At 34.1% G+C, this 57,671-nt stretch carries 50 protein-coding genes, 4 tRNA genes, 1 other RNA gene and 2 pseudogenes (2 of these 57 running past the window's edge); 27 read left to right on the top strand and 30 right to left on the bottom strand.

The window, feature by feature from the left end:
• A tRNA-Thr gene (locus EV697_RS06860) sits at positions 1-55 on the bottom strand; it reaches 21 nt to the left of the window's first position.
• 215 nt (positions 56-270) lie between these two features.
• Between EV697_RS06860 and coaA the strand changes: the two genes are divergently transcribed.
• A complete protein-coding gene (gene coaA / locus EV697_RS06855; protein ID WP_132023996.1) occupies positions 271-1,224 on the top strand; it encodes a type I pantothenate kinase in 954 nt (317 codons plus the stop codon).
• Between the two features lie 60 nt (positions 1,225-1,284).
• On the opposite strand, the gene EV697_RS06850 is transcribed toward coaA, so the two are convergent.
• From EV697_RS06850 to EV697_RS06835, 4 genes are read right to left on the bottom strand one after another with little or no spacing between them, the layout of a single operon-like run.
• On the bottom strand, positions 1,285-2,454 hold the full coding sequence (locus EV697_RS06850; RefSeq protein ID WP_132023994.1) for an FAD-dependent monooxygenase: 1,170 nt from the start codon (positions 2,452-2,454) through the stop codon (positions 1,285-1,287).
• 38 nt (positions 2,455-2,492) lie between these two features.
• Entirely contained in the window at positions 2,493-3,713 is a 1,221-nt protein-coding gene (ubiH, locus tag EV697_RS06845) for a 2-octaprenyl-6-methoxyphenyl hydroxylase (protein ID WP_132023992.1), read from the bottom strand.
• A gap of 42 nt (positions 3,714-3,755) precedes the next feature.
• The gene (gene pepP / locus EV697_RS06840) at positions 3,756-5,093 is read right to left on the bottom strand and encodes a Xaa-Pro aminopeptidase (protein ID WP_132023990.1); all 1,338 of its coding nucleotides are present in this window, start codon (positions 5,091-5,093) and stop codon (positions 3,756-3,758) included.
• Between the two features lie 14 nt (positions 5,094-5,107).
• A complete protein-coding gene (locus EV697_RS06835; RefSeq protein ID WP_132023988.1) occupies positions 5,108-5,668 on the bottom strand; it encodes a YecA/YgfB family protein in 561 nt (186 codons plus the stop codon).
• A 147-nt stretch (positions 5,669-5,815) separates the two neighbouring features.
• Here EV697_RS06835 and EV697_RS06830 point away from each other — a divergent pair, with 147 nt between their 5' ends.
• The 6 genes from EV697_RS06830 (at position 5,816) to EV697_RS06805 (ending at position 9,079) form a co-directional block, all read left to right on the top strand.
• Entirely contained in the window at positions 5,816-6,118 is a 303-nt protein-coding gene (locus EV697_RS06830; protein WP_132023986.1) for a cell division protein ZapA, read from the top strand.
• Between the two features lie 83 nt (positions 6,119-6,201).
• A non-coding RNA gene (ssrS, locus tag EV697_RS06825) (6S RNA) lies at positions 6,202-6,398 on the top strand.
• A 21-nt stretch (positions 6,399-6,419) separates the two neighbouring features.
• Positions 6,420-6,992, top strand: a complete 573-nt coding sequence (locus EV697_RS06820; RefSeq protein WP_176672780.1) for a 5-formyltetrahydrofolate cyclo-ligase — start codon at positions 6,420-6,422, stop codon at positions 6,990-6,992.
• Positions 6,993-7,079: 87 nt separating this feature from the next.
• On the top strand, positions 7,080-8,063 hold the full coding sequence (locus EV697_RS06815) for an aminodeoxychorismate synthase component I (protein WP_132023984.1): 984 nt from the start codon (positions 7,080-7,082) through the stop codon (positions 8,061-8,063).
• Between the two features lie 15 nt (positions 8,064-8,078).
• Positions 8,079-8,657, top strand: a complete 579-nt coding sequence (locus tag EV697_RS06810) for an aminotransferase class IV family protein (RefSeq protein ID WP_132023982.1) — start codon at positions 8,079-8,081, stop codon at positions 8,655-8,657.
• A 35-nt stretch (positions 8,658-8,692) separates the two neighbouring features.
• On the top strand, positions 8,693-9,079 hold the full coding sequence (locus EV697_RS06805; protein WP_132023980.1) for a RidA family protein: 387 nt from the start codon (positions 8,693-8,695) through the stop codon (positions 9,077-9,079).
• A 141-nt stretch (positions 9,080-9,220) separates the two neighbouring features.
• On the opposite strand, the gene ispH is transcribed toward EV697_RS06805, so the two are convergent.
• The 7 genes and pseudogenes from ispH to aspA form a co-directional block, all read right to left on the bottom strand.
• Positions 9,221-10,162, bottom strand: coding sequence for a 4-hydroxy-3-methylbut-2-enyl diphosphate reductase (ispH, locus tag EV697_RS06800; RefSeq protein ID WP_132023978.1), 942 nt, complete (start codon positions 10,160-10,162; stop codon positions 9,221-9,223).
• Between the two features lie 16 nt (positions 10,163-10,178).
• Positions 10,179-10,667, bottom strand: coding sequence for a signal peptidase II (gene lspA / locus EV697_RS06795; protein WP_132023976.1), 489 nt, complete (start codon positions 10,665-10,667; stop codon positions 10,179-10,181).
• Positions 10,668-10,689: 22 nt separating this feature from the next.
• The gene (gene menB, locus EV697_RS06790) at positions 10,690-11,547 is read right to left on the bottom strand and encodes a 1,4-dihydroxy-2-naphthoyl-CoA synthase (RefSeq protein ID WP_132023974.1); all 858 of its coding nucleotides are present in this window, start codon (positions 11,545-11,547) and stop codon (positions 10,690-10,692) included.
• 102 nt (positions 11,548-11,649) lie between these two features.
• Positions 11,650-14,145: a TonB-dependent hemoglobin/transferrin/lactoferrin family receptor gene (locus tag EV697_RS06785; protein ID WP_481748683.1), complete on the bottom strand. Its 2,496-nt coding sequence runs from the start codon at positions 14,143-14,145 to the stop codon at positions 11,650-11,652.
• 236 nt (positions 14,146-14,381) lie between these two features.
• Positions 14,382-14,688, bottom strand: a pseudogene (locus tag EV697_RS06780) (enoyl-CoA hydratase-related protein); the annotation flags it as partial.
• Positions 14,689-14,833: 145 nt separating this feature from the next.
• Positions 14,834-16,155, bottom strand: a pseudogene (locus tag EV697_RS06775) (IS3 family transposase).
• Positions 16,156-16,255: 100 nt separating this feature from the next.
• Entirely contained in the window at positions 16,256-17,671 is a 1,416-nt protein-coding gene (gene aspA, locus EV697_RS06770) for an aspartate ammonia-lyase (RefSeq protein WP_132023970.1), read from the bottom strand.
• A gap of 291 nt (positions 17,672-17,962) precedes the next feature.
• On the opposite strand from aspA, the gene EV697_RS06765 reads away from it, so the two are divergent.
• From EV697_RS06765 to EV697_RS06755, 3 genes are all read left to right on the top strand, one after another.
• Complete coding sequence (locus EV697_RS06765; RefSeq protein ID WP_132023968.1) at positions 17,963-18,253, top strand: co-chaperone GroES; 291 nt, start codon at positions 17,963-17,965, stop codon at positions 18,251-18,253.
• Between the two features lie 77 nt (positions 18,254-18,330).
• Entirely contained in the window at positions 18,331-19,977 is a 1,647-nt protein-coding gene (groL, locus tag EV697_RS06760) for a chaperonin GroEL (RefSeq protein ID WP_132023966.1), read from the top strand.
• A 146-nt stretch (positions 19,978-20,123) separates the two neighbouring features.
• Entirely contained in the window at positions 20,124-20,753 is a 630-nt protein-coding gene (locus tag EV697_RS06755; protein ID WP_132023964.1) for a YchE family NAAT transporter, read from the top strand.
• A gap of 75 nt (positions 20,754-20,828) precedes the next feature.
• On the opposite strand, the gene EV697_RS06750 is transcribed toward EV697_RS06755, so the two are convergent.
• Positions 20,829-21,512, bottom strand: a complete 684-nt coding sequence (locus EV697_RS06750; RefSeq protein WP_132023962.1) for a YtjB family periplasmic protein — start codon at positions 21,510-21,512, stop codon at positions 20,829-20,831.
• A 65-nt stretch (positions 21,513-21,577) separates the two neighbouring features.
• Here EV697_RS06750 and serB point away from each other — a divergent pair, with 65 nt between their 5' ends.
• Both serB and EV697_RS06740 read left to right on the top strand, forming a co-directional pair.
• A complete protein-coding gene (serB, locus tag EV697_RS06745) occupies positions 21,578-22,555 on the top strand; it encodes a phosphoserine phosphatase (protein ID WP_132023960.1) in 978 nt (325 codons plus the stop codon).
• Entirely contained in the window at positions 22,542-23,033 is a 492-nt protein-coding gene (locus EV697_RS06740; protein WP_132023958.1) for a YajQ family cyclic di-GMP-binding protein, read from the top strand. The genes serB and EV697_RS06740 overlap by 14 nt, the downstream gene beginning before the upstream one ends.
• Before the next feature lie 137 nt (positions 23,034-23,170).
• Here EV697_RS06740 and acrB read toward each other — a convergent pair whose 3' ends face one another.
• The 4 genes from acrB to dnaE all read right to left on the bottom strand — a co-directional run bounded on the left by acrB (position 23,171) and on the right by dnaE (position 32,510).
• Complete coding sequence (gene acrB, locus EV697_RS06735; RefSeq protein WP_132023956.1) at positions 23,171-26,257, bottom strand: multidrug efflux RND transporter permease subunit AcrB; 3,087 nt, start codon at positions 26,255-26,257, stop codon at positions 23,171-23,173.
• A 19-nt stretch (positions 26,258-26,276) separates the two neighbouring features.
• On the bottom strand, positions 26,277-27,494 hold the full coding sequence (locus tag EV697_RS06730; protein WP_132023954.1) for an efflux RND transporter periplasmic adaptor subunit: 1,218 nt from the start codon (positions 27,492-27,494) through the stop codon (positions 26,277-26,279).
• A 29-nt stretch (positions 27,495-27,523) separates the two neighbouring features.
• Positions 27,524-28,090, bottom strand: coding sequence for a TetR/AcrR family transcriptional regulator (locus tag EV697_RS06725; protein ID WP_132023952.1), 567 nt, complete (start codon positions 28,088-28,090; stop codon positions 27,524-27,526).
• A 943-nt stretch (positions 28,091-29,033) separates the two neighbouring features.
• Positions 29,034-32,510, bottom strand: a complete 3,477-nt coding sequence (gene dnaE / locus EV697_RS06720; protein ID WP_132023950.1) for a DNA polymerase III subunit alpha — start codon at positions 32,508-32,510, stop codon at positions 29,034-29,036.
• 207 nt (positions 32,511-32,717) lie between these two features.
• On the opposite strand from dnaE, the gene ubiA reads away from it, so the two are divergent.
• Positions 32,718-33,578: a 4-hydroxybenzoate octaprenyltransferase gene (ubiA, locus tag EV697_RS06715; RefSeq protein WP_132023948.1), complete on the top strand. Its 861-nt coding sequence runs from the start codon at positions 32,718-32,720 to the stop codon at positions 33,576-33,578.
• 71 nt (positions 33,579-33,649) lie between these two features.
• Here ubiA and EV697_RS06710 read toward each other — a convergent pair whose 3' ends face one another.
• Positions 33,650-35,437 (bottom strand): ABC transporter ATP-binding protein/permease, encoded by a 1,788-nt coding sequence (locus tag EV697_RS06710; RefSeq protein ID WP_132023946.1) that lies wholly within the window; start codon positions 35,435-35,437, stop codon positions 33,650-33,652.
• A gap of 205 nt (positions 35,438-35,642) precedes the next feature.
• Here EV697_RS06710 and EV697_RS06705 point away from each other — a divergent pair, with 205 nt between their 5' ends.
• On the top strand, positions 35,643-37,301 hold the full coding sequence (locus EV697_RS06705) for a putative transporter (protein WP_132023944.1): 1,659 nt from the start codon (positions 35,643-35,645) through the stop codon (positions 37,299-37,301).
• A gap of 77 nt (positions 37,302-37,378) precedes the next feature.
• Here the strand turns inward: EV697_RS06705 and EV697_RS06700 are convergent, their stop codons facing one another.
• Positions 37,379-37,678, bottom strand: coding sequence for a YfcZ/YiiS family protein (locus tag EV697_RS06700; RefSeq protein WP_132023942.1), 300 nt, complete (start codon positions 37,676-37,678; stop codon positions 37,379-37,381).
• Positions 37,679-37,920: 242 nt separating this feature from the next.
• Between EV697_RS06700 and EV697_RS06695 the strand changes: the two genes are divergently transcribed.
• From EV697_RS06695 to EV697_RS06680, 4 genes are all read left to right on the top strand, one after another.
• Positions 37,921-39,267, top strand: a complete 1,347-nt coding sequence (locus tag EV697_RS06695; RefSeq protein WP_132023940.1) for a porin — start codon at positions 37,921-37,923, stop codon at positions 39,265-39,267.
• Positions 39,268-39,329: 62 nt separating this feature from the next.
• Entirely contained in the window at positions 39,330-39,875 is a 546-nt protein-coding gene (locus EV697_RS06690; protein WP_132023938.1) for a methylated-DNA--[protein]-cysteine S-methyltransferase, read from the top strand.
• A gap of 13 nt (positions 39,876-39,888) precedes the next feature.
• On the top strand, positions 39,889-40,554 hold the full coding sequence (mutH, locus tag EV697_RS06685) for a DNA mismatch repair endonuclease MutH (RefSeq protein WP_132023936.1): 666 nt from the start codon (positions 39,889-39,891) through the stop codon (positions 40,552-40,554).
• Positions 40,555-40,621: 67 nt separating this feature from the next.
• Positions 40,622-41,359, top strand: a complete 738-nt coding sequence (locus EV697_RS06680) for a TerC family protein (RefSeq protein ID WP_132023934.1) — start codon at positions 40,622-40,624, stop codon at positions 41,357-41,359.
• Positions 41,360-41,404: 45 nt separating this feature from the next.
• On the opposite strand, the gene EV697_RS06675 is transcribed toward EV697_RS06680, so the two are convergent.
• Positions 41,405-41,878 (bottom strand): surface-adhesin E family protein, encoded by a 474-nt coding sequence (locus EV697_RS06675; protein WP_132023932.1) that lies wholly within the window; start codon positions 41,876-41,878, stop codon positions 41,405-41,407.
• Positions 41,879-42,113: 235 nt separating this feature from the next.
• Here EV697_RS06675 and purM point away from each other — a divergent pair, with 235 nt between their 5' ends.
• Both purM and purN read left to right on the top strand, forming a co-directional pair.
• Complete coding sequence (gene purM / locus EV697_RS06670; protein ID WP_132023930.1) at positions 42,114-43,151, top strand: phosphoribosylformylglycinamidine cyclo-ligase; 1,038 nt, start codon at positions 42,114-42,116, stop codon at positions 43,149-43,151.
• Complete coding sequence (purN, locus tag EV697_RS06665) at positions 43,151-43,792, top strand: phosphoribosylglycinamide formyltransferase (RefSeq protein ID WP_132023928.1); 642 nt, start codon at positions 43,151-43,153, stop codon at positions 43,790-43,792. The genes purM and purN overlap by 1 nt, the downstream gene beginning before the upstream one ends.
• A gap of 281 nt (positions 43,793-44,073) precedes the next feature.
• Here the strand turns inward: purN and EV697_RS06660 are convergent.
• From EV697_RS06660 to EV697_RS06630, 7 genes are all read right to left on the bottom strand, one after another.
• Positions 44,074-44,150: transfer RNA gene (locus EV697_RS06660), tRNA-Arg, on the bottom strand.
• 72 nt (positions 44,151-44,222) lie between these two features.
• A tRNA-Arg gene (locus EV697_RS06655) sits at positions 44,223-44,299 on the bottom strand.
• A 10-nt stretch (positions 44,300-44,309) separates the two neighbouring features.
• Positions 44,310-44,402: transfer RNA gene (locus EV697_RS06650), tRNA-Ser, on the bottom strand.
• A gap of 112 nt (positions 44,403-44,514) precedes the next feature.
• On the bottom strand, positions 44,515-46,539 hold the full coding sequence (rep, locus tag EV697_RS06645) for a DNA helicase Rep (protein ID WP_132023926.1): 2,025 nt from the start codon (positions 46,537-46,539) through the stop codon (positions 44,515-44,517).
• A 6-nt stretch (positions 46,540-46,545) separates the two neighbouring features.
• The gene (locus EV697_RS06640) at positions 46,546-46,779 is read right to left on the bottom strand and encodes a YceK/YidQ family lipoprotein (RefSeq protein WP_132023924.1); all 234 of its coding nucleotides are present in this window, start codon (positions 46,777-46,779) and stop codon (positions 46,546-46,548) included.
• 14 nt (positions 46,780-46,793) lie between these two features.
• Positions 46,794-47,645 (bottom strand): CAF17-like 4Fe-4S cluster assembly/insertion protein YgfZ, encoded by an 852-nt coding sequence (gene ygfZ / locus EV697_RS06635; protein ID WP_132023922.1) that lies wholly within the window; start codon positions 47,643-47,645, stop codon positions 46,794-46,796.
• A gap of 9 nt (positions 47,646-47,654) precedes the next feature.
• Complete coding sequence (locus EV697_RS06630) at positions 47,655-48,518, bottom strand: YicC/YloC family endoribonuclease (RefSeq protein ID WP_132023920.1); 864 nt, start codon at positions 48,516-48,518, stop codon at positions 47,655-47,657.
• Between the two features lie 141 nt (positions 48,519-48,659).
• Between EV697_RS06630 and rph the strand changes: the two genes are divergently transcribed.
• From rph to dusC, 4 genes are all read left to right on the top strand, one after another.
• A complete protein-coding gene (gene rph / locus EV697_RS06625; protein ID WP_132023918.1) occupies positions 48,660-49,382 on the top strand; it encodes a ribonuclease PH in 723 nt (240 codons plus the stop codon).
• 18 nt (positions 49,383-49,400) lie between these two features.
• Entirely contained in the window at positions 49,401-50,042 is a 642-nt protein-coding gene (pyrE, locus tag EV697_RS06620) for an orotate phosphoribosyltransferase (protein WP_132023916.1), read from the top strand.
• Positions 50,043-50,156: 114 nt separating this feature from the next.
• Positions 50,157-51,011 carry a co-chaperone DjlA gene (djlA, locus tag EV697_RS06615; protein ID WP_132023914.1) on the top strand — a complete coding sequence of 285 codons (855 nt, stop codon included), beginning with the start codon at positions 50,157-50,159 and terminating at the stop codon, positions 51,009-51,011.
• Positions 51,012-51,077: 66 nt separating this feature from the next.
• Positions 51,078-52,028 carry a tRNA dihydrouridine(16) synthase DusC gene (gene dusC / locus EV697_RS06610; RefSeq protein WP_132023912.1) on the top strand — a complete coding sequence of 317 codons (951 nt, stop codon included), beginning with the start codon at positions 51,078-51,080 and terminating at the stop codon, positions 52,026-52,028.
• 18 nt (positions 52,029-52,046) lie between these two features.
• On the opposite strand, the gene dtd is transcribed toward dusC, so the two are convergent.
• Genes dtd through EV697_RS06595 form a run of 3 tightly spaced genes read right to left on the bottom strand, consistent with a single transcriptional unit; the run spans position 52,047 to position 53,805 of the window.
• A complete protein-coding gene (gene dtd / locus EV697_RS06605) occupies positions 52,047-52,481 on the bottom strand; it encodes a D-aminoacyl-tRNA deacylase (protein WP_132023910.1) in 435 nt (144 codons plus the stop codon).
• A complete protein-coding gene (locus tag EV697_RS06600) occupies positions 52,478-53,344 on the bottom strand; it encodes a virulence factor BrkB family protein (protein WP_132023908.1) in 867 nt (288 codons plus the stop codon). Before EV697_RS06600 ends, dtd begins: the two co-directional genes overlap by 4 nt.
• Positions 53,320-53,805, bottom strand: a complete 486-nt coding sequence (locus EV697_RS06595; protein ID WP_236824062.1) for a YchJ family protein — start codon at positions 53,803-53,805, stop codon at positions 53,320-53,322. The genes EV697_RS06600 and EV697_RS06595 overlap by 25 nt, the downstream gene beginning before the upstream one ends.
• Before the next feature lie 125 nt (positions 53,806-53,930).
• On the opposite strand from EV697_RS06595, the gene EV697_RS06590 reads away from it, so the two are divergent.
• The 3 genes from EV697_RS06590 to EV697_RS06580 all read left to right on the top strand — a co-directional run.
• The gene (locus tag EV697_RS06590) at positions 53,931-55,430 is read left to right on the top strand and encodes a helicase HerA-like C-terminal domain-containing protein (RefSeq protein WP_132023904.1); all 1,500 of its coding nucleotides are present in this window, start codon (positions 53,931-53,933) and stop codon (positions 55,428-55,430) included.
• Positions 55,431-55,686: 256 nt separating this feature from the next.
• Entirely contained in the window at positions 55,687-56,928 is a 1,242-nt protein-coding gene (locus EV697_RS06585; RefSeq protein ID WP_132023902.1) for a serine/threonine transporter, read from the top strand.
• A gap of 77 nt (positions 56,929-57,005) precedes the next feature.
• Positions 57,006-57,671: the 5' portion of an L-serine ammonia-lyase gene (locus EV697_RS06580; protein ID WP_132023900.1), read on the top strand. 699 nt of this gene lie beyond the right edge of the window; the window shows 666 of its 1,365 coding nt (coding positions 1-666); its start codon is at positions 57,006-57,008; its stop codon lies beyond the right edge, outside the window.

The raw sequence follows: 57,671 nt of genomic DNA, 5'->3' as shown, positions 1-57,671 counted from the left end.
AACTGATGACCTACTGATTACAAGTCAGTTGCTCTACCTACTGAGCTAAGTCGGCGTCGTAAACAAGTAAGGCGTATTATAGGGAAATTTTTACGCCTGACAAGTGTTTTTTAAAAAAAATGTTTTTTTTTGTATTGTTTGATTAGTTGTTATTCAATAATGCTTAAATTTAACCAATATAATAAATTTTTATTATAAATTTTATGCAAATTTAATCAGTTATCGTGTATATTTCTCCTACATTAACTATTGATACCCAAAAAATTTACTGTGAATATACTAAATTTAGATACTATTTCTGATCAGCTTACCCCATTTCTTACTTTCAATCGTGAGCAATGGTCAGAATTACGCAAATCAGTTCCCCTAACATTAACAGAACAAGATTTAAAACCTTTATTGGGGTTTAACGAAGAATTATCACTTGATGAAGTCAGTACAATATACTTACCACTCACTCGCTTAATTAATTATTACATTGATGAAAATCTAAAACGACAAACTGTATTAAATCGTTTTTTAGGCGTTCATCATTCTAAAGTTCCTTACATTATCAGTATTGCAGGTAGTGTTTCTGTTGGAAAGAGTACCTCTGCAAGAATTTTGCAATCATTACTATCAACCTGGTCATCAGCCAGAAAAGTAGATCTGATAACGACAGATGGGTTTCTATATCCACTTGAAAAATTAGAAAAAGAAAATTTACTGGATAAAAAAGGTTTTCCAATTTCTTATGATACGCCAAACTTAATTCGTTTTTTAGCTGATGTAAAATCAGGAAAAGCAAAAGTTAAAGCCCCCATTTATTCGCATTTAATTTATGATATTGTGGCTAATCAATTTGATATTGTGGATAATCCTGATATTTTAATTTTAGAAGGGCTTAATGTATTACAAACAAGAACGGATAAATTAAATCAAATATTTGTGTCTGATTTTGTAGATTTCTCTATTTTTGTAGATGCAGAAGAAAATTTATTAAAAGAATGGTATATAAAACGCTTTTTAAAATTTAGACAAACAGCATTCAGTGATCCTAACTCTTATTTTAAACATTATGCCACACTATCAAAAGAAGAAGCGATTAAAACTGCTTCAAAAATTTGGGATGATATTAATGGGTTAAATTTACGCCAAAACATATTACCAACGAGAGAGCGCGCAAATTTAATCTTGAAGAAAGGAAAAGATCATGCCATTGAATTGGTAAAATTAAGAAAATAACCTTTTTTACTTATAAATAAGCCTATAATAATCAATTATTATAGGCTTAAAATTTATTTCTTAGATTCCCATTGCTTGTTTTATCAATAATTCTTTAACGAAAGTCATTTTGTCCGTTGTTGTTACGCCAATACCACGTGCTAATTTTTTTAATGGATTATCGCCATCAAAGATTGTCTTTAAGCCTTGCATTGCGGCGAGCATTTTAACGGCTTCTGTTTTACGCCAACGTTCATAGTAACGTAAATAGCGATATTCACCAATATCCACTGCTGAGGCTAAATTTTTATGAATTTCTTGAGCCAGTGCAATGGCATCCTGAAATCCTAAATTAACCCCTAATCCAGCCAAAGGATGAATCGTGTGAGCGGCATCACCCACTAATGCCACTCGTTCTTTTGCAAAATTGCGAGCATAACGAGCGGTTAATTGAATAGCACGACGCGAGCTTTGAACTTCACATAAACCAAGCTGGTTATCAAAGGCAACCGTTAGGTGTTTATTAAATTCATTATCATCGCATAAAGTTAAATACTTAGCCTGTTCTGGAGGTAAAGACCAAACGATAGAACAAAGATTGTCATTGTGTAACGGGAGAAAAGCTAAAATACTATCTTTAGAAAAAATTTGTCTTGCACAATGTTGATGTGATTCAGCAGTTTTTACATTACAGACTAAAGCATGATGACCATAATCACGAAATATTAATGGAATATCAACTTGTTTACGTACCCAAGAATTCGCACCATCAGCACCAACTATTAGCTTACTTGATAACATTTCGCCATTATCTAAAGATACAATCGCATTACTTTCAGTGACTCCTAAACTTGTAGGAAGTGCGGTAATAATTTCAACGTTTTTTTGAGTTTGTACTTTATCCCATAGCACTTTTTGAATTAAATGATTTTCGACAATATGCCCTAAATGAGAAACACCAAGTCCTTTAGTATCAAATTTTATATTAGCAAAACTGTCTTTTTCCCACACCTGCATTTTATCATAAGCGGTCGCTCGTAAGTCCAATACATCTTGCCATACACCTATTTTTTCAAGCATTTTTTGGCTAGCTAAATTTAAGGCACTCACACGATTAGTGATTTCAGTTACAGGAATCTGAGTAGGAAAGCCCTCTATAACCGCAATACGTAATTGGCTATCAGTTAAACTGGCAGCTAATGCTAACCCAACCATTCCGCCACCGACAATAGCTAAATCAAATGTTTTCATGTTAATAACCCTATTTATGTGCTACAAATTTAAACTACTTAAACCCAACCCAACGTTGGTTTCGCAAAATATTGTCTTAATAATGATGATTGTGACAATGCCATCAAACCTAAATTACGCCCAACTTGGAATGGCAGTAAATTATTTGCAAAGACTGATAATAATCCATTAGTTAACGTCATAATATGTTGCTGATCATTTTCTCTTGTATTTGCATACTTTTCTAGCCAACTATAACAACCAAAATCTATACCTTGTAAGTACCCCTGAGCAATGATCTCGGCTAAATTCATCACATCTCGAATACCAAGATTAAATCCTTGACCCGCAATAGGATGTAACGTTTGTACAGAATTACCTATTAATGCCACTCTATTTTGGATATGCTGTTCTGCTTGATACAAATTTAATGGATAAGCAAAACGTTGACCGCATTGCTGTAATTTCCCCAATCGCCAACCAAAACGTTGTTGTAATTGATTTAAAAATGCGGAGTCATCCAACTTTAATAAAGGCTCAACCTCTTTAACACACCAAACTAAAGACATTAAATTATTTTCCATTGGCAATAATGCCACAGGTCCTTCATCAGTAAATCGCTCAAAAGCCCGACCTTGATGTGCTTGTTGTACCAATACGTTAGTAATTACCGCTGTCTGTTGATATTCCTGAATAATGTTTTGAGAAATCCCCGCGGATTGTGCTACTTGAGAAAATGTACCATCGGCACCAACAACTAATCTTGCTTGTAAAGTGCGGTCATTTTTTAAGGTAATTTTGGCAAAATTATTGTTATTATTTTCTTGAATATCAATACAATCGATCTCAACAGGAGCAATATAATCAATATTGGGATATTGGTTAATCGCTTCCAACAAAATGCTGCCTGTTTTTTGTAGTTCAATCACTGCACCAAGTTGTGCTAGACCAAACTCATCAGATTTAAACTCGACTAATCCAGCATGCCCTTTATCAGAAACATGAATTTGAGTAATTGGTGTAGATAAAGGTTGAATTTGTTGCCATAAACTTTTTCCATTTGCTAACTGAATAGCATTAAAACGCTGACAACTGCCATCAGATAAAGCAATACAACGGGCATCAAAACCACTTGAATGATGTTTTTTAGGTGCTTGTTTCTCAAGAACGGCTATTTTGATCCGACCTTGAGTGTTGGAACTTAAAGCAAGAGCCAGTGTTGCCCCAGCCATTGCTCCCCCCACGATAACTACATCGTATTGCGTTTTCTCATTACCCATTGCATTACCTTTATCTACAGTAAAATATCTTGATTAATATTTTTATTGTTGTGCCATAAGCTTTTCAATGTCATCTATTTCTTTTGGTACCGCACTAGTCAAAATTTTATTTCCATGTTCAGTGATCACAATATTATCTTCAATACGCACACCAATACCTTTATATTGCTCGGGAACATTAGATTTTGATGAAATATATAACCCCGGTTCAACAGTTAGTACCATTCCTATTTCTAACGGTCTATCACGTAAACGGCTATTACGATCTCCATTTGCAAAGGATTGACTATAACTTCCAACATCATGCACATCTAAGCCTAACCAATGCCCTAAACCGTGCATATAAAATTCACGATAAGCTTGTTGTTCAATTAATTGTTCCACATCGCCTTGTAAAATGCCTAAACGCACTAAACCTTCCACTTTAATACGCACTACTGCATCATTCACTTGTTGAATACTATTTCCAGCAACTAATAATTCAATAGCGCGTTTTTGTGCTTTTAATACAATTTCATAAATTTCACGTTGTGGTTGGGTAAACTTTCCATTAACTGGGAAAGTTCGGCTAATATCACCTGCATACATAGCAAATTCACAACCTGCATCAATTAAGACTAAATCGCCATCTTTCATTGGTTGATCATTTTCGGTGTAATGTAAAATACAAGCATTTTCACCTGCTGCTACAATACTATTATAAGAGGCATATCTCGCACCAAAACGATTAAACTCATGTAAAATTTCACTTTCCAATTCATATTCAAAACGATTAGGGCGAGCCTCTTTCATCGCACGAATATGGGCAAGTGCTGATATTTGCCCAGCTTGTTGCATTAAAGCGATTTCGTTGGTTGATTTAAATAAACGCATTTCATCAAGAATAAGAGCCACATCAAAAATACGAGGAAAATCTACCGCACTTTCTTGTTTTAATTGATTAAGTAGTATCTCTCCCCAAGATTGTTGATCTTTTTTATAATAAAGAGCGGTCAAATTTTGACTGATTTTAGGAAATATCGCTAAAAAATCCTCTATTGCATAAGCAGTATTAATTGATAATTCCTGTGGGGCTTTTTCAATGCCTAACCGACGACCATTCCAAGTTTCCATTAGCGGATCAGAAGGACGTAAAAAACAATATACTTGAGAAACACCATCACGCTTAGTGATAACTAAAATAGAATCTGGTTCGTTAAAGCCCGTCAAATACCAGAAATAACTGTCTTGACGAAAAGGATAGCAACAATCATTATTACGCACTTGTTCTTGTGATGAAAAAACAACCGCAACGGAATTATCTTCCATTTGCTCAACTAATTTTTGTCGTCTTGTAATAAATTCTTCTGCTGGCATTTTTGCCATATAAGCAAGATCCATCATTTTCTCCTTACTTAATGTAATACTGTTTTTTGTTCTTGTTGGTTTCTTTGCGGATTGAAATGTGTATAAAGTAATGCCGTAATCGTACGAACATATTCAATAATTTCTTCTAATGCGTGAGAAAGTTCTTCTTTATTGTCATCTTCGTCATAACCCAGTTGAGCAATATCTTGTAAATCATCAAGTGCTTCGCCGATTTCGCCTTTCTCTTTATCTAATTGCGGTTGATTTAAACCTAGCCCTAAAATAAAGTGATTAGTCCATTCAGATAGTGCATCGGCACGCTCAAAAACATCAGTTTCAGGTAACCAAATTTCAAAATTAAACCCATCAATATCAGCGAGTAACTGCTTAGTATGTTGATACAATGCGGTAATTTCATTTAATAATGCGGTCGGATAAGCGTGATTATCATTAGTTAATTGATACATAAGAGTTTGCCAATGTTGATCCGCTACTCCTCCACAGATAAAACCCGTTAATAATCCCTGTAATTCAAATGCGGTTACACCAATATTTGCTTGTTTTAGTTGTGTATTTAATTGAGAATAAGATATAAGTTGATCTGTCATATTTTCTTCCTATAATGAACATTGTTCTAATATACCACTGTTCTATAAAGGCAACCAATACACAATAGAATTTTTTCTTGATATTCTATGATGAGAAATATTACTGTGGCATAATAATCAATATAATTAAGACAAGTTGGAGATAAAATGTCATCTAAAACCGTAGAAATATCTGTATCAGGACAACTGTTGCGTTTAAATTGTCCCGATGATCAACAAGATAACTTACGCAAAGCTGCCAAAAATCTTGATTTACGTATTTTAGAAATGAAAGAAAAAACAGGAATTTTACAACTGGATCGTGTTTTATCTATTGTTGCACTCAATTTAAGTTACGAATTAATTCAAGAACAACAAAAAGTACAACGAATAGAAGATGTAGTAACACAGCGTATCCAACAACTAGGTAGCTCGTTGGAAGAAATACTGGTACAAAAATCAAGCGATTAAACGCAAATACCCTAATAAAATTGTCTTAAAATTAAATTTAATCTAGTCAGAATACATAAATTACGTTAGTATTCGGAAATAAGAATTACCTGAGATGTTTGCCAGTGGATAATGTCCCTGAGCCGATACTTAAAACTTTAATGAATTGGTTTTCTACTGTTGGTGTGTATACTTGTCTTGGCTTTTAGCCCTGAAGCAAGGAACCTGAAAACGGTATAACTAGTTCCCTTGAACCGTAGGGTTCAAGGACTGACATTCACAGCGGCATCTCGGGTCCTTATCGCAACTAAATTAGTTCATTATGAATATACCTATTCAGCAACAACGCCAACAAATTCGTCAACAAATCAGACAATCTCGTCAAAATCTGACCGCACTTGAGCAACAAAAAGCAGAACAAAATGTTACTCAACAAGCATTACAACTTATCGAAACAAGAAAAGCACGACATATTGCCTTATATTTATCTTTTGACGGCGAAATTTCAACAAAAAAACTAATAGAAAACTTATGGCAAAAAAAGATTGATGTTTATCTTCCTGTTTTACACCCTTTTTCAAAAGGACATTTACTTTTCTTGAAGTACGAAACATCCACGCCAATGATCAAAAATAAATTTGGAATTATTGAACCTAAACTTGATGTAACCAAAGTATTTCCCACACAGAAACTGGATATTATTTTTACCCCATTAGTTGCCTTTGACAAACAAGGTAATCGGCTCGGTATGGGAGGTGGTTTTTATGATAGAACATTACAAAATTGGCAACAAAAACACTTTATTCCCGTAGGATTAGCTCACGCCTGTCAAGAAGTGGAACAACTTCCAGTGGAAATCTGGGATATTCCATTAGCTCAAATTTTGATTGGGTAACCATTTATTTCTATTGCTTCAATGTTCCCTTTGATTTAAGCTAAAATCATACTTTCATAATAAAATAGATAAGAAAATAATTTATTTATGCCACTAACCCATTTTATCCAACAAGCCAACCAATATGGCGAACAACGTATCCCTTTTTTCTTTCTCATTGATTTTGAACAGCAAGCATCGATTATTTGCCCAATTAATGAAGCAAAGCAACAAGGAATATTTTTTGATATAAAAGGTATGAATAACATTGATTGGTCAATAGATTTACTAACACAATCTTTTTACCTAGAAAAATTCCCAATGGAATTTTCGGAATACCAAAGAGGATTTAACCTTGTTCAGCAAGAGTTACAAAAAGGTAATTCGTATTTACTCAATCTGACTTATCCAACAAAAATTCATACCAATTATAATCTGAAACAGATTTTTCAAGAATCTTCAGCTAGTTATAAGTTATTATTTGAAAATAAATTTGTTTGTTTTTCGCCTGAGCCATTTATTCATATAAAAAATAACCAAATTTTTACTTTTCCAATGAAAGGAACAATTAATGCCGAACAAGAAAATGCTAAACAAATCTTATTAGACTCCAACAAAGAACAATGCGAACATTACACTATTGTTGATCTAATGCGAAATGATTTAGCTATTGTTGCCAAAAATATCGAAGTAACCCGTTTTCGCTATGTGGAAAAAATTTACACAGAAAAAGGTTCAATCCTACAAACCAGTTCAGAAATCACTGGTGAGCTTGAAAAAAATTGGCAAAATAATATTGGTAACATATTAAGTAAACTACTACCAGCTGGCTCAATCAGCGGTGCACCAAAAGAAAAAACTGTGCAAGTTATTCAACAAGCTGAAAAACAAAAACGTGGCTATTATACTGGTATCTTTGGGCTATTTAATGGCGATACAGTGCAAAGTGCGGTAGCCATTCGCTTTATTGAGCAACAAGGAGAAAATATGTTTTTTCGTAGTGGTGGTGGTATCACCATACAAAGCAATGTAGAAGATGAATTTGCAGAGTTAATTCAAAAAGTATATATCCCTTTAAAACACAATCAATAGCAATATAAGGAAAAAATGTTTACTCTCTTTGAAACACTTTGTATTAAAAATGGCATTATCGAAAATGTGAATTACCACCAAATCCGTTATGAACAAAGTTTAAAAAAACTTTATAGTAAAAAAAGCTATCGCAAATTTGATCTAAAAAAAATTATTGAAAAAGCCACCGCACTTACGCCACTACCTCAAGCAGAGATAGTTCGTTGCCGTATTAATTATTCAAATAGTAATTATGAAATACAATTTTTTCCCTATCAACAGAAAGTATATCGTTCTTTTAAACCTGTGATTTGTGATGAAATTGATTATTCACTAAAATATTGTCATCGTGATTTACTCAATCAACTACTTGAAAAAAAAGGAGATTGTGATGAAATAATCATCATTAAAAAAGGAAGAGTAACCGATTGTTCTATTGGTAATTTAATCTTTAGACGAGGAAAGGATTGGTTTACTCCTGATACACCGCTCCTTGAAGGAACGCAACGAGCAAAATTACTTGCCGAAAATAAAATTAAATCTTGCTCTATTTCTGTAGAAGATATTGCAAAATTTGATGAAATACGCTTAATTAATGCTTTAAATGGCTTATAATGTCAATTAATTAAATAAGAATAAGGAAATTAAAAATGACAAAAATAATCCACACAGAAAATGCTCCCGCAGCAATCGGACCTTATGTACAAGCGGTTGATTTAGGTAATATGGTAATTACCTCAGGACAAATCCCCGTCAATCCAGTAACAGGAGAAATTGCCAATGATATTGTCGCTCAAACTCGCCAATCTTTAGAAAATGTCAAAGCAATTATTGAACAATCAGGACTGGTTGTTGCAAATATTGTCAAAACAACTGTTTTTGTAAAAGATTTAAATGATTTTGCAACAGTAAATAAAGAATATGAGCTATTTTTTAAAGAAAATAATCATCCAAGTTTTCCAGCTCGTTCTTGTGTTGAAGTTGCTCGCCTACCAAAAGACGTTGCAATAGAAATAGAAGCTATCGCAATACGTTGATAATTTAATCCCCTATTCAAATTAACATTGAAAGTTTATTGAATAAAAAAGGCATAGTAGATAAAAACTACTATGCCATATATCAAAAATAAAATTATTTTTTAGCTAATAATATTCAAATAAAAATTATTACAAAATTCATTAAACTGCTTTTATTCGCAATTCCTTCGGCACTTCAAAAACCGTATTTTCCTCACAACCTTGTAATTCTTCTACTGTTTCAGCACCCAGTTCCTTTAACCGATTAATAACTAACTGCACAAGTACCTCTGGTGCGGACGCTCCAGCGGTTACGCCAATTGTCTTAACATTATCAAGCCAAACAGGATCAATATCATTAGCATCATCAACTAATTTAGCAGAAACGTCCATTCTTGATGCAAGTTCCGCCAAACGATTTGAATTTGATGAGTTTTTAGAACCTACTACAATAACAAGATCAGATTGTTCAGCAAGCTTACGCACCGCTTGCTGACGATTAGTTGTCGCATAACAAATATCATTTTTTCTTGGTCCTTGAATAGCTGGATACTTTTTCTTTAACGCCTCAATCACATCACTCGTATCATCAATAGATAAAGTTGTTTGAGTCATAAAAGTAATATCTTCACTATCTTGTAAAGCTAAATTAGTAATATCCTCAACATCTTCAACAAGATAAATACCGCCTTGAGTATTATCGTATTGTCCCATTGTTCCTTCAACTTCAGGATGCCCTTCATGCCCAATTAAAATAGCCTTTACCCCTTTACGACTTGCTCTTGCAACTTGCATATGTACTTTAGTCACCAAGGGGCAAGTTGCATCAAAAACTTTTAATCCTCGATTTTTTGCTTCTTGGCGAACAGCCTGAGAAACCCCATGGGCTGAAAAAATGACAATCGCCCCATCTGGTACTTCATCAAGCTCTTCAACAAAAATAGCCCCACTTTCTTTTAAACCATTCACAACAAAACGGTTATGTACAACCTCATGCCTAACATAAATCGGTGCACCGTGGATCTCAAGAGCGAGTTCCACAATACTAATTGCACGATCAACGCCAGCACAAAAACCTCTAGGATTAGCTAGAATAATCTTCATTCGTTTTTATCACTCTCTATTTGTCATTTTTGCTTTTGAAAGAATCAATAATTAATAACATCGCACCAATAGTAATACCAATATCTGCTACATTGAAGACAGGATAATGCCAATCTCTCCAATAAAAATCAAAGAAATCAATCACAAAGCCATTGTAAGCACGATCCATTGCATTGCCTAATGCGCCACCGATAATAAGAGAATATGCAGCGTTTTGTAATAATTTACACTTAGTATTCTGATATAGAAAATAAATAAGCACCCCTGAAATAACAATAGCTAATGTAATAAAAAATAGTTTTTGCCAACCTGAATGATCTGCTAAAAAACTAAATGCCGCACCATAATTTCGTACATAAGTTAAATTAAAAACAGGAAGAATACTGATACTATCATACAATGCAAAATTTTTTATAACCAAATACTTCGTGGCTAAATCTACACAAAAAACAACCGCACTTAACCATAAAAAGGCTAACCCTGTTTTTGATTTTGTATTTATCATAATGTTAAATTATCCAAATTAATCAAGGATTACGTTTAAACTTGCTAAAATCTGGTGCTCGTTTTTCATTAAAGGCATTACGTCCCTCTTGACCTTCCTCAGTCATATAGAACAACATCGTCGCATTCCCAGCTAGCTCTTGTAAACCCGCTTGACCATCACAGTCTGCATTTAATGCTGCTTTCAAACAACGTAAAGCAATTGGACTATTACGCAACATTTCTCGACACCAACGTACTGTTTCTTTTTCTAATTCAGCATAAGGCACAACTGTATTGACTAGCCCCATATCTAATGCCTCTTGAGCATTATATTGACGACATAAAAACCAAATTTCACGTGCTTTTTTCTGTCCCACTAAACGAGCCATATAAGAAGCTCCCCAACCGCCATCAAAAGATCCTACTTTTGGACCAGTCTGACCAAAAATTGCATTATCAGCAGCAATCGTTAAATCACATAACATATGTAAAACATGACCGCCTCCAATAGCATAACCAGCTACCATAGCAACAACCGGTTTAGGACAAGTGCGAATATCTCGTTGAAAATCTAGCACATTTAAATGGTGTACCCCAGATTCATCTTTGTAGCCACCGTAATCCCCACGCACTTTTTGATCTCCGCCAGAGCAAAAGGCTTTTTCGCCTTGTCCAGTTAAAATAATCGTACCAATTTTTTCATCAAAACGAGCATCAGCAAATGCCTCAATCATTTCCTTTACCGTTTGTGGGCGAAACGCATTACGCACTTGTGGGCGATTAATAGTTATCTTAGCGATACCATCTGTGGATTTATGATAAAGAATATCCGTATAACCATCACTGTGATCTTGCCATTCTATTGGTGCATAAAGTACATCATCTTTAGGGTTTTGCATAACTTTTCCTTAATTAAAAAAACGGGGAAATTATACATTAATTTCCCCAAAAATGATCAAATGTAATAAAAATCAAAAAATATTCTATTTTTTAATAATTATTTAGAATTTGTATTCTATTGATAAACTATAATTACGTCCAGGTGCATAATAGCGCTCCAAACCTTGTCTATCATCCGGTGGAACAGTATTTGTAGTCGAATATCGATTAATCCCACGTAAGCTATCCCAAGTATGATATTTTTTGTTAAATAAATTGTAGATACCTGCACGTAAAGTTAATTTTTTGATTGGTTTGTAGAAACCAAAAACATCAACAGTCCAATAAGATTCATTCAACCAATTATAGCTTTCTTTTTCCTCTAGATCACCTGGTAATATACAGCGACGACCAAACCATAGATCATCTTCCCATTTTTGACATCCTTTATCAAAGGAGACAAAATGATTAGTGACTTTAGCATCTCCAGCCTTTTTACCTCGATTATAGGTTGCTCGAGTGAAAATCCCAAATTTACCTGTAGGATCTTCATAATCTAAACCAAGAACTAGTTTTAATGGTTGCAAAGTTAATAAACTATCACCAGTTGATAGTTTTCCTTTAGTGTAGCCCAAGCTTCCCATTGCAGAGAGACCTCTAGGTAATGGAGAAACCTCATCCAAATTAAGTTTTCCGCTTATTTCTAAACCATAAATTTTTGCTGAATCTAAGTTAACCATTTGTTGGGCGATAGTATAAGCAACACCGGCATCTCCACAATCATAGTTGACACCACAAGTATAATGTTTTCCATTTTGTATAAAATCTATTGGATAACTCATAAAAGACTCTTTTTGGAATAAGAAATCTTTATAATTAGTATAATGTAAATTAAGGTTGAAATACCCAAGCGTCCCTTCTCCTTTTAGAAAAAGATTATGGTTTAGGCTACGTTCAGCTTTTAAATCAGGATTAGCCAACCAGTTTCCAGCTGGATTACGATAGGTAAAAATCATTTCCGAGGATGTCGGTATACGATATCCTGTGCCAATATTATAACCGACTTTCCAATTATAATTTAACTGAGCATCTACCCCAAAAAAACCATTCCAATTAACAAAAGTCGTATCTTTTGGTGGCATTTTTTCTTCTGCCCATAAACAGTTATTACTACAAGGAGTATCAGATCGATATGGTCTCACATCCATTTTTTCGTGATTATACTTCACACCAAAAGTAGAGCTAAATATATCATTAATAAATAAGTTATCTTGTAAACTAATACTAAATACTTTATTTTTTACAGGGCGTTGTATTGTATATTTCAGTGTTGATTGTACGTCACCTATTCTGTAATGACTGCCATCAAATGTATATAAAAATTTATCTAAGTTAATATTTTCAAATTCTTTCTCACTGTAATAAGCTTTTAATGTGAGCAAATTATCCATTTTAAATATTTGGAAAGGTTGAGATTCTGCAGTTATACTCAAACGATTAAAGGTTGATGTCATTTTTCGATTATCAATTTTATCCATTGGTTCTCGAATACTTTTATCGCCATATTTACGTTTACCTTTGTAATTGATAGATCCATTTTCAGCGGACATATGATCAAATGCAGTATGTATTTTACTGATATAGGTATTGTTCTCAGGTGTATAGATATAGTACAGGTTTAAATTTAAACGTTTTTCATAGTCATCAACTTCTCGCCAACCACCAAGACTATAATCATAAGAATGTTCCCAAGTATATTGAGTTTTATCTTGAGCTGAAAGATTTATTCCTACTTTATGAGAAGGGATTAGTTGATAGCCGATTTTAAATAGATAACTTTTATAGCGATGCTTTTCAGGATCTGGGTGAATTCGACGAGTTCCATACATGGCATCTGTTGCTATTTTTGCACTACATTCTTCCTTGCTGTCCCAACTATAACAGTCTGCCCAAGGTGTAATATTACCGCCAGCACTCTCCATTTCATGTCCATGACGTTGTGAGTGTAGTAAAAGAGCATCTAGTTTTTCGCCTTTATAAGCAGCACCAATAGTATACACCCATTCATCATTCTTACTTGAATAACCAGAACGTACTAATCCACCCCATTTTTCCTCTTGCATCAAGATATCATCGGTATTTAAAGTCCGATAAATCACGCCTCCACCAAGTGCACCGCTACCTTGATTGAAAGAATCTGCACCTTTCACAATATCGATATTACGTACTAGTTCAGAATCAATACTTAAGCGAGAATTATTAAAATTACCATAGCGATTATAGAGAGAATTTTCTTCAAAATCAGGCAACGCAACTCCATCAATACTTATTCCGACACGGTTTCCCTCTACTCCTCGCATTGAAAAGCCCTTCAAGCGGCGACCATTATCGGCAATACCAACATCTGTAGTATAACGTGCCAAATCACTCGTATCTCGAATCAGTTCTTTTTGAATAGTAGTATGTGTTTTACGTTCTATAGAAGGTTTACTGGTTGATATTTCTGCTGATTCAATAGTAATAATATCAAGATCATCCGCAGAGACAGTGGAAAAAGAGAAAATAGAAAAATAAAGAAATAATGCTTTGTTTGCAAAAAAAATTTTATTCAACAATATGGACTCCTTTGGCGCAATAAAATAAAAATAATTCTCATTTGTATCATCTTATCTATTATAGTGTCAAAGGGTAATTGTAGTTTTTAGTATATTGTTAATTTTTATAAAAAATTTGTTTAATTATATTTTTATTTTGTTAAATAATTGTAACCTCAAGATTGGTTTTATAAATTAGTTACATCAAATACTACTAACCATCATATCAGCACAACTTTAGGGCAAATGCGAATATCTCATTGAAAATCTAGCTCATCTAAATGGTGTATCCTTGGTTCATCTTTATCACCACCGTAATCCCCACGAACTTTTTGATCACAACCAGAACAAAACGCTTTTTCTCCTTGTCCGGTTTAAATAATCGTACCAATTTTTTCATCAAAACGTGCATCGGCAAAGGCCTAAATCATTTCCTTTACAGTTTGTGGGCGATTAATGGTAATTTTCGCAATACCATTAACATATTTATGATAAAAAATATCCGTCCATCACTGATCTTGCCATTCTATTGATGCATAAAGAACATCATTTTTTTGGATTTTGCATATAAATTCCTTTTCTTAAATAATCAAGTTTAAGCATTATATAGGAATATCATGGACACTTAAACAGTAGAGCAATAATATGGAAATTATTTTATTTTTAAGAAAAAAGTGCGGTAAAAATGATCTGCCCCCAAAAAGTTAGACTGTTATTTTAGGGACTGTATCCGATATTGTATTGGACTCAGTCCTTTTAATCTTAATTGTATCCGTTTTTCATTGTAGTAGCGAATATAATCATGTATTACTTGTTCTATTTTTTCAAATTTTTGTTTATAAAAACATTCCGTTTTCAATCGTCCGAAAAAACTTTCCATTGCAGCATTATCCAAGCAATTTCCCTTTCTCGACATGCTTTGTTGAATACCATTTGATTTCAATAAGTATTGATAACGTTGCATTTGATATTGCCAACCTTGGTCTGAGTGCAATATAGGATTAGCATCTTTAGGCAATTTTCTTAATGCTTGTTGTAACATCTCTTGTATCTGCTGAAAGTTAGGGCTTCGACTCACTTTATAGGCAATGATTTCATTATTAAATCTATCTAAAATAGGCGAAAGGTAACATTTTCTTCCATCCAGTGCTTTAAACTCTGTCACATCAGTGAGCCACTTCTCATAAGGTTTTGTTGCCATAAAATCACGTTTTAGTCGATTTGGGGCAATTTTACCCACTGTGCCTTGATAGCTGTTATATCTTCGTTTTTTCTTTCCTATAACTTACCAACTTTGCTGTTGAATTATACGTTGAACAGGTTTTTTATTAACTGACAATACCGCCGCAACACGACGGTAACCATACTGGGGGTTATCTGCTTTTATCTTCCGAATACGAGCTATTAACTTGGCATCTTTATCATTTTTCGGTTTTAAATGATAGAAAAAGACACTGCGAGCCAAACCAACCAACTCAAGCAATAAACTCAGTGGAAATCTTAATCGGAGTTTTTGGACAATGTCCGCTTTAACTTCGTTTCTTTCTGTATTTTCTGACGGTATTCTTGCCACTTTTTTAAGTAAGCTAACTCCGCTCGTAATCGTAGATTTTCTAACTCTAATTCTTCTAAGCGATTAGTTGGTTTTGGAGGCATTTTAGGATATTGGGGTTTCATTGTAGAACGTCCTCTCGGTTTTGGCTCAAGTCCTTTTATACCTTCTTTGAGATAAGCATGCAACCATTGGCTGACCATTGCTGAACTTGCTAGGGCAAATTTTAATGTCACTTTCTCAGCAGAATATTTTCCAGAGATGACTTCTTGCACAACAGCAAGTTTTTGTTCTGGTGTATAGATTTTTTTAGTCCGAGAAACAGCGAGTCCATCTATACCATAATGTTGATATTTAGTTACCCATCTGTGAACGGTTTTCTCTGGAAGATTAAAGTGACGATAGGTTAATGGGAGACATTGTTGGTTATCTAGGTAGAAATCCACAACATGCTTTTTAAAAGATTGAGTATATTTAGTCATAAAAATCTGCTCCTTAATTTGTTGGTTAGAGTCCAACTTTTGGGGAGCAGATCAAAATTTTGAAATTTTCAACCGCACTTTCATCTGGGTATTAGAAAAACTATTTATTCAATTTTGCTTTGTAAGTTGGTTTCATTAAATTTTCAACGGATAAAATATCATCGAGTTCTTGTTCCGTTAATAATCCCATTTCTAGTACCACCTCACGCACACCTCGTCCTGTTTTAGCACAAGTTTTTCCTACGATATCACCATTATGGTGCCCAATAAATGGATTTAAGTAAGTAACAATTCCAATAGAATTAAATACATAACTTTCACAAACTTCTTTATTAGCGGTAATACCATCAATACATTTATCTCGTAAATTGATACAAGCATTAGATAAAATATTGATACTTTCAAACATTGCTTGTCCAATAACGGGTTCCATAACATTAAGTTGTAATTGTCCTGCTTCTGCTGCAAAGGTTACTGTTGTATCATTACCGATCACTTTAAAGCAAACTTGATTAACCACTTCGGGTACAACAGGATTAACTTTTGCAGGCATAATGGAAGAGCCCGCTTGTAATTCAGGAAGATTTATTTCATTTAAGCCAGCTCTTGGTCCTGATGATAATAAACGCAAGTCATTGCAAACTTTAGATAATTTAACTGCGGTACGTTTTAATGCGCCATGTACCATAACATAAGCACCGCAATCAGAAGTTGCTTCAATTAAATTTGGGGCAACAACACAAGGCAGTCCCGTTACTTCTGCAAGATGTTTAACCGCTAATGCTGAATAGCCTTCTGGTGTATTTAATCCTGTACCAATAGCTGTTGCACCTAAATTTACTTCAAGTAGTAAATCTGCGGTATTTTTTAGATTACGAACTTCTTCTTCTAATAGAATTGAAAATGCTTGAAATTCTTGCCCTAAGGTCATTGGTACCGCATCTTGTAATTGAGTACGTCCCATTTTTAGAATAGTCGCAAACTCTTTCGCTTTATTTTCAAATCCTTGTTGTAAATAAAGTACTTTCGTTACTAATTGCATAATACTGTTATAAACGGCAATACGAAAACCTGTTGGATAAGCATCATTGGTTGATTGGCTCGCATTGACATGATCCATAGGATCTAAGTATTGGTATTCACCTTTTTTATGTCCTAAGATCTCTAAGGCAAGATTAGCGACTACTTCATTGGTATTCATATTCACTGAAGTTCCCGCTCCACCTTGATAAACATCTGATGGGAATTGATCCATACATTTACCATTAATTAGAATTTCATCACAAGCCGCCACGATTGCTTTCGCAATATCACTTGGGATTGCGCCGAGTTCACCATTGGCTAAGGCAGTGGCTTTTTTGACCATTACCATTCCTCGAACAAATTCAGGTACATCAGAAATAGTCATATTAGAAATATTGAAATTTTCCACCGCTCTTAATGTATGAATTCCCCAATAAGCATCAACAGGGACTTCACGTTCACCTAATAAATCAACTTCTTTTCTAGTATTCATATATTTCCTCCTTACATTTTTTATCTTGGTTAATAAATTTACTGAATAAATAATATGGTTTATGATTATTTACATACAGTAGAAAATATATGTCTTAATATAGGCTATTTTGATTAAAAATTACATATTTTGATACCGATATATATTTAATCTTATTCATTAGTTTTTTTAGGGCAAAATAATAAATTTTAAAAAAATAATATTATTTTCCCTTGAAACTATAAAAAACTCCCCAATATTTCAGTTACATTTAAACAATTCGTTCATTGATTAATAAATAAGGAAACTAAAATGAATATTCGTCCATTACATGATCGTGTAATTATCAAACGTGAAGAAGTTGAAACTCGCTCTGCTGGCGGTATTGTATTAACAGGTTCAGCCGCTGAAAAATCGACAAAAGCAAAAGTATTAGCAGTAGGTAAGGGTCGTATTTTAGAAAATGGTACTGTACAACCTCTAGATGTGAAAGTGGGTGATACCGTTATTTTCAATGATGGTTATGGCGTAAAATCAGAAAAAATTGATGGTGAAGAAGTTCTCATTATTTCTGAAAATGATATTTTAGCAATTGTAGAATAATCGCCAAGATAGCAATGTCGCTTATCGAATTATGGCAAAAATACAAAATTTAGACAGAATAGAAAAGGAATATAAAGATGGCAGCAAAAGACGTAAAATTTGGTAATGATGCTCGTATAAAAATGTTAGCAGGTGTCAATGTATTAGCAGATGCAGTAAAAGTAACACTTGGTCCTAAAGGTCGTAATGTTATTTTAGATAAAGCATTTGGTGCACCTACCATTACTAAAGATGGTGTATCTGTGGCTCGTGAAATCGAATTAGATGATAAATTCGAAAATATGGGTGCTCAAATGGTGAAAGAAGTAGCATCAAAAGCAAATGATGCAGCAGGTGATGGAACAACAACTGCGACAGTTCTTGCTCAGTCAATTGTGAGTGAAGGTTTAAAAGCTGTTGCAGCGGGTATGAATCCAATGGATTTAAAACGTGGTATTGATAAAGCAGTAGTTGCGGTTGTAGAAGAATTAAAAGCATTATCTAAACCTTGTGAAACTTCAAAAGAAATTGAGCAAGTAGGTACTATCTCAGCTAACTCAGATAACATCGTAGGTAAATTGATTGCACAAGCAATGGAAAAAGTTGGCAAAGAAGGGGTTATCACCGTTGAAGATGGCACGGGCTTAGAAGATGAATTAGATGTTGTAGAAGGTATGCAATTTGATCGTGGTTATTTATCGCCATACTTCATTAATAAACCTGAAACAGCGACAGTTGAATTAGATAATCCGTACGTTTTATTAGTAGATAAAAAAGTGTCTAATATTCGTGAATTATTACCAGTATTAGAAGCCGTAGCAAAAGCAGGTAAACCACTATTGATTATTGCAGAAGATGTGGAAGGTGAAGCATTAGCAACATTAGTCGTGAATACAATGCGTGGTATTGTAAAAGTAGCAGCAGTTAAAGCTCCAGGATTTGGTGATCGCCGTAAAGCGATGTTACAAGATATTGCTATTTTAACAGCAGGGACGGTTATTTCTGAAGAAATCGGTATGGAGTTAGAAAAAGCAACTTTAGAAGATCTTGGTCAAGCAAAACGTGTTGTTATCAATAAAGATAATACAACTATTATTGATGGTGTGGGTGATGAAGCACAAATCAAAGGTCGTGTTGCTCAAATTCGTCAACAAATCGAAGAAAGTACATCAGATTACGATAAAGAAAAACTTCAAGAACGCGTGGCTAAATTAGCTGGCGGTGTTGCCGTAATCAAAGTTGGTGCAGCAACAGAAGTTGAAATGAAAGAGAAAAAAGACCGTGTAGAAGATGCATTACACGCAACTCGTGCCGCAGTTGAAGAAGGTATTGTTGCTGGTGGTGGTGTTGCCTTAATTCGTGCAGCCTCTAAAGTTGCTACTCAATTAAAAGGTGATAATGAAGAGCAAAACGTGGGTATTAAATTAGCGTTGAGAGCAATGGAGTCACCTTTACGTCAAATCGTTACTAACGCAGGTGAAGAAGCTTCAGTGGTTGCGAGCAAAGTAAAAGCTGGCGAAGGTAACTTTGGTTATAACGCTGCAACAGAAGAATATGCAGATATGATTGAAATGGGTATTTTAGATCCGACTAAAGTAACTCGTAGTGCATTGCAATTTGCTGCGTCAATCGCTGGTTTAATGATCACCACAGAATGTATGGTAACTGAATTACCAAAAGCAGATCAACCTGATTTAGGTGCTGGTGGTATGGGTGGCATGGGAGGAATGGGTGGAATGATGTAATTCCCTCATTTTAATTTTCTCATAAGCTTATAAAAGTGCGGTCGTAATAAATTTATTTTTTTATGACCGCACTTTTTTATTGCTTGTCTATTTCTCATTACTATAATACGTCCTATATTCTCTAACCTTAATATAATGGATCAATTATGGATATTGCTATTTATCTTCAATTTTTTATAGGGCTAATTGCTTTAGTCAATCCTTTAGGCGTTGTTCCTATTTTTTATACAATGACTGCTGATTTCGATCGAGAAGAACAAAATAAAACAGCGTTTGTAACTTGTTTTTCGGTTATCGCTATTTTATTAGTCAGCTTTTATTTTGGTAATTTCATTCTCAACTCTTTCCATATCTCTATTAATTCTTTTAGGATTGCTGGAGGAATTGTCGTTATGATGATTGCATTAACGATGATCAACGGTAAAATTGGGGAACATAAAATTAATAAAGAAGAAAAAAATGCGAATCTTGAAGATTACCATAATATTGGTGTTGTCCCTTTAGCAATGCCGATAATGGCAGGACCAGGTTCAATTAGTGCAACTATCGTATTTGGTTCAACACAATCCAATCTAATTGATTATGTTTATTCTTCATTAACTATCATCTTATTTGGTATAGCTTGCTATTTTTTACTTCGCTATTCTAAACCTGTCATTAATAAATTAGGTAAAACAGGATCAAACGTTATTACTCGTATTATGGGTTTATTGCTTATGTCTTTAGGTGTGGAAATTATTGTAGCGGGATTAAGAAATTTAGGTATTTTTAATTAAATTTTACAATTAATATTACTGATACAATGAAGCCATACAGATAAGTCTATCCGTATGGCTTTTTCATTTTAGCTTTTACTTATAAAAACGTTTTCTACGACGATGAAAACTAATACTACTTGATCTTTTAGGCATAATATACCTTTCTGAATCATTGTTTTCCTTTAACGTAGAACGATAGTAACCTTTCAAAAAAGTATGTATTGAACTTGCCAATATAATACCGATTAGAAAAACAATGATAAATTCAGCATATAATCTAAGAGATATTTTATCAATCATATTTTCTATTTTTTGATTATACTGAGTATCAAATGAAACTCGTAAAAACCCTTCAATGCCATTTCTTGAATAAATAGGCTCTACAATTTGTTGCCTGCCTTTATTAACATCATTGTGCTTATCTTGTTGTAATAAACCTAAATGATCAAGCATAACCATATTTTCACTTTTAGTTAAAAGTTCACCATTTGTAGCATAAATTGAGGCATCAATAACAAATTCTTCTTTCGTAAAGGTTTCTAAGGCTTCCGAGAGTTGTTCAGAGGTGGCATTATTCATTAATAATATTGAGAATAAATTAGCTTGCTGTCTAATTAATAAATGAGATAAATTAGATATTTGTTTAATACCAGATAATTGAGACCCAGTTTTAAACTGGCTTACACCAAAGAAAATAATAATGAGTGTAATACTGCAGATAAGTATAATCCCCATTAACATTGCAATTTTCTTAAATTTTTCTTTAACCGAATACAAGTTATTTCCCCAAATATTGATAATATAAGCTAGAATATAATAATCAATAATTTACAGGATTTTTTATGCAAATACAAAATATTGCTACAATCAGTAGTTATTATACACAATGTCCAACACCTTTTTTTAAGGATTTAACTATTTCTCAAGGTATTGATAAGTTTATTATTTATGGATCTGGTTTAACCCTTAATAAATTACAAGCCTTTCAACACAAAACTAATGAAAATTTTATTATTTTAGATTACTGGAATGAACTATATAACACAGTTGTATTATTACAAGGCGACTGGAATGTGAAATATTTAGAATATGCACATCAGCTAGCTCTTGATGTGGCACTAATTAATTTTGATACTTGTTTAAGCCAATCAGGACTATTAGTAATGGATATGGATTCCACAATTATTCAAATGGAATGTATTGATGAAGTGGCTAAATTAGCAGGAACAGGCGAAATGGTATCAGCGATTACCGCACAAGCAATGCGTGGAGAATTAGATTTTCAGCAAAGTTTACGCCGCAGAGTTGCTACATTAAAAGATGCACCTGAAAGTATTTTACAACAAGTGCGAGAAAAATTACCTTTAATGTCTGGCGTAAAAGAAATGATCAATGGCTTACAACAATATGGCTGGAAAACAGCTATTGCATCTGGGGGATTTACTTATTTTGCCGATTATTTAAAAGATTTGTTAGGACTTGATTATGCGATTTCAAATGAGTTTGAAATTATTGATGGCAAGCTGACAGGAAAGGTTAAAGGCGATATTGTTGATGCCGATTATAAAGCCAAAACCTTAGAAAAATTAGCTAAAGAATTTAATATTGATATAAAAGATACGGTAGCCATTGGTGATGGTGCAAATGATTTAGCAATGATGGCAGTCGCCAATTTAGGCGGGGCATTCCACGCCAAACCAAAGGTTCAACAACAAGCACAAGTTGTGGTAAACTTTGCTGACTTAACCGCACTGTTATGTATTTTAAGTGCAAACGATAGAATTAAAAAACTATTAGGAGTAAATAATGCCTTCATTTGATATTGTGTCTGAAATTACCTTACACGAAGTGCGTAATGCTGTCGAAAATGCCAATCGTGTGTTAAGCACACGTTATGATTTTCGTGGCGTTGAAGCAGTTATTGAGCTAAATGAAAAAAATGAGACTATCAAGATTACTACTGAATCTGATTTCCAATTAGAACAGTTAGTAGATATTTTATTAGGTGCTTGTATTAAACGTGATATTCAACGAAATTCCCTTGATATTCCAAATACCCCTGAACATAGCGGTAAACTATATAGTAAAGAAATCAAGTTAAAACAAGGAATTGAAACTGAAATGGCAAAGAAAATTACTAAATTAGTAAAAGATGCCAAAATTAAAGTACAAACCCAAATTCAAGGGGAGCAAGTACGAGTAACAGGAAAATCGCGTGATGACTTGCAAGCAGTTATTCAATTAGTGAAAACCGCTGAATTGGGGCAACCTTTCCAATTTAATAACTTTAGAGATTAATAAAGCCTCTATTAAAATATAAATACTTTAAAAGTTTCTATTCGTTATCTCACTAAAAAATTAATTTTTAATATATCCCTCATAAAAAAATCCGCACTTTGTATAAAGTGCGGATTTAATTAATTTCCTAATTAATATCAATCTTTTTTACGCCGATTGTTTTCAATAAATTCAGGCAATGGCTTGTGTTCAGTCGCAATATAGCTATAAATGACAGGTAGTACAAATAGAGTAAATAATGTACCAATGGCTAACCCTGCCACAATGACTACCCCAATACTAAAGCGAGAAACTGCCCCAGCACCAGAGGCAAGTAGTAATGGAATTAAACCTGCTATCATCGCCGCAGTCGTCATTAATATTGGGCGTAAACGAATTTTTGCAGCATAGCTAATTGCCTCAATACGATTTAAACCGTTATGCAACTGTTCTTCTTTTGCCACTTCACACATTAAAATACCGTGTTTGGTAATTAAACCGATTAAGGTAATTAAGCCCACTTGAGAATAAATATTCAGACTTGTTCCGGGAATACGTAAGAAAGCCAAGCCATTTAGTAATAATAATGCACCACTTACTGCCAACGGCACTGAAACTAAGATCACTAATGGATCACGTATTGATTCGAACTGAATCGCTAATACTAAAAAGATAATCAATACGGCAAGCACGAAAGTTGTGCCGAGAGAATTACCTTCTTGTACGAGCTGTCTGGCTTCACTACGGAAGTCATAGCTATAACCTTTAGGTAATAGCTCCGCACTTTTATCTTGTAACCATTTTACCGCATCACCAGTAGATGAGGTTGGCGTTACTACTGCACTAATTGTGGCTGCATTTAACTGACTAAAGCGAGCTAATGCCGCAGGCTGTGGCACAAGTTCCATTGTGATTAAACTACTTAATGGCACAGATTGCCCGTTACTTGCGGAAACATAGAAGTTTTTTAAATCTTCTGGAGATAAACGACTGGCTCGTTTTACTTGAGCAATGACTTTATAAGCTCGTCCATCTATATCTACTCGAGTTACTGTTGCTGCTGACAAATAGCTTCCCAATGTGGCACTAATTTGTTGCATTGTTACGCCATAACTTCCCGCTTTCTCTTTGTCGATAGTTATTTTCATTTCAGCCGTATCGAATTTTAAATCAAGATTGGTATAAACAAATTCGCCCGAATTACGCATCGCCTCAAGAAAATTATTCGCGACATTCGTTAAATCTTTATAATCTTTTGCAGTAGTAATCACGAAAGAAATAGGTGGACCTTGTTCACCGGTATTGATTTCAGGGAATGGGAATGCCGATACTGCAATTTCTGGTACTGTTTTTGCTTTTTTATTGATTTCATCAATAATTTGGGCTTGGCTACGGTTACGATCTGCCCAGTCTTTCAAAATAGTAATACTTAAAGATTGATTTGGGCTAGGAATACCTGCCAGTACCATTGTTGAATCAATTTCGTCTGTCTGGCGAGTAATATTTTCATAACCTTTCATCGCTTCTTGTACATAGTCAATATTGGTATTGGCTGGTGCAGTACCTATTGCCATAAATGCCCCTTTATCCTCTTTTGGTGCTAACTCCGTAGATAGTCCATTGAATAAAAAAGGCAAGGTAGCAAAAATAATTACTGCAAAAGTCAATATACACTTACGACTCGCCATCATTAAACTTAATATATAACTATAATTATTGGTGATTTTTGACAGCGTATGTTCAATGCGTTGTTCCAATTTTGTTGGGGCTTCATTTGATTTTAATAGAGCACTACTCATCATTGGTGATAAGGTTAGCGCCACAATACCAGAAATCAATACCGCACCTGCAAGGGTAAGGGCAAATTCTTTAAATAATGAGCCTGTAATTCCTTCCATTAATGCCATTGGCGAATACACCGCAACTAAGGTAATCGTCATTGAGATAACGGGAACTGCAATTTCTCTTGTGCCGATAATCGCTGCCCTAAATGGCGTTTCCCCTTCTTTAATATGGCGATCCACATTTTCTAATACCACAATAGCGTCATCCACCACCAAACCAATGGCGAGGATCATTGCTAATAATGTCATTAAGTTAATGGAAAAACCAAATACTTGTAGCATCATAATGACACCAATTAAAGAAATTGGAATCGTTACAACCGGAATAAGAATGGCTCGGAATGATCCAATAAATAGCATAATTACGACTAATACAATCAATGTGGCTTCGATTATCGTTTGCACCACTTCATTAATTGAACTATTAATAGAAACCGTAACATCATATAAAATTTCAGCATTCAATCCTGTTGGTAAATTTGTTTGAATTTGATCGAATAAAGGATAAATATTTTTTGCTACTACTAATGGATTAGCTGTTGAGGTCGGTTCAATCGCTAACACAACGGCATTATCGCCATTAGCTGTTGCACGTGAGAAATCGCTTTCTTTTTCCAGAGAAATATCAGCAATATCACGCAAACGCACTAAATTGCCTGCTTTGGAATAAACAACTAAATTTTCTAAATCCGCAATAGTATTAGTTGTAGTACCAACTTTATTTTTATAAACCGTATAATAACCATTGGCACTGCCTGCGGCAGTTTGGATATTATTTGCTGATAATGCCGACATAACTTGTGGTGCAGATAAATTTTGAACTGCCATTCTTTCAGGATCAAGCCATACTCGCATTGCATATTGTGCAGCACCAAATATTTGGGCTTGTGCCACACCTGTTACCGTAAAAAACTGTGGTTTAACAATGCGTTCGATGTAGTCGGTTACTTGGCTTGCATCAAGTTTATCCGAATAAAAACGAATATACATAATCGCCGCACTACCTGTTGAGGAAGTCAGCACAGGATCTTCAATCCCTTTTGGCAATTTTGATTTTACGGCATTAACTTTTGCAAGAATATCCGCCAATGCTGCATTGGGATCCGTATTTAATTTCATCTTTATGGTAATTCTTGATGAATTAGCGTAACTAGATGAGGACATATAATCAATATTGTCCGCTTGTGCAATAGACTCTTCAAGGGTAGAAGTAACAAATGCTTGCATTAAACTAGCATCGGCACCCGGATAAAAGGTACTCACATTAATGACGGTTGTCGTCATTTTTGGGTATTCTCGAACAGGTAGCTTGGAAATAGCTTGTAGTCCGAGAATAATAATAAGTAAACTTAAGGAAACCGCTAATACGGGTCGGCGGATAAATATATCAGTAAATTTCATTCGATCTATCCTGCTTTAATTAAAGATTAGAATTTGTATCTGGTTGTTGAATGCCAATCGCTTCTTTGTCACTCACAATAACAAGGCTACCATTGCTGATATTTTGTTGACCGCCAACAACCACTTGATCGCCAATATGAATATCTCCCGGTTTTAACTGAGCTAACACACCTTGACGATCTTTAGTCACCACTGGTATTTGTTTCGCCCGATAAACCTTATCCATTTTGTCTTTGTAAGCAAATTTTTCATTATCCAAAAGCGTGGTTTTATCTTCATCAGAAAGTGCGGTCAAAATATAAGCTGATTCTCCGTACATTGTGTAACTAATACCCACTTGAGGAATGACAATTTGATTAGTTTCGGTTGATAAAGCAATGCGTAAACGAGTAAACATTCCCGAAAGTAATTTTTTACTCTCTTTTTCATCAAAAGTCGCTTGTACCTTAATTAGCCCTGTGGCAGCTTCAATCGCTGGCTCAATAGCCGTAATTTTTGCTGAAAATGTTGTGCCTAAGTGCGCATCAGCTGTTGCTGTTACTTTTTGTCCAATACTTAATAAACTAAGTTCATTTTGAGCAATCGCAAAATCAACTTTCATTACACTTTTATCTTCAACGCGTACAATTTCTGTACCAAAATTAATAAATTGCCCTACATTGACTCTGACAATCCCCGTTACACCATCAAAAGGTGCAACAATTTTACGGCGTTCAATACTGGCTTTTAATGCGTGAATATTCGCTTCTAATGCGTCGTAACTCGCTTTCGCATTATCTAATTCTTGTTTTGATACACTATTGGTTTTATACAGTTTTAAGTAACGTTGATAAGTATTACGCGTAGAGTCTAATTTTGCCATAGTCGCCGCTAAGTTCGCTTTTTCAACCGAATTATCTAATTCAACTAATACATCGCCTTTTTTCACTTGTTGTCCCGCTTTCACTAAAACGTTACTCACTGTTCCTGACACTTGAGAACTTAACATTGCACCTTGATTTGGGCGAACTAATCCTGTGGTTTTAATAACAGGCGTCCATTCTGTGCTGGTTGCAGTGATCACCGTTACAGGACTAATTTTTTCTGGCATACTTGAGATAAATTTATCAATCATCATATTTTTAAAAATATTTAAGCCAATAATGGCAATAAAAATCAGCACAAAAACAGCTAATATTATTTTCATTATGATTGAATGTGATTTTTTTGGTTTTTTTATTTGAGTTTGTTCACTCATAAAAACTCCATTGATTAAATTAAGTTAAATTATTTTTTTATTGCTCGCCAACTGCGTTCAATAATCCGTTCTAACATATCATCAGATAATGATTGATTTAAAGATTCTTTATCTAACGCCAAATTAATGGCAGTTTCCAAACCAAGAATAAATAAAATTTTTGGTGGAAGTTCACAAAGTGCATTTTCCTGAATGCCTCTTTGACAAAATTGTTCCCAATATTTTGCATTTTTTTCTTTTTCAAAAACATTATAAAACATAAAAAGAGAGTGATACTGATTGATATTTATAAGCAATTTGGGATTGTTATTGAGTAAATTCCAAAGATTTAACCACATACGGCGATATTGCTCAAAATAAGAAAGGGTATCATCATAATCTTTTCCTAAATTCTCACAGAAAAATAAAAATAAACGGCGTGCAAATTGTTCGAGTAATTCATCTTTATTTTTAAAATAAAGATAAATAGTCCCAACTGAAATATTGGCTTCTTTTGCAATTTTGTGCATTGATAAACAATGTAATCCACTCACTTCCATTAGTCGTTCTGTGGCGGCAAAAATTTGCTCTGTCATACCTATTTTAGATTGGCACATTTAGCTTTATTCTCGTATTTTTTAGTTTTGTGGGATTGAAAAGAAATCAAAATTAATTATTTTTGATGATGACAATATGTTGTTATTTCATATTTCGGCGATATTATACACAAAAATGAATGAGTGTTCATTCATTTTTTATTTTTATAAAATTTAATGCTTATTACCGACAATAAAAAGCACATAAAACCAAATAATCAAGATAAGTACAAATGATAAAAGTGCGGTACTTTTTTGATATATTTTCTATTTTAATGCTAATTCAACCACTTATTGCCCTAAAAGCTGATTAGTTAATAAAATCGCTTAGTGGTTGTGGTCAGCTGTAACGCTAAAAGTGCGGTGCTTTTTTGGTATATTTTCTATTTAAATTCTAATTCGACCGCTTCTTGCCCTAAAAGCTGATTAGTTAATAAAATCGCTTAGTGGTTGTGGTCAGTTGTAACGCTAAAAGTGCGGTGCTTTTTTGGTATATTTTCTATTTAAATTCTAATTCGACCGCTTCTTGCCCTAAAAGCTGATTAGTTAATAAAATCGCTTAGTGGTTGTGGTCAGTTGTAACGCTAAAAGTGCGGTGCTTTTTTGGTATATTTTCTATTTAAATGCTAATTCGACCGCTTCTTGCCCTAAAAAGCTCATTAGTTAATAAAATCGCTTAGTGGTTGTGGTCAGTTGTAACGCTAAAAGTGCGGTGCTTTTTTGGTATATTTTCTATTTAAATGCTAATTCAACCACTTATTGCCCTAAAAGCTGATTAGTTAATAAAATCGCTTGGTGGTTGTGGTCAGTTGTAACGCTAAAAGTGCGGTGCTTTTTTGGTATATTTTCTATTTAAATTCTAATTCGACCGCTTCTTGCCCTAAAAGCTGATTAGTTAATAAAATCGCTTAGTGGTTGTGGTCAGTTGTAACGCTAAAAGTGCGGTGCTTTTTTGGTATAGTTTCTATTTAAATTCTAATTCGACCGCTTCTTGCCCTAAAAAGCTCATTAGTTGATCCAGTAACTCATCGGTTGGTGTTACTGACCATTCAATACCAAAACGCAATAATGCACTCCCTTTAGCGCTTTGATAATAAATATGAACAGGTAATGTACCCGATTTATAAGGCTCAATAATATTTTTTAGCTGTTTAATAAACATTGGTGTCATTTGTTGTTCTAATAACCCTATCGCAAGGCTTTTTGCATAGCGACTTCTCGCTTCAGATAAAGTAATGAGATCACGAACAGACATTTTTAGTCCTTGACTAAAATCATCAAAACTTATTTGCCCCGATAAAATGACAACATTATCTTTTTGTAGTTTATCTTGAAAACGCTCTAACACATCAGAGAACAAAGTAACATCTAATTTACCAGAACGATCGTCAATAGTAGCAATACCAAAACGATTCCCTTTTTTGGTAATTGCTATTCTGGTATTAACGATAATCCCTGCTACAGTTGTAGTTTGCCCTCGTCGATTAGGAACAATTTCTTTTAAACGAGTAATACCATAGTGTTCTAATTCTTTTAAATATGGGTTAATTGGATGAGCACTTAAATATAAACCAAGCGTTTCTCTTTCCCCTTCAAGAATTTGTTTCTCTGTCCATTTTGGTGTATTTGCATAAGCAATTTCCACTTCTTCAGGAGTCTGGGTTAATACACCAAACATATCACCTTGACCAATTTCCTGATCTTTGGCGTGCTGACCTGATGTCTTTAAGGCATCCTCTAAATTTTTTGCCAACGCAGCTCGATGTGGACCAAGTTTATCAAATGCACCGGACATAATCAGACTATCGAAAGTGCGACGATTAATTTTCTTTAAATCTACTCTAGCACAAAGATCAAAGAGATCTTTAAAATAACCACTTTGATTTCTAATTTCGACTAATTCTCTAATAGGTCTTTCTCCAACCCCTTTTATTGCCCCAATACCATAAACGATTTCCCCTTTATGATTAACGCTGAAATGATGTTTTCCAGTATTAATATCTGGTGGGGTAACTTTTAGTCCCATACGCAAACATTCATCATATAATCCAACGATCTTATCGGTGTTATCCATCTCAGAGGTCATTACAGCAGCCATAAATTCAGCAGGGAAATGAGTTTTTAACCATAAAGTTTGATAAGATACGAGAGCATAAGCTGCCGAGTGAGACTTGTTAAAACCATAACCTGCAAATTTCTCTACAAGGTCAAAGATTTTCATCGCAAGATCACCTTCAATATTATTATTGATTGCGCCTTCTTTAAAAACAGAACGTTGCTTTGCCATTTCTTCTGGCTTTTTCTTACCCATTGCTCTTCGTAATAAATCCGCTCCCCCTAAGGTATAGCCAGCGAGAACTTGGGCAATTTGCATAACTTGCTCTTGGTAAAGAATAATGCCATAAGTCGGTTCAAGGATTGGCTTTAAGGAAATATGTTGATATTCGGCATCAGGATAAGAAATTTCCTCTTCCCCGTGTTTACGACGAATAAAATTATCCACCATACCAGATTGCAAAGGACCAGGACGAAATAATGCAACCAATGCGATAATATCTTCAAAACAGTCCGGTTTTAAACGCTTAATAAGATCCTTCATTCCTCGTGACTCGAGCTGAAAAACAGCCGTAGTTTCTGCTTTCAATAAAGTAGCAAAAGATTCATTATCATCTAAAGGAATAGTATTAATATCAACTAATGGTTTACCTTCTTTTTGCATACGGGCATTAATCATTTCTAATGCCCATTTTATGATAGTAAGGGTTCTCAATCCCAAAAAGTCAAATTTAACAAGACCCGCATACTCTACGTCATTCTTATCAAAGTGCGTAACAGGGTGCTTACCTTCACTATCACAATATAGCGGTGAAAAATCCGTAATTAATGTCGGTGATATCACCACGCCACCAGCGTGTTTTCCCGCATTACGTACGACACCTTCGAGCTTACGAGCCATATCAATTAATTCTTTCACTTCTTCATCTGAATTATACATTTCAGGCAATCTCGGCTCAGCTTCAAAGGCTTTAGTAAGTGTCATTCCAGGATCAAGAGGAATTAATTTAGAAATACGATCAACAAATCCATAAGGATGCCCAAGCACTCGCCCTACATCTCGAATAACCGCTTTTGCTGCCATTGTACCAAAGGTAATAATTTGCGATACCGCACCACGCCCATACATATCGGCAACGTGGTCGATAACACGATCTCGTCCTTCCATACAAAAATCAACGTCAAAGTCAGGCATAGAAACCCGTTCAGGATTTAAAAAGCGTTCAAAAAGCAGATCAAATTCGAGTGGATCTAAATCGGTAATTTTTAAGGCATAAGCAACCAAAGAACCGGCACCAGAACCTCGTCCTGGACCAACTGGGATATTATTGTCTTTTGACCATTGGATAAATTCCATCACAATAAGGAAATAACCGGGAAATCCCATTTGGTTAATGACATCAAGCTCTATTTGTAAACGCTCATCATATTCTGGACGTTTTGCTAAGCGTTCATTTTCATTTGGAAACAATGTTTTTAGCCGTTGCTCTAACCCCTCTTTTGACTTTTGTATTAAATATTCTTCTGTGGTTAGCTCACCTGTCGGAAATTGCGGTAAAAAATACTCCCCTAAGCGAATAGTTACATTACACCGTTGTGCAATCAATAGTGTATTGTCTAATGCAGAAGGAATATCTGCAAATAGCCGACACATTTCTTGTTCACTACGGAAATATTGTTGTTCAGAATAGATTTGCGGACGTTTTGGATCATCAAGGGTATAACTATCGTGAATCGCCACCCTAATTTCGTGAGCTTCGAAATCATCTGGTTTTGCAAAACATACATCATTTGTAGCAACAACAGGAATACCTTTTTCTCTTGCTAATGTTAATGCTTGCTCAATATAACGTTCTTCGTCAGCCCGCCCTGTACGACTTAAGGATAAATAGAAATGATTGGCAAAATATTGTTGATAAAAATGGACCGCACTTTCTAAATCTTCAACATTATTTTTAAGTAATTTTTTACCTACATCGCCGTTACGTCCACCAGACAAGATAATGATACCTTCTCGGTGTTCTATTAACCATTGTTGATCAATATAAGGTTTATCTAAATAGCCTCGTTCATAGGCTTTGGAAAGTAATAGCGTGATATTATGATAACCCACATTATTTTTCGCAAGTAAAGTCAATTCAAATAACTCATCGCCTAATAAATCACTTTTTACTAAAACATCCGCACCGATAATTGGTTTAATACCTGATGATAATGCTTCACCATAAAATTTAACTAAGCCACAAAAATTAGAAAAATCGGTCAATGCCATTGCCACCATATTATTTGCAACACAATTTTTTATTAATGGCTTAATTTTTACAATGCCATCAATCATTGAAAAATCACTGTGTACTCGTAGATGAACAAAACGTGGTAACGACATAATCGATCCTTAGTAAAAGGTGTATAAAAATATAAATAAGTCAAAAGTGCGGAAGTATTTTAGCGAGAATTATATCCTATCTCAACATAAGCTAATTTTAACAGATAAAAGACGACAAATCGTAAAATATCGTGATTCCTATTTTATCCTATTCAAAAATTAAAGTAGAATAGAAATGCGATCTATATTCACAATCAGTTAACATATATGCATTTAACAAAAGAAAAAATTACCGCTTACATACAACTAATGCGATTTGATAAACCCATTGGGACATTATTATTATTGTGGCCGACACTATGGGCATTGTTTCTATCTAAAAAGGGAATGCCTGACTTTTCTATTTTATTTATATTTATATGCGGTGTTATTTTTATGCGTGCTGCTGGTTGTGTGATTAATGACTATGCTGATAGAAATATTGATAATAAAGTAAAAAGAACAAATCAAAGACCAATTACAACTGGTCGTATAACAGAAAAAGAAGCTAAAATCTTATTTTCTATCCTGTTAATCAGTGCTTTCATTTTAACGCTTTTTCTAAATATTTATGCGATAGTATTATCATTTGTTGCGGCTATTCTGGCATTTATTTACCCCTTTATGAAACGCTACACCCATTTACCTCAAGTTTTTTTAGGTGCGGCATTTGGTTGGGCAATACCTATGGCTTATGGTGCAACTAATGCGAATTTACCTTTAGAATGTTGGCTGTTATTTTTGGCAAATATGAGTTGGACTGTTGCTTATGATACCCAATATGCAATGGTAGATCGTGATGATGATATATTAATAGGCGTAAAATCAACGGCTATTCTATTCGGAAAAAATGAAAATAAAATCATTAGTTTATTACAAGTCATTAGCTTAACACTTTTAGGTGTTGTTGGTTATATTACGGAATTAAATATAGCTTACTATCTATTTTTACTTTTAACTTCTTTTTTATTTATTTATCAATACAAACTGACGAGACAACGCATTAGAGAAAATTGTTTTAAAGCATTTTTAAATAATAACTATGTAGGTTTATTAATCTTTATTGCATTTTTAATTGGTTTATCTTAACTATTCCTTTGAATAAAAATAAATAGGGGAAAATCCCTTTTCCCCTTATTCCACTTTAATACGATAAACAATTATAAGCCTGTTAATTTCCAGCTACCATCGGCACTAATTTGTAACTGCTGTTGGTGATACAGATGTAATGTTGAACGATGTCCTACGCTGATAATTGTGGTTTCTTTCAATTCATTACGCAGTAAACGATACATCGCATCTTCTAACCCCTCATCCATACTTGCCGTTGCTTCATCTAAAAAGGCAATCTTAGGTTTATGTAAAACTAAACGGGCAAAAGCCAATCGTTGTTGTTCACCCAATGACAATACTCTTGTCCAATCATCTTCTTGTTCTAACTTATCAACTAAATGCCCTAAATTTACTTGATTAATAATATTTTTCACATAATTAATGTCTATTATTTCTGGCGATACTTCTGGATAATACATCGCATCAATAAGTCGTCCTTGTGGTAAATAAGTTTTTTGAGAAATAAATAAGGCATTTTTAATTGGTCGATAAATTGTCCCTTCTGAATATTGCCATAACCCCGCAATAGTGCGTAATAATGTTGTTTTGCCGACTCCTGAAGGTCCTTTAATAAGCAATGATGTACCTTGTGTAATATTTAAATTAATATTTTCTATTAGAGTTTTTCCATTAGGTGTATTAATTGTCAAATTTTCAAAAATAAGGTTATGTTCACTGTCTTTAATAATGACATTAGACGGTAAGTTAATACTATCGATAGAATGATTAAATCCAGTTAAACGCTCTAATACCGCACAATAAGAGGCAAAATTATCATAAGAATTACGATAAAATGAAAGAGCGGATTGTACTTTCCCAAAAGCTTGTGCTGTTTGTATTAAATCACCTAACTTAATTTCCCCTGCAAAATAGCGTGATGCCTGAATAATAAATGGAAAAATTACCGATATTTGAGAAACTACGATATTAAAACCAGATAGTTTTAAGGTTCGATAAACCATTTTCCAAATATTTTGAATAACTTTATCAAATTGTTTCAGTAAAAGGCTTTTCTCCATTACTTCGCCACCATAAAATGCGATACTCTCCGCATATTCTTTTAAGCGAATAAGTGAATAACGATAATTCGCATTTAACCACTCGTTAGCAAAGTTTAATTTAATCAATGGTTTCCCAATTTTAAAGGCGATCACACTACTAATAAGTACATAAATAAAAACAAGAAAAACCATCATATGCGGTATTTGATAACCAGCAATTTCCATTGGACCAGATTGATCCCATAAAATAATCGAGAATGCCACAAGAGAAACCGTAGAAGATATAACTCCAATCGCTAAACTTAATGAATTAGATATATAGGCATCAACATCTTGTTGAATACGTTGATCGGGATTATCTAACTGAGATAAGGCATATTGGGTTTTATAATAAGCTTGGTTTGCTGTCCACTTGTTTAACATTCTTTTGTTCAACCATATTCGCCATTGAATTTGAAATCGCTGGCTAATATAGTAAGTGAGTAAAATATTAAAAATATGTACAGTAGCTAAAATCGAAAAGACTAACATTTGTAGCCAAAAGCCTGCAACATTCATCTCTTGCAATGCGTCATACATTGCCTTGTACCAATCGGAGAATAAAATATCAATACGCACACTAAGTAAATTAAAAAAAACGATTGTCCAAAAATAAAATAAAGGACTAGAGCTACGTTTAGGAGAAATAAAATCTTTTGCAAGTGTCCAAAATTGGTAACCCCATTTTGTCGTTTTAACTAGTACAAAAATAAGTAAAGAAAATATAATAAAAGTAGTAAAAAGATTTTTTAAAATCCAAAAAAAAGAAGTAACTAACTCTTCTGTCCAATTCATATAATCATTATCCCAAGATAAATAAAGTTAATTTATTTTTAAAAATATCAAAAATTCGTTAAATATTTAGCACATTTTTCATAAAAAATAGAACTTAATCAAGGAAAATGCAATAAAAATTTAAGTTTTTGTGTAATCGGTTTGTAAAAGAGAATAGACCGAATATAATACCATTAGTTTATTTTTATTATTTAATGAGGTGCAAATGAGTGATATAGCAATCACGATAGGTATCCTTGCTCTTGTTGCCGTTATTGGCTTATGGATTGGGCATTGGAAAATTAAGGGAGTTGGTTTAGGAATTGGTGGCGTGCTTTTTGGTGGTATCATCGTTGCTCATTTTACAAATCAATATGGTTTAAAGTTAGATCCACATACAATGCACTTTGTGCAAGAATTTGGCTTGATCTTATTCGTTTATACGATAGGTATCCAAGTTGGTCCGGGTTTCTTTGCATCATTACGTAAATCTGGTTTGAAATTAAATGCACTTGCTACATTAATTATCTTATTAGGATCACTTTGTGTGATCGTTTTATATAAATTTGGTAATGTGTCTTTAGATGTAATATTGGGTATCTATTCTGGTGCGGTAACAAATACTCCAGCACTTGGTGCAGGACAACAAATACTTGATGAATTAGGACTCAAAGGCACTACAAGTACAATGGGTATGGCTTATGCAATGGCATATCCTTTTGGGATTTGTGGCATTCTACTTTCTATGTGGTTAGTTCGTCTATTTTTCAAAATCAAAGTAGATGATGAAGCTCAAAATTTTGAGAAAGAAAATGGACAAGATAAAGAAAGCCTAAAATCAATTAATCTTCGTGTAACCAATCCTAATTTAGTGGGAATTGCCTTAGTGGATATACCAGGCTTTGATGGCAATGATGTGGTTTGTTCTCGTTTAAGGCGAGGCGAAAATCTAAGTGTACCTCAAGCGAATACGGAAATACAAGAAGGTGATATTCTTCATTTAGTTGGTGATGGCAAAACACTGAGAAAGCTAAAATTAGTTATTGGTGAAGAAGTTGACTTACCAAAAGCCCATTTAAAAGGCAATTTACGTTCAGAACGTGTAGTGGTTACGAATGAAAAAGTACTAGGTAAGAAAATTAAACAATTAGGTATTCATCAAAAATACGGTGTTGTTGTTTCCCGCCTTAACCGTACTGGTATCGAATTAGTACCTTCTGCCAATACGACATTGCAATTTGGTGATGTGCTACACGTTGTTGGTCAAAGTGATATGATTGACAATGCAATCGGTGTTATTGGTAATGCACAACAAAAACTACAACACGTACAAATGCTCCCTGTATTTATTGGAATTGGTCTAGGGGTACTAGTAGGCTCTATTCCATTCCATATTCCCGGTTTCCCTGTCGCATTAAAACTAGGTCTTGCTGGAGGACCGCTTGTTGTCGCACTGATTTTAGCTCGTGTGGGAAGTATCGGTAAACTTTATTGGTTTATGCCACCAAGTGCCAACCTTGCATTAAGAGAAATCGGTATTGTTCTGTTCCTTGCGATTGTAGGATTGAAATCAGGCGGTAGTTTTATTGACACCCTCGTTAATGGTGCAGGATTAGAGTGGATGGGCTATGGTATGATTATTACTTTAGTACCATTAATTACCGTAGGTATTATTGCAAGATTATATGTCAAATTAAATTACTTAACACTTTGTGGGTTACTCGCTGGTTCAATGACTGATCCTCCAGCATTAGCTTTTGCGAATGCAATAAAAGAAGATAGCGGAGCAGCAGCATTGTCTTATGCTACAGTATATCCATTGGTGATGTTCCTAAGAATTATCTCGCCACAATTACTCGCTATTTTACTCTGGTCTTTCTTGTAGCCATAAAAGAATAAAATAGAATAAAAAAATACCGCACTTTAACCATAAAAGTGCGGTATTTTTTATCAATAGAATAATTATCTTGTCGATAATTGAAAAATCATCGTTTCAGCTTGACAGCTAAACGTAAAACTGGCTTTTAAATTATATTCATTATCCACTTGTGAAATATGACTTACTATTTCACAAGGTTCACTTGCTGCATTTTTCGCTTTTTGTGTTAAATAAGCCAAAGCCTCTTTTGCTTGTTCTTCTGTTTGATAATTTTGAGAAAAATCTACTGTAAGATCGGTATTATCAATAACTGTCCCTACATCAACACAACAACAAGCCTGTACTTCTTCTGCTTTACATTGTAATTCTGTTTCTTTTGTCATTTTTTTGTCCTTTATTATCAAATCATTGTATTTAACGATGTTATAAAAATTAACAATATTCTACCACTATTTTATCTCTCACAAAATCACATTGCTCGAATAAACTTTTACAGATGAGAAAAACTACTATTTACTGGTCGGAACACTTACCTATTTAGCCTATTTAATTTGCTCAATAAGAATAGTTTCTTTACAATCCCTACAAACTTTAACCACATAAATAAAATCTAAAGGCTTCTAATATGAGAAAAACTCATACGTTCGTAAAAACTTTAATTTCTTCTGTGCTATTAATTAGTGCAGGCGAAGCATCCGCAGCAGCATTCCAATTAGCTGAAATATCAACTGTAGGTCTAGGTAGAGCTTATTCTGGCGATGCGGCTAATGCCGAAAATGCCGCAGTGGTTGCAACCAATCCAGCACTAATGAGTTTATTTAATAGACCTGAAATTTCTATTGGTGCTATTTATATTGATCCTAAAGTTGACATTAAAGGTAAAATAGGTCCATTTGATGCTTCACATAAGGATATTGCGCCAAATGCTATTGCACCTAATTTTTATGCGGTATATCCAATAAATGATAAATTTGCATTAGGTTCTGGGGTTAATGTTAATTATGGTTTAGCTACTGATTTTGATAAAGATTATAATGCTGGATTTTTTGGTGGAAAAACTCACTTAAAAACCATTAATTTTAATGTAAGTGGTTCATATCGTGTTTTAGATAATTTAACATTTGGTTTAGGTGTTAATGCTATTTATGCAGATGCACAAATTGAAAGACATAAAGGACTTGTTGAACTATCCTATTATAAAAAAGCACAAACACTTCAACAAATGGCTCAAGCTACCAATGATCCTGCTACTAGAGCAATTATGGCTAAAGAAGCATTAATGACTAAAAACGCAGCTGATGCTTTAAGTACATTACCTAAATCAACTGTATTAAGAAGATTAGAAGGCAAAAAATGGGGATTGGGCTGGAATGCTGGTTTAGTTTATGAATTTAATAAAAACAACCGTGTAGGGTTAGCTTACCATTCACAAGTAAATATTAAATTTAACGGTCAATATTCTGATGAATTACCTGCTGGTTTATCTCAAGTAAATCAAGCTGGCTCATTAACACTTCCTTTACCAGCTTATTTAGAGTTTTCTGGTTATCACAAAATGACCGATAAATTTGCTGTTCATTATAGTGTTAAACAAACTTTTTGGAGTAAATTTAAAGAGTTAAAAGCCGTTGGAAACACAAATAACGTCTTATTCCAAAAAACAGAAAAGTTTAAAGATAGTCTTAAAATTGCTTTAGGGGCTACCTATGATGTTAATGAGGTATTAACTCTACGCACAGGTATTGCTTATGATGAAAGCGCTGCAAATGATCATAAAACAATTTCTATTCCAGATACCGATCGTACTTGGTATAGTATTGGTGCAACTTATAAAGTTACACCGAATTTAGATGTAGATTTGGCTTACGCCTATGTTAAAGGTCAAAAAAATACCTTTAAAGAAGAAGGAATTCCTTTCTCCTCCACTGCAAAAGTCAATATTTATGGACTAAATGTTAACTATCGTTTCTAATTTTTTTAAAATATAAGATAATAAAGCCTATCTTTGATAGGCTTTTTCTTTTTAGGTATATTATGAATAATATTTATTATTGCTATTTTTCCTCTCCCGTTGGTAAATTACTAATGCTTGCAAAAAATAATTGTCTTATTCATCTGAATTTTGATAAAGAGAAAATGACTTGTTATCCCAATTGGATTTTAAATGATAATTTACCAATATTTAAAAAAACAGCAGAAGCTTTAACTCGCTATTTTAATGGAGAGAAAGAAACCTTTGCCAATATAGAAATTAATTATGCACAAGGAACTGAATTTCAGCGTTCTGTTTGGAATGCATTAAGAAAAATTGCCTATGGGGATATATCAAGTTATGGTGAATTAGCTGCTATTATTAATAATCCGAAAGCAGTCAGAGCTGTGGGTGGTGCGGTAGGTCGAAATCCAGTTAGTATTATCATTCCCTGCCATCGAATTTTAGGTAAAAATAGAGAATTAACGGGATTTGGAGGCGGATTGGCTGTTAAACGATACTTATTGTCCCTTGAAAAAATTAACTACAAAGACAAAGGGGTTGAAGAAGTTAAACCAAAGTTCCTAAAAAAATACCGCACTTTATAATTTAAAGGCATTTATGACCCCAAAAACAGAACAAGAGCTTTTATTTCGTGCTAAATCTTTAGCAGGATTAACTTTTTCCGAGCTGGCTAAAGAATTATCAATCCCTGTCCCCGAAAATTTAACAAGAGACAAAGGTTGGGTAGGTACATTACTCGAAACTGCTCTAGGTGCAAATGCTGGTAGCAAACCAGAACAAGATTTTCAACATCTCGGCATTGAATTAAAAACCATTCCGGTCAATTCTCAAGGTAAGCCTTTAGAAACAACATTTGTCTGCCTTGCCCCATTAACACAAAACTCTGGAGTAAGCTGGGAATCTAGTCACGTAAAAAATAAATTAAAGAAAGTATTATGGATACCTGTCGAAGGAGAACGCCATATTCCACTAGCAAAACGCCATATTGGTTACCCTATTTTATGGGAACCCAGCCTACAACAAGAACAACGCTTAAAAAGGGACTGGGAAGAATTAATGGAATATATTACCTTAGGAAAACTCACCTTAATTAATGCTAAATTAGGTGAGGTGTTACAGCTTCGTCCCAAAGGAGCAAATAGCCGTTCTACCACAAAAGGCATTGATCAATATGGTCAGATTATTGACACATTACCTTTAGGTTTTTATTTACGGAAAGAATTTACTGCGGATATTCTAAATAATTTTTTATATGAAAAATAATGAGATGTAATTATATATTTAGAGTAAAATTACTATTAACTTGAACGACTGACTATTAGGAAATATTATGTTTGAATGGCTCACTAATCCAGAAGCCTGGATCGCATTATTAACATTAACATCATTAGAAATTGTATTAGGCATTGATAATATTATTTTTATCAGTATTCTCGTAGGCAGATTACCTTTACAGCAAAGGCAATCTGGAAGACTTATTGGCTTAGGTCTTGCAATGGCAATGCGAATTTTATTACTACTCTCTTTATCTTGGTTAATGAAATTAACAACCCCTCTCTTTATTATTTTACAAAATGAAATTTCAGGTAGAGATTTAATTTTATTAATTGGCGGATTATTTTTAGTTGCTAAAAGTACCAGTGAAATTCATCATTCTATGAGTAATGAAGAGGATTTAGAAGAGCATAATAAAACCAAAGCCAACTTTCTATCTGTATTAGTACAAATTGCTATTTTAGATATTGTTTTCTCATTGGATTCCGTCATTACCGCCGTTGGAATGGCGGATGAAATAGAAGTAATGATTATTGCTATTATTTTAGCAGTTGGAGTTATGATGGTCGCATCTAAATCGATTGGTGAATTCGTTGAAAATCATCCGACATTAAAAGTCTTGGCTCTTTCTTTCCTCATTTTAGTCGGTGTTGCATTACTCGGAGAGGGATTAGATTTCCATATTCCAAAAGGCTATATTTATTTTGCAATGAGCTTTTCTGTTATTGTTGAAATGTTAAATATAAAAATTCGCAAACGCAGAACCTTGAAAAATAACTTAAACATAAAATAAATCGTCATTAAATCAAAGGGAAATTATGATTTCCCTTTTCACTGATTACCATACTCGATCAAGTTTTTTACAAAAAGCCTGCTTAATAGCATAAAGCGCGGTTCCTTTTTTCAGAGTTATTGAATCTTCAACTATTTTTTTAGTATTTCCCTTGATTGGTAATTCTCCCCAAAAATCCATAAAATATTGATTAGCATTTTTTTGTATTAAACGATTACTTTCACAATTTAATACCTTTTGTCTTACTATAGACTTTGCATATATATTAGGATCATCGAACGAAACAAATGCCCCCTTATCTAAATTTTCAACAAGATTTAAATGGACTAAATGCTGATTTTTATCATCAATTTTTATTGAATGAATATCAACATAATCTTGATATTCACGAGATAATTTTATATAACCAGACTTTATTAATGTAGGACGTACAAGATCGACACTTAAAGGTGGTGTTTTTTTAGGAGAAGAACAAGCAATCAGACTAAAAGTAACTACAAATAAAATAATCTTTTTCATCTAACTTTCTCCTGATTTCTATTACTACTTCAATATGTTATGTTTTAGATCTAACACTACCGTTCTATATTCTAATCTTTCTTTTTGATAAAATAACATATATTTCAGCCTTAGAAAATAATAATATTAATGAAGACATAATCTCAATGCATAAAAGTATTCGCAAACGATTGCTGAGGCGTGTTACAATAACAACAGTTTATTTATTCAATTTGTTTAATAGGATAGTGAAACCGTGACTAAACAATCATTAAGTTATAAAGATGCTGGTGTGGATATTAATGCAGGAAATGCTTTAGTAGATAGAATTAAATCAGACGTCAAAAGTACTACTCGTCCAGAAGTTATTGGTGGATTAGGGGGATTTGGTGCCTTATGCGCCTTACCAAGCAAATATAAAGAACCTATTTTAGTATCAGGAACAGATGGTGTTGGGACTAAATTACGTCTAGCTATTGATTTAAATAAACATAATACTATCGGTATTGATTTGGTAGCGATGTGCGTTAATGATTTAGTTGTTCAAGGTGCAGAGCCCCTTTTCTTTTTAGATTATTATGCAACGGGCAAGCTTGATGTTGATGTCGCTGCTAGTGTGATTAAAGGCATCGCAGATGGCTGTAAACAATCTGGTTGTGCATTAGTTGGTGGTGAAACCGCAGAAATGCCGGGAATGTACCATTCTGGTGATTATGATTTAGCTGGTTTTTGTGTCGGAGTAGTAGAAAAATCAGATATCATCGATGGAAGTAAAGTCAAAGTTGGTGATGCGTTAATCGCCTTAGGATCAAGTGGCCCACATTCTAATGGTTATTCTTTGATTCGTAAGGTTATTGAGGTTTCTGGTATCAACCCAGCAGAAACACAACTTGATGGAAAACCATTTGCAGATCAAGTATTAGCCCCTACAAAAATTTATGTAAAATCACTTTTACAATTAATTAAACATACTAATGTACATGCGATTTGTCACTTAACTGGTGGTGGTTTCTGGGAAAATATTCCAAGAGTATTACCTCATTCTGTGAAAGCCGTTATTGATGAGAGTACTTGGCAGTGGCAACCTATTTTTAAATGGCTACAAGAACAAGGTAATATCGATAAACATGAAATGTATCGTACCTTTAACTGTGGTGTAGGAATGATTATTGCATTACCAAAAGAAGACGTAGATACTGCTCTAGCATTGTTAAATCAAGCTGGAGAAAAAGCTTGGTTGATTGGACAAATTGAGCAAGCCCAAGAAAATGAACAACAAGTAGTTATCAAATAATGGCAAAGAAAATTGTCGTTTTAATCTCTGGTCAAGGACTCACATTGCAGTCCTTGATTGATGCTTGTCATTCTGATCAAATTGATGGGCAGATTTGTTCTGTTATCAGCAATAAAGCTGATGTACTAGGTATAGAAAGAGCAAAACAAGCAAATATCCCTACGCAAGTTTTTTTACGTAACCACTACAATACAAATCTTGAAATGGATATGGCAATTGCTGATTATATAAATAATTGTAATGCTGACTTAATTGTCCTAGCTGGCTATATGAAGATCTTAACCCCTGAATTCACAAGAATGTTCAAAGGGAAAATTTTAAATATTCATCCTTCTCTATTACCTAAATATCCAGGATTAAACACTTATCAACAAGCTCTCAATGCTGGCGATAAAGAACACGGAACAACAGTGCATTTTGTTAATGAAGAAGTTGATGGTGGAGCGATCATTCTACAAGCAAAAGTACCAATTTTTGATAATGATGAAATCCCTGATATTGAACAACGTGTAAAAACCCAAGAGCAGCTTATCTATCCGATGGTAGTCAAATGGTTTGTTGATGGACGTTTATCACTTATTGATGATAAAGCCTATTTAGATGGTAACTTATTACCTGTAAATGGCTATGCAATGGATTAGAAGACATACCAAATAACCTTGGTTCGACTTATAAAATAGTACTTATTCAAAGTACTATTATTTTTGGTAACGAATTTGAATACTATGAATAAATGTAATTTTTTCAAAAATAATTTTGCTATTCTCGTTGCAATAAATAAGCAAAATCAAGTCTCATAAATTGACAAATATTTAGTTTAGATATACCTACCAAAAAAACCAATCCAGTCTAAAAATAAAAAAATTCGATGTGATAAAAGAAAAGATATAATAACAAATAAAATCAGATATGAGGAATTAAATGGCGCACCCGAGAGGATTCGAACCTCTGACCGCTCGGTTCGTAGCCGAGTACTCTATCCAGCTGAGCTACGGGTGCAGATTTAATTTACAAACCAGTTAATTTATTCAATTAGTTTTCACTCACATTTTATTATAGAGCCTAATAAAATGGCGCACCCGAGAGGATTCGAACCTCTGACCGCTCGGTTCGTAGCCGAGTACTCTATCCAGCTGAGCTACGGGTGCATCAAATAAATGGCGGTGAGAGAGGGATTCGAACCCTCGATGGAGTTTTTGACCCCATACTCCCTTAGCAGGGGAGCGCCTTCAGCCTCTCGGCCATCTCACCGTTTCTTACGGTTTGTGGGCGGTATGATACTTTTTTCTGAAAATAAGTCAATTCCTTTTTAAGAAAAAATATTTGTTTGAATACTTTATCTACAAAAACTTTTCCTGAAAGACTAACTTCCCTGCTTTCCCTGTAAAATAGCCCTTAAACTTGCAAATCCAGTATTAAGTTCCTGTTGTCGCTGTTCTTCATTTATTGTTACCTTATCTCTCTCCCAGACAATATCATCTGCGGGTAATTCCAATAAGAAACGACTAGGTTCTGGTCTTAATAGTTCACCAAATTGACGACGCTCTTTGCAAAGTGAAAAAGTTAAAGATTGCTGTGCCCTTGTGATCCCTACATAAGCTAAACGCCGTTCTTCTTCTACATTATCTTCATCAATCGTTGTTTGGTGAGGCAAAATATTTTCTTCCATTCCAATAATAAACACATAAGGGAATTCTAAGCCTTTAGATGCGTGTAATGTCATTAATTGCACTTGATCGCTGTCTTCATCATCTTCACCACGCTCTAACATCTCTCGTAAGGTTAAACGCGCAATTATTTGGTTTAATGTCATCGGCTCATTAAAATCATCTCCTTTTAACATATCAGCAATCCATTCAAATAATGTAGAAACATTCTTTGCCTGCATTTCCGCAGCACGAGGACTATTTGCATATTCATAAAGATATTCTTCATAATGCAGTTGTGATAACATTCTCCGAATAACATTCAGGGGATCGCCACGTAGCAATTCATCACTAAGTTCAACAATCCAACGAGCAAAATTTTGTAACGCCGTATAGGCTTTTGGCGTTACATTTTGGATTAATTCAAAATCAAAAATAGCCTCAAATAAGCTAATATGTTTTGTTTGAGCTAACTCACCAACTTTCTTTAACGTTACAGTACCTATTTCTCTTTTTGGCGTATTAATAATGCGTAATAATGCTGCATCATCATCTTGATTAATTAATACGCGTAAATAAGCCATCATATCCTTAACTTCTACCCTTGCAAAAAATGATGTTCCACCAGAAATTTTATAAGGAATACGATTTTGCATCAGAATTTTTTCAAATAATCTCGACTGATGATTACTACGATATAAAATAGCATAGTCACGATACTTTGTTTTTCTCATAAAGCGATGAGAAATTAACTCTCCCACTACTTTTTCAGCTTCGTGTTCTTCATTCTTTGCTTCAAGCACTTGTAATTTCTCACCTTGATCTAAAGTGGAAAATAACTTTTTATCAAAAACATGATCATTATTGGCGATAAGAATATTGGCACAATGTAAAATCCGCTGGCTTGAACGATAATTTTGTTCTAATTTAATCACATTCAGATTAGGGAAATCATTTTTCAAACGAACCATATTTTGTGGTCTTGCTCCACGCCAAGAATAGATAGATTGATCATCATCACCTACCACTGTAAAATCGGCTTGCTCCCCTACTAATAATTTAATTAATTCATACTGGCTCGTATTGGTATCTTGATATTCATCAACTAACAAATAACGGATTTTCTGTTGCCATTTTGACCGCACTTCTTCATTTTGTTTAAAAAGTAAAGTAGGTAACATAATTAAATCATCAAAATCTAACGCATTATACGCTCGCATTTGATGAAAATAACGCTCATAACATTTTGCAAAGGTTTGCTGTTTCTGATCCCGAACGATAGCTTGAGCCTGTTTAGGTTGAATTAAATCATTCTTCCAATTTGAAATAGTTGCCACTAGCTCTCTGAGTAAATCCTTATCTTCTTTTAAATAATCTGCCGTTAATTCCTTTAATAAGCCGATTTGATCATATTCATCAAACAAAGTTATGTTAGATTTAAATCCTAAATGCTTATATTCTCGTTTAATAATATCAAAACCAAGAGTGTGGAAAGTTGAAACAATCAAGCCACGGCTATTTTCCTTACCAATGGAATGAGCAACACGCTCTTTCATTTCTCTAGCAGCTTTATTAGTAAAAGTAACAGCAGCAATATGTTTTGGTAAGTAATGTTTCACATTAATTAAATAAGCAATTTTATTAATAATTACCCGAGTTTTACCAGAGCCTGCACCAGCTAAAACTAAACAAGGACCAGTTACATATTCTACGGCTTGTTGCTGTTGTGAATTTAATTTCATCGTTTATTAGTTTTCTTCTTCTGAAAGTGCATAAGGTAATAATGCTGTATCTAAGATAAAAGAAAGTGGCAAATCTAAAAGTGGTAACCCCCACTTCTGTGCCATTTTCCAATCATATTGCGTTCCCGCATAAGCATAATATTTATCAGTAGGATCCACTAGCTTAACTAGCGTACCGCACCCAGATAACCATAAAAGTGCGGTCAAAATTAAAATTATTTTTTGTATTTTGTTAAGCATTCAGATCCAAATTGTTATAATTCATAAGGTAGTGTAACGCCTGTTAATTCTTTATGACTTTCAGCTAATCGGAAAACCATATTATTTTCTAGTTGATTATTCATTACCACTTGTAACCATAAAACACCGTCAAAATTAACTGTATTTAAGATAAACCCAGTCTTACGCCACCCACTTTCTAATTGCATTTCTATTTCAGTGCCGATTTGTGGCTGTTCTGTCGTTATCGCAGAGAAAACAAACATTGCCCGTTTATTAATACCTCGATATTTTGCTCGAGCAACAATTTCTTGCCCAATATAACAACCTTTTTGAAAAGAAATCGCTTCTTCAATAACTTGTAAATTCAGTGCCTGTGGAATAAATTCATTTTGAGCTTCCACCGAAAAAATCGGCAATCCAGCTTGAATATCTAGCTTATCCCAATAAATAAAATCTTGTTCAAATTCAATAGTAAGTATCTGTTCACTTACTAATATAGCTCGATTGTCCCCTATCTCAATAGTAAAATTAGCCGAAATCTGACCGCACTTGTGATTAAGATCATCTTGATTATTTGCCACAATCCCGATCAGTTGCCAATTTAATTCATTGAAGGTAACTTTAGAAAATACCGCATATTTTTTTAGCTGAGTAAGTGCAAAAGGAATTAAATTTTTTCTTATCACAACATAAAATTGTTGCTCCCCTACTTTATAAAGACGAAATAATGAATTTACTTTTCCCTTAGGATCACAATGAGCAGTCAACGTAGAGCTACCTATCACTAATTTATTCACATCCGTAGTCAGTTGCCCTTGTAGGTATTTTTGTGCATCTTCGCCAGATATTGAAATCAAACTATATTGTTCAAGCTGAATAAACATATTCTATCCTTATTCTAAATTTTGAATTTGTTCACGCATTTGTTCAATTAATACTTTTAGTTCAACGGCGGAAGCGGTAACCTCTGCATTAATTGATTTTGAGGCTAATGTATTACTTTCTCGATTCAGTTCTTGCATCATAAAATCGAGTTTACGTCCGACAGCACCACCTTTTTTCAAAATTGCACGAATTTCTTTAACGTGTAGCTGTAAACGATCTAGTTCTTCGGCAACATCTAAGCGTTGTGCCATTAATACCATTTCTTGCTCAATACGTTGTGGATCGGCTTGTATTTGTAAATCATCAAAACGTTGTTGAATACGCTCACGTTGCCATTGAATAATCTCAGGCATTTGTTTCCGCACTTTTTGCTGTTCCACATCAATGCCATCAAGGCGTTGTACAATAATATCCTGTAATTTTTCCCCTTCTCTTGCTCGCATTGTAATAAAATCATTAAGAAGATCATCAAATCCAACTAATAAATCTTGGCTAATTACATCAAGATCTTGCTCTGGTGTTTCTACAACACCGGGATAACGTAACACATCTGTTAAGCTAATTTCTCCTTCGCCTGCTTGCTGTTTAATCCATTGTAAAGATTGAATAACTTGGTTTGCCAATTCTTTATTCACATTTAGCTCTGTAATAGTCTGCTTTTTATTATCTAAACGTAAACTACATTCAATTTTACCTCTTGTGAGTTTTTGACGTAATTTCTCACGCAAGGTATTCTCTAATCCTCGAAACTGTTCAGGCAAACGAAAAAAGTTTTCTAAATAACGTTGGTTAACAGAGCGGATTTCCCATACTGCATCGCCCCACTCTTTTTTTATTTCTATACGAGCGAATGCGGTCATACTATAAATCATAAAAACTCCCTTAATATTTCAATATGATTATTACTAATAAGTAGTAATAAATAATTTAGTATTGTACTGTTAAATTTCGTTTCTGTCAGTTTGCGTGTTAAAATGGACATCATTTTTTGAGTAAATTATAAAGGAATACTTATGCGACCAAATGCAAGAGCAATAAATCAACCTCGCACAATTAATATTACACGTCATTACACTAAACACGCTGAAGGTTCTGTACTTGTTGAATTTGGTGATACGAAAGTAATTTGTACCGCCTCAATTGAGGAAAGTGTTCCACGTTTTCTAAAAGGGCAAGGCAAAGGCTGGGTTACTGCCGAATATGGTATGTTGCCACGTTCAACTCACAGTCGTATGCAAAGAGAGTCTGCAAAAGGCAAACAAAGTGGGCGAACAATGGAAATTCAACGCTTAATTGCTCGTTCATTACGTGCAATGATCGACTTAGAAAAACTAGGGGAAAATACGATTACTTTAGACTGCGATGTTATCCAAGCTGATGGTGGTACAAGAACTGCTTCAATTACGGGTGCTTGTGTGGCATTGATTGATGCTATAAATGTTTTACTTGAAAAAGGAACCTTAAAAACTAACCCAATCAAAGGATTAGTGGCCGCTATTTCAGTCGGCATTGTAGAGGGTGAAGCGATTTGTGATTTAGAATATGTAGAAGATAGTATCGCAGAAACTGATATGAATGTGGTAATGATGGAAGATGGCAGAATGATCGAGGTACAAGGTACTGCCGAGGGCGAACCATTTAGTCATCAAGAATTATTAACATTACTAGAGTTAGCAAAACAAGGTTGTGAACAAATTTTTGTAGCACAACGTGAAGCATTAAAAAGTGAAAAGTAAGAGATAGGTGAAATAATTATGCAAGCATATAAATCAGAATTTATTCGATTTGCATTAAGTAGAAATGTACTTAAATTTGGTGAATTTACGTTAAAATCAGGGCGTAAAAGTCCTTATTTTTTCAATGCTGGATTATTTAATACTGGTGCAGATTTAGCTCGTTTAGGCGAGTTTTATGCAAAAGCTATTCATTCCAGTTCATTAGATTATGATGTAATCTTTGGACCTGCCTACAAGGGTATCCCTATTGGTACGACGGTTTCTGTGGCACTATTTAATTTATTTAACTTAGATAAACCAGTTTGCTTTAACCGTAAAGAAACAAAAGATCACGGAGAAGGTGGCAATTTAATTGGTAGTCAATTACAAGGTAAAATATTGTTGGTTGATGATGTCATTACAGCGGGAACTGCTATTCGAGAAGCGATGGATTTAATTCAAGCTAACAATGCCCAACTCAGTGCGGTAGTCATTGCTTTAAATCGGAAAGAAAAAGGGAAAACAGAACTATCCGCTATTCAAGAAGTAGAGCGTGATTACCAATGCAATGTGTTATCTATTATTGATTTCGATGATCTAATGCAGTTTATTGAGCAAGATAATCATTATCAGCAATATTTACCTGCAATGAGAGCTTATCGAGAGCAATACGGTATATAGAATAAATGAAAAGTGCGGGCAGATTTTATGAATTTTTTCATAAATTGATGTTCTAATAAAGTTGTAAAAATTTTACAAAAAACGACCGTACTTTGAGAAAAATTGGAGAATAGAATGAGTTTTATTGGCAAGATACTTGGGTTTATCGTTGGCTGGCGATTTGGTGGTTTTTTTGGTGCAATTTTAGGAGCGTTTTTAGGTCATTTAGGTGATAAAAAAATCTATGAAATGGGTCGTGTTAACTCGAGCTTTTTCAAAAATAAAATTACACGCCAAGAATTGTTTACCCAAACAACTTTTGCGGTACTGGGACATTTAAGTAAATCAAAAGGCCGCATTACTGAAGATGATATAGCACTTGCCACTAATTTAATGAAGCAAATGAATTTAGATGATGCAGGGCGAAAATCAGCACAAGATGCCTTTAATCGTGGCAAACAGGTTGATTTTCCATTACGCAAAGTTATCCAAGAATTCCGTATTGGTTGCGGACAACGAGCCGATCTATTAAGAATGTTTTTAACTGTGCAAGTTAAAGCCGCTTTTTTAGATGATGAACTACACGAAAATGAAAAAGAAGTACTTTATGTTGTTGCAGAAGGATTAGGACTATCAAGATTTCAATTTGAACAAATGCTTGCAATGGAGTTTGCTGCTCGTCAATTTTCTCAAGGTGGTTTCTATCAACAACAATCTGGTGGGCATTATCAACAAGGAAACTATCAAGGACATAGCTATCAACGCTCATCAGGACCAACTCTTGAAGATGCTTATAAAGTATTAGGTGTTTCTGCAACAGATGATCGCCAAACAGTAAAACGAGCTTATCGCCGTTTAATGAATGAAAATCATCCTGATAAACTAGTATCTAAAGGATTACCAAAAGAAATGCTTGAAATGGCAAAAGAAAAAGCACAACAAATCCAATCGGCTTATGATCTAATTTGCAAGGCAAAAGGCTGGAAATAATTACTCACTAATTTTTTCTAAGGCGAACGTTAAGTTCGCCTATTTTATGATATCAACAGGTGTACAATGCGCGTTATCTTAGCCCCAATGCAAGGAGTTTTAGATCCTTTTGTTCGACAATTACTCACAGAAATTAATGATTATGATCTTTGTATTTCTGAATTTGTACGTGTCGTTGATCAATTGTTACCAGAAAAAACCTTTTACCGACTTTGTCCGGAACTATTCAATAATGGCTATACTGTTTCTGGCACACCAGTAAGAGTACAACTACTAGGACAATATCCTCAATGGCTTGCTGAAAATGCTAATCGAGCTATACAATTAGGTTCTCACGGAATTGACTTAAATTGCGGTTGCCCCTCAAAAACCGTTAATGGTAGTAATGGCGGAGCATCATTATTAAAACAGCCAGAATTAATTTATCAAGCCACAAAAGCACTACGTCAAACCGTCCCACAAACATTACCCGTTAGCGTAAAAGTGAGATTGGGCTGGGATAATACAAATCAGGCTTTTGAAATTGCCGATGCGGTGCAACAAGGCGGAGCAACAGAAATTACGATTCACGGAAGAACAAAAGCAGATGGTTACCGTGCTGATCGTATTAATTGGCAAAAAATTGCCGAAGTAGCAAAGAAGCTTACTATTCCTGTCATTGCGAATGGTGAAATTTGGAATTGGCAAGATGCACAAGATTGTTTATCTATAACAAATTGTACTGATTTAATGGTCGCCCGTGGGGCATTAAACACGCCTAATTTAAGCTATATGATTAAAAATAATGTGGATAAATTAGATTGGAAAACAGGTGTTATGCCAATGTTATATAAATATGCTTATGTAGAAAATGAATATGATTCAGGTTTTTATCATATAGCTAGAATAAAACAATGGTTACAGTTTTTGAAAAAAGCGTACCCAGAAGCAACCGCACTTTTTGACTATATCAAAACCACTAAAACAACAGAGGAATTACGTTTAAAGTTTCAAAATTTTAGCCATAATCAAAAATAATATTTACTTGACCCAATCCTAAATTTTTAACCAGAAAGTAACAGGTCCATCATTGACTAAAGTCACTTGCATATCTGCCGCAAATTGTCCTGTCGCGACCTTAACTTTTTCTGCACATTTTTTTGAAAAATACTCATATAGTTCATTAGCTAAATCGGGGCTTGCACCTTTAGAAAAACTTGGACGTAAGCCTTTTTCTGTGTCAGCAGCCAAAGTAAATTGCGAAACAACAAGTACTTCGCCACGTACTTGTTGTACATTTAAATTCATTTTGTCATTTTCATCAGCGAAAATACGATAATTCAGTACTTTCTCAGCTAATTTAGCTGCTTTCTGTTGATTATCTTCTTTTTCTACCCCTAATAAAACCAATAAGCCTTGATTGATTTCGCCAATAGTAACATTATCTACATCAACTTTTGCTTGACTAACACGCTGAATAAGAGCAATCATTTTCCTTCCTTAATATCCATCAATTCTAATTCACCCGACTTCACTAAACGGAAATCAGATAATACCGCAGATAATTGTGCGCCCAATAATATTGCTATCCAGCTTAATTGTAACCAAATTAACATTATCGGTAAGGTCGCCATTACACCATAAATTAATTGGTAAGAAGGAAAATGCGTAATATACCAAGCAAACCCTTGTTTACCCAGTGTAAAAAACATAGCAGCGATTAATGCGCCTGCCGCAGAATGAGTAACTTTAACTCGTTTATTCGGCACAACCATATAAATTACCGTAAAAATAAACCAAGTAAGGAAAAATGGAGCAAGACTTAATAATTTTAAGCCAAACGGTAAAGAAACATTCGTTTCCAATATCTCACTTGCAACCGCAGTAACATAAGCACTTACGGCAATACTGGTACCAATAATCACGGGACCTAAAGTTAAAATCAGCCAATAAATCGCAAAAGAAAAAAGAGGTGGTCGAGTAGTACTATCTTGCCAAATGGAATTTAAAGTACGATCAATAGAATTAATCAACATTAAGGCTACAGCAATTAAACTGACGATACCAACTGCACTCATTTTTTTAGAATTCTCTACAAACTGATCGATATATGAACCAACCAATTCACTTGCTGATGGCGCAAAGTTAGAAAAAATAAAGTTTTTCACTTCGCCTGTTACTTCATTAAAAACGGGAAATGCCGAGAAAATGGAAAAAATAACCATAATAAGTGGCACAAGCGCTAACATCGTACTATAAGTTAAATAACCAGCCGCTTGAGTGAGTTTATTCTGGCTAAAACGATACCAAAAAATTTTTAAAAATAAGCTTAATTGGCTAAATAAAACTGCCATAACATTTCTCCACAACAAGATTTAAATTTTTTACCCGATCCACAAATACAAGGTTTCTTCATTGTCGGTAAATTAACTGTCGGATCGGCAAAATACCAAACATCATTAATTCTAACAAAAAGCGATTTCTCATGATGAATATGTAAATTTTCATTCTGAATAAAAAATGCTTTAAATTCAACCGCACTATGATTAGAGGTTAATTTATCAATATATTCCACTATTTCTAAGCCTTGCCACTTTGCTGACAATGACCATTGTGTTAATGCCTCAATATCTAACAAAGGCTGTTGACTTGGAATAGTTGTTGCAACGATATAATCAATATTATTTATTACAAAAGCAGAATAACGAGAACGCATTAATTGTTCTGCATTTTTAGCTCGTATTTGATAACTATGTAATAAACCACAACAATCTTGATATTGTTTTCCATATTGACAGGGACAAAGTGCGGTCATTTTTTCTCCTTTTCTTATCGTGAAAGATAATAGCATTTTATTAGCTTATCAAAAAATATAAATTTTGACCTTCGGTTATTTTTTACTTATTATTCCAATAATTATTTATAAATAAGGGATAAATTATGCAATATTCATTCGCACAAAATGAACAAGGACAAGTTTTTGGAATTACTGCAAAAATGGCGAATCGTCACGGATTAATTGCTGGAGCAACAGGAACAGGAAAGACAGTTACCCTGAGAAAAATGGCAGAATTTTTTAGTGATGATGGTGTACCTGTTTTTTTAGTTGATGTAAAAGGTGATTTATCTGGCTTAGTAAAAGAAGGAGAGCTAACAGGTAAAGTCGGCGAACGTGTAGAACAATTAAATCTTGGTGGGGGATCTTATTTAGATAGCTATCCTGTATCATTTTGGGATGTTTTTGGTGAGTCCGGTATTCCGCTACGTACCACTATTTCAGAAATGGGACCATTACTACTCTCCCGCCTATTAAATCTAAATGACGTTCAAGAGGGATTATTAAATCTAGTATTCCGAGTTGCTGACGATAAAGGATTATTACTCATTGACTTAAAAGATTTGCGAGCAATGTTGCAATATGTAGCAGATAACGCTAAAACTTTTCGTTTAAAATATGGCAATGTTTCGGCAGCCAGTGTTGGGGCAATTCAACGTGCATTATTAGTTCTAGAAAATGAAGGAGCTGCTCATTTATTCGGAGAACCAGCACTTAATCTAGAAGATTGGCTACAAACTCGTGATGGTCGAGGCGTAATAAATATCTTAAATTCTGAAAAATTAATTAATTCCTCAAAAATGTATAGTGCATTTTTACTTTGGTTGATGGCTGAATTATTTGAGAATTTACCTGAAGTAGGCGATCCTGAAAAGCCTAAATTTGTAATGTTCTTTGATGAAGCGCATCTACTATTCGATGGTGCTCCATCCGTCTTAGTTGAAAAAATAGAACAAGTTATTCGTTTAATTCGTTCTAAAGGTGTGGGTATTTATTTTGTTACTCAAAATCCATTAGATTTACCTGATACGGTTTTAGGACAATTAGGAAATCGCGTACAACACGCACTAAGAGCATTTACGCCAAGAGATAGAAAAGCCGTTAAAGCAGCAGCAGAAACATTTAGATCTAACCCAAAAGTTGATGTTGTTGAAACTATTTCAAACTTGGGCGTTGGACAAGCATTAGTTTCATTTTTAGATGAAAAGGGAATGCCATCTCCTGTTGAGATAGCTTATATTTATCCACCAAAAAGCCAGCTAAAACCATTAACAACTGAACAACGTGATAATTGGGTAAAAAATGATGATATTTACCCTTATTATGCTAAATATATTGATAATGAATCAGCTTTTGAAATATTACAAAAACAAGCTGATCTGGAAGCGGTCGCAGAAAAGCAAGCAGAGCAAGCCGTTGAACAGGAAGATCAAGGTATTATGGGTAGCTTAAGTCGTATGCTTTTTGGTAAGAAAAAACGAGGAGAACAGCTTAGTGCCACAGAACAAATGGTTAGCAGTGTATCAAAGGCAGTAGGACGCAACATTCGTAATCAAATTGCAAGACAAATTGTTCGTGGTGTTTTAGGAGCGTTTAAGAAATAATGTAAAAATAAATTCATATCATTACCGCACTCAATAAAGTGCGGTATTTTTTTATTAATTTTTAATAAAAAATTGGATCTATATCATAAAACAACTAAATATTTATTTACTCCATTTGAAATTTTAAAAAGATAGTCATATTATGCGCCACGAAATTTATAATATTTTATACTGCAATGTATTAAATATATCTATAAATTATACTGATAACTGACTAAATTAAATTTTTTTATACTTATTTTAAGGGGTACATAAGATGACTCATTCACAAAAAACAAAATGGAATAAATTCGATCTACTTTGGTCATTAAACTTATTCGGCACAGCAGTTGGTGCTGGAGTACTTTTTTTACCAATTAATGCAGGTAAAGGTGGGTTTTGGCCACTAATAATTATGGCTATCTTAGTTGGACCGATGACCTTTTTTGCTCATAGAGCGTTATCTCGATTTGTTCTCTCGTCATCTAAACCTGGTAGCGATATTACCGAAGTAGTCGAAGAACATTTTGGTAAAACAGCAGGAAAATTAATCACATTATTGTACTTTTTTGCTATCTTTCCTATTTTGTTAATCTATGGCAATGGAATTACAAATACCGTTGATTCATTTGTAGTTCATCAACTAGGTATGCCATCACCTAATCGTGCAATTCTAGCTCTAATTTTAATTACATCACTTATTTCTGTTATGCTGATGAATGAAAAAATTATGTTAAAAATTACAGAATTACTTGTTTACCCCTTAGTGTTTATTCTATTAGCACTCTCTATTTACTTAATCCCTGAATGGAGCTTTGCTTCATTAAATGAAATGCCTACAATGACCAGCTTATTAAGTACGTTATGGATAACTATCCCTGTTTTAGTATTTTCATTTAACCACTCTCCAGCAATTTCCTCTTTTTCTCAATCTCAACAACATCAATATCAAGAAAAAGAACTCGCCGAATTGCATGCAAGTAAGACCTTAAAAGGAACGTCAACATTATTGTTAGTCTTTGTTATGTTCTTTGTGTTTAGTTGTGTATTAACATTAACACCAGCAGAATTAGCAGCGGCAAAAACACAAAATATTAGTATCCTGTCTTTCCTAGCAAATAAGTTTGATAATCCATACATTTCTTATCTTGGACCACTTGTTGCATTCCTTGCAATAACGAGTTCTTTCTTTGGTCATTATTTAGGGGCGAGAGAAGGCTTAGAAGGGCTATATATAAAAATAACTGGTAATAAACAAGTTAATCATAAGAAATTACATTACGGAGCTGCCATTTTCTTTTTAGTAACACTCTGGGGAGTGGCGATTATTAACCCAAGTATTCTCGGTTTAATTGAATCACTTGGTGGACCAATTATTGCAACGATTTTATTTATTATGCCTATGTATGCTATCCGAAAAATCCCAGCAATGAAAAAATATCAAGGTAAATTTAGCAATGTTTTTGTTACAATTATGGGGATTATTGCGATTTCTGCCGTTATTTACGGTTTATTCTAATCCATTTAATTTTAACTAACTTCCTAACTCTCCCTAACGCATAGGGAGAGTTTATTATAAAAATAACAAGGATAAATATGATTAGTGTTTTTGATATGTTTAAAATTGGTATCGGTCCATCAAGCTCTCATACCGTAGGTCCTATGAAGGCAGGAAAACAGTTTATTGATGATTTAATCGAAAAAAATCTATTTGAACAAATAGATAATATAACTGTTGATGTCTATGGTTCATTATCTATGACAGGACGAGGACATAATACCGATATAGCAATCATTATGGGATTAGCGGGCTATTTACCTCATAACGTTGATATTGACTTAATCCCTAGCTTTATAAATACAGTAAAAAATACTGCAATTTTACCCATTGCAGAAAACAAAAAAAGTATAAGTTTTGACTTCTACAAAGATATGCAATTTCATAATTCTTTTCTACCATTACACGAAAATGGTATGACAATCACTGCATTCACAGGAAAAGAAATATGTTATAAAAATACCTACTACTCTATTGGTGGTGGATTTATTGTTGATGAAAGCCATTTTGGATTAGAAGAAAAATCAGCGATAGCCATACCTTATCCTTATAAAAATACAGAGGATATTTTAAACCACTGTAACGAAAGTGGTTTAGCACTCTCCACTGTTGTTCGCAAAAATGAAATAGCGATACGTGGTAAAGAAGAAGTCAGTCAATACTTACAATTAGTCTGGCAAACAATGAAAGATTGTATTGAACGA

The organism is Bisgaardia hudsonensis (assembly GCF_004345785.1).
In the GTDB taxonomy this organism is placed as follows: Bacteria; Pseudomonadota; Gammaproteobacteria; order Enterobacterales; family Pasteurellaceae; genus Bisgaardia; species Bisgaardia hudsonensis.
This window is presented reverse-complemented; position numbering and strand designations above follow the sequence as displayed.

What these genes read in the sequence shown, in the direction of transcription:
- EV697_RS06850 (WP_132023994.1), bottom strand. Translation starts at nt 2,454, where the DNA reads ATGAAAACATTTGATTTAGCTATTGTCGGTGGCGGAATGGTTGGGTTA.
- ubiH (WP_132023992.1), bottom strand. Translation starts at nt 3,713, where the DNA reads ATGGGTAATGAGAAAACGCAATACGATGTAGTTATCGTGGGGGGAGCA.
- pepP (WP_132023990.1), bottom strand. Translation starts at nt 5,093, where the DNA reads ATGGATCTTGCTTATATGGCAAAAATGCCAGCAGAAGAATTTATTACA.
- EV697_RS06835 (WP_132023988.1), bottom strand. Translation starts at nt 5,668, where the DNA reads ATGACAGATCAACTTATATCTTATTCTCAATTAAATACACAACTAAAA.
- EV697_RS06830 (WP_132023986.1), top strand. Translation starts at nt 5,816, where the DNA reads ATGTCATCTAAAACCGTAGAAATATCTGTATCAGGACAACTGTTGCGT.
- EV697_RS06820 (WP_176672780.1), top strand. Translation starts at nt 6,420, where the DNA reads ATGAATATACCTATTCAGCAACAACGCCAACAAATTCGTCAACAAATC.
- EV697_RS06815 (WP_132023984.1), top strand. Translation starts at nt 7,080, where the DNA reads ATGCCACTAACCCATTTTATCCAACAAGCCAACCAATATGGCGAACAA.
- EV697_RS06810 (WP_132023982.1), top strand. Translation starts at nt 8,079, where the DNA reads ATGTTTACTCTCTTTGAAACACTTTGTATTAAAAATGGCATTATCGAA.
- EV697_RS06805 (WP_132023980.1), top strand. Translation starts at nt 8,693, where the DNA reads ATGACAAAAATAATCCACACAGAAAATGCTCCCGCAGCAATCGGACCT.
- ispH (WP_132023978.1), bottom strand. Translation starts at nt 10,162, where the DNA reads ATGAAGATTATTCTAGCTAATCCTAGAGGTTTTTGTGCTGGCGTTGAT.
- lspA (WP_132023976.1), bottom strand. Translation starts at nt 10,667, where the DNA reads ATGATAAATACAAAATCAAAAACAGGGTTAGCCTTTTTATGGTTAAGT.
- menB (WP_132023974.1), bottom strand. Translation starts at nt 11,547, where the DNA reads ATGCAAAACCCTAAAGATGATGTACTTTATGCACCAATAGAATGGCAA.
- aspA (WP_132023970.1), bottom strand. Translation starts at nt 17,671, where the DNA reads ATGAATACTAGAAAAGAAGTTGATTTATTAGGTGAACGTGAAGTCCCT.
- EV697_RS06765 (WP_132023968.1), top strand. Translation starts at nt 17,963, where the DNA reads ATGAATATTCGTCCATTACATGATCGTGTAATTATCAAACGTGAAGAA.
- groL (WP_132023966.1), top strand. Translation starts at nt 18,331, where the DNA reads ATGGCAGCAAAAGACGTAAAATTTGGTAATGATGCTCGTATAAAAATG.
- EV697_RS06755 (WP_132023964.1), top strand. Translation starts at nt 20,124, where the DNA reads ATGGATATTGCTATTTATCTTCAATTTTTTATAGGGCTAATTGCTTTA.
- serB (WP_132023960.1), top strand. Translation starts at nt 21,578, where the DNA reads ATGCAAATACAAAATATTGCTACAATCAGTAGTTATTATACACAATGT.
- EV697_RS06740 (WP_132023958.1), top strand. Translation starts at nt 22,542, where the DNA reads ATGCCTTCATTTGATATTGTGTCTGAAATTACCTTACACGAAGTGCGT.
- acrB (WP_132023956.1), bottom strand. Translation starts at nt 26,257, where the DNA reads ATGAAATTTACTGATATATTTATCCGCCGACCCGTATTAGCGGTTTCC.
- EV697_RS06730 (WP_132023954.1), bottom strand. Translation starts at nt 27,494, where the DNA reads ATGAGTGAACAAACTCAAATAAAAAAACCAAAAAAATCACATTCAATC.
- EV697_RS06725 (WP_132023952.1), bottom strand. Translation starts at nt 28,090, where the DNA reads ATGTGCCAATCTAAAATAGGTATGACAGAGCAAATTTTTGCCGCCACA.
- dnaE (WP_132023950.1), bottom strand. Translation starts at nt 32,510, where the DNA reads ATGTCGTTACCACGTTTTGTTCATCTACGAGTACACAGTGATTTTTCA.
- ubiA (WP_132023948.1), top strand. Translation starts at nt 32,718, where the DNA reads ATGCATTTAACAAAAGAAAAAATTACCGCTTACATACAACTAATGCGA.
- EV697_RS06710 (WP_132023946.1), bottom strand. Translation starts at nt 35,437, where the DNA reads ATGAATTGGACAGAAGAGTTAGTTACTTCTTTTTTTTGGATTTTAAAA.
- EV697_RS06705 (WP_132023944.1), top strand. Translation starts at nt 35,643, where the DNA reads ATGAGTGATATAGCAATCACGATAGGTATCCTTGCTCTTGTTGCCGTT.
- EV697_RS06700 (WP_132023942.1), bottom strand. Translation starts at nt 37,678, where the DNA reads ATGACAAAAGAAACAGAATTACAATGTAAAGCAGAAGAAGTACAGGCT.
- EV697_RS06695 (WP_132023940.1), top strand. Translation starts at nt 37,921, where the DNA reads ATGAGAAAAACTCATACGTTCGTAAAAACTTTAATTTCTTCTGTGCTA.
- EV697_RS06690 (WP_132023938.1), top strand. Translation starts at nt 39,330, where the DNA reads ATGAATAATATTTATTATTGCTATTTTTCCTCTCCCGTTGGTAAATTA.
- mutH (WP_132023936.1), top strand. Translation starts at nt 39,889, where the DNA reads ATGACCCCAAAAACAGAACAAGAGCTTTTATTTCGTGCTAAATCTTTA.
- EV697_RS06680 (WP_132023934.1), top strand. Translation starts at nt 40,622, where the DNA reads ATGTTTGAATGGCTCACTAATCCAGAAGCCTGGATCGCATTATTAACA.
- EV697_RS06675 (WP_132023932.1), bottom strand. Translation starts at nt 41,878, where the DNA reads ATGAAAAAGATTATTTTATTTGTAGTTACTTTTAGTCTGATTGCTTGT.
- purN (WP_132023928.1), top strand. Translation starts at nt 43,151, where the DNA reads ATGGCAAAGAAAATTGTCGTTTTAATCTCTGGTCAAGGACTCACATTG.
- rep (WP_132023926.1), bottom strand. Translation starts at nt 46,539, where the DNA reads ATGAAATTAAATTCACAACAGCAACAAGCCGTAGAATATGTAACTGGT.
- EV697_RS06640 (WP_132023924.1), bottom strand. Translation starts at nt 46,779, where the DNA reads ATGCTTAACAAAATACAAAAAATAATTTTAATTTTGACCGCACTTTTA.
- ygfZ (WP_132023922.1), bottom strand. Translation starts at nt 47,645, where the DNA reads ATGTTTATTCAGCTTGAACAATATAGTTTGATTTCAATATCTGGCGAA.
- EV697_RS06630 (WP_132023920.1), bottom strand. Translation starts at nt 48,518, where the DNA reads ATGATTTATAGTATGACCGCATTCGCTCGTATAGAAATAAAAAAAGAG.
- rph (WP_132023918.1), top strand. Translation starts at nt 48,660, where the DNA reads ATGCGACCAAATGCAAGAGCAATAAATCAACCTCGCACAATTAATATT.
- pyrE (WP_132023916.1), top strand. Translation starts at nt 49,401, where the DNA reads ATGCAAGCATATAAATCAGAATTTATTCGATTTGCATTAAGTAGAAAT.
- djlA (WP_132023914.1), top strand. Translation starts at nt 50,157, where the DNA reads ATGAGTTTTATTGGCAAGATACTTGGGTTTATCGTTGGCTGGCGATTT.
- dusC (WP_132023912.1), top strand. Translation starts at nt 51,078, where the DNA reads ATGCGCGTTATCTTAGCCCCAATGCAAGGAGTTTTAGATCCTTTTGTT.
- dtd (WP_132023910.1), bottom strand. Translation starts at nt 52,481, where the DNA reads ATGATTGCTCTTATTCAGCGTGTTAGTCAAGCAAAAGTTGATGTAGAT.
- EV697_RS06600 (WP_132023908.1), bottom strand. Translation starts at nt 53,344, where the DNA reads ATGGCAGTTTTATTTAGCCAATTAAGCTTATTTTTAAAAATTTTTTGG.
- EV697_RS06595 (WP_236824062.1), bottom strand. Translation starts at nt 53,805, where the DNA reads ATGACCGCACTTTGTCCCTGTCAATATGGAAAACAATATCAAGATTGT.
- EV697_RS06590 (WP_132023904.1), top strand. Translation starts at nt 53,931, where the DNA reads ATGCAATATTCATTCGCACAAAATGAACAAGGACAAGTTTTTGGAATT.
- EV697_RS06585 (WP_132023902.1), top strand. Translation starts at nt 55,687, where the DNA reads ATGACTCATTCACAAAAAACAAAATGGAATAAATTCGATCTACTTTGG.